Genomic DNA, 57441 nt, shown 5'->3' with positions numbered 1-57441 from the left:
CCCCCTGGCCATCGAGCGTGGCCAGGAAGATGTCACGCGCGCCCGCGCTGTTGAGTGTGTCGCCGCCAAAGTCCACGCTGGCGGAGATCGCCCCGAGCAGCACGATGTCGCCGTCTTGCTGAAGCCGAAGATCGTGGAGCTCGTCTGGACCGGAGCCGCCAAACGACCGCGCCCACAGCACCTGCCCGGCTTCGTCGAGGCGGGCAACATAGATGTCGAGGTCACCCGCATGGGTCAGCGTCTGGCCGCCAAGATCGAGCGCCGCGCCGAAGCGGCCGCCGATCACGATGTCGCCGTTCTCGTCAACGTCAACGCCGAAGCCGTAGTCGTCGCCGGCTCCGCCAATTTTCATGGCGAAGGTCGGCTCGCCAGTGTCGCGCGCGAGCCTGACAACGAACGCGTCGCGCTGCCCGGCAGAGGCGAACTTGGCCACGCCAAAGTCAATCTTGCCGGTGAAGGTGCCCGTGAGAATGACGTTGTTGTCTGCGTCAAACGCCAGTCGCGCGGCCCGGTCCGGCTCGTTGTCGCCGAAGATCTGACTCCAGATGTGGTTGCCTTCGCTGTCGAGCTTGAAGACGACGATGTCGTTGCCTCCGGCGGCGTGGAGCGTGCCGCCGCCGAGGTCAATTGTGCCGTACATGCGGCCAACGAAGACCAGGTTGCCGTCGCCATCAATCGCCATCTTCTGGGCGATCTGCGTGCTGCTATCGCCAAACCTGCGGCTCCAGATCGGGTTGCCGTGAAGGTCGTGCTTGCTGACCACGAGGTCTTGTCGGAGCGGGTCCGACGGCTCCGCGATCAACGGCGCGGCGCCGAAGCTGACGGCGCCCTCGAAGTCTCCGAAGCTGTAGACGTCGCCGTTGTCCGGGTCGACCGCGACCGAGCGAATGGCTTGATCGTCGGGGTTCCCGAAGCGACGCCCCCAGACGTCTCCGCACGCGGGCATCTGACCGTCGCAGTCCTCATCGACGTCGGGCGTGAAGCAGTTCTCTCCGAGCGGCGTGACCTCGCCCTCGCACTCGCTCCAGTCCAGGCCGCTGGTCTGACATGTGTGGGTTCCGCCCTTGCACATGCCGACATTGAGCGTGCTCTCGGGACCGCTGTAACAATCCTCGACGACGCCCGGCTCGCACTCGCAGTCAACGCAGCCGGGATCCGGGGGCAGCAGGCCGGAGATCCAGTATTCCAGGCAGGTGACCTCGTCCGCTTCGAGCGGCTCACTCCCCATCGGCATGCGCACACCGCAGTCTGGCTCGGTGACCTTGGTGTAGAGCAAGCTTGCCTGGGGTTGGGTCGAGTCCGCGAGGATCCCGCTACAATTTGTGCCCGAGACCCCCGAGACCCGGGCCTCGACATTTGGAGAGATCAGGTCGAGCGCGGACGTCGACGACACGCCGACGCCATGGCAGGTCTCACCATTGCAGCGTTGGATGAAGATCTCCGCCACGTCGCACTCGAACACCCCGGTGTCGCCGACGAGCACCGGGAGGTCGCTATCGGGCCCCGTCTCGGGCTCCGGTATTGTCGCTTCTGCGCCCTTGCAGCCGAGCATGAGCACAAGGGTGGCCACAGGCAGAGCGGTCCCTTTGGCAACACGAGCGTTCGCTGCCCAGGGTGAACCAGTCCACGAAGGTGTCCGCAAGCGGGCGAGAAGCCCTCGCCCGAGCTGAAAGCAGATAGCCATTGGACGCTTTGATAGTCCTCAAATTGTTGGCGCTCAAACTGAATCTTTGCGCGTTCCTTCGCCCGCCGCGCAGGCTCGCGGCGGGCAATGCTCGCACTCCACACCGGCGACGCGCATACAAGCTATAATACAGGTGGGAGGATACAACATGATACAATGTGGCGTTCGCTGCTTTATCTCATTGTCGCTTGGAGCGGCTCTGGCCTGCACAGACAACCCGAACGCGTCGGGCACCACCGGGTTCGCAACGGTCTCGGGAACCGGCGCCGCCCCGGACGCAACGGACGGCGACGACGCGACAAGCGACGACTCCGAGGGCATGGCCGAGACCAGCGGCGAGGACGACTCTGGGGTCGTCAACGTGCATCCGCCGCCCGAGCATGAACCCCCGGTTGATCCGAACGAGCAGATCCCGCCGCCCGACGATGACGGCTGCCACGGGCTCTATGCGCAGGATCTGTTCCCCACATTCAACCTGACGCTCGAGCCGGTCGTGTGGGAGATGCTGCAATACGAGTGGGATCACGGCAAGGACCTCGAGGAGGAGGGCGAGAACCCCAAGGCTTACCACCCGGTCACCGCCTTCGAGTACGAGGACATCGCGATCTACGACGCGAAGATCCGGCTGCGCGGGAACACGACCTGGTGGGACCCGATCCCCGGCGACAAGATGCAGTTTCAGATCGGCTTTCACACGAATGACAAAGACGGCCGATTTCTGGGGCTCAAGCGGCTCGCGTTCGACGCCGCCACCGCGAATCGGCACATGCTGCGCGACCGCCTCGCGCTCTCGATCATGCGGGACGTCGGTATCCAGGCGCCGTGCGCCAACAACGCTCGCCTCGTCGTCAACGGTGAGTATTACGGCATCTTCACCAGCATCGAGAAGCTCGACGAGACCTTCCTCGAGCGCAGGTTTGACGACCCAAGCGGTGACCTGTGGTACCGGACCCACTGGGAGCTCAAGACCAACCTCGACACCGCCAACACCGATCGGATCGAGGCCCTCGAGGACGCGAAGACGCCCAAGGAGCTGTACGAATACCTCGACCTCGACCAGGCCCTGCGGGTGTTCGCGGCCGAGGCCGTGCTGCCCTTCTCGGATGGGATGTGGGCCGGGGGGCTCAACTACTATTTTTATGATGAGCCGATCGGCGGCAAGTTCATGATGCTGACCTGGGACCTCGACAACACCTTCGAGCGGTTCCACGACAAGCAAGGCGGCGAGTACCCCTACAACCCCGACCCGGTCGTGTGGGAGAAGTGGACGAGCCACGGCCGCCCCTTGTACGACCTCGCGCTCGAGGACCCGATGTGGTTCGACTATTACATCCAAATGATCGACGAGGTGTTCCACGAGGGCTACCAGCCCGAGGTGCTGCACGAGCGCATCGACACGTACACGGCACAGATCCAAGAGGCCGTGTTGGCGGACACCAACAAGCCCTACTCGAACGAGGTCTACATGGAGCAGGTCGAGCTGCTGCATTGGTATGTTCAGCAGCGGGCCGAATGGCTCCAGGACTGGCTCGAGTGCTGGCAAGATGGTGGGGTCAACGACGGCGATGGCTACTGTGAGGAACCCTGATAGGCGGGATCCCAAGCCAGACGGCGCGCTGCGACCATGATCGGGGGGCGTCGGGCTTGGCGGGTTAGCTCACCTGCAAGGCCTGCCGCGTCGTGGCACACTGGCGGCGTCATGCGAACGTCGTTGGTTGCCACGCTGCTCCTCACCTCTCTCGCCTGCGTCGAACCTGCTGGGGCCGACAACGCCGTGCAGGGCGGACTTGGACCGAAGGCGGGCAAGACCGCGCCCGCGAACAAGCTCGTCAAGCCCGCGATCAACGTCGCGCCAAAGCAGGTCGTGGCGCCGAACAAGATCGTCGCTCCCGACATGATCGTCGCTCCCGACATGATCGTTGCTCCCGACATGATCGTTGCTCCCGACATGATCGTTGCTCCCGACATGATCGTCAGCCCCGACGCGATCAAGAACAAGATGGGCCCCGGCCCCAAGCCGGCACCGAAGTAGGGCGATGCCCAGCCTGCTCGTCGAGCAACTCGAAGTGGGCCTCAAACGGGGCTGGCAGATCGCTGGGGGCATCGCTGAGCAATTTTTCTCGCCGGGCATCAGCGTGTATTGGGTGTACTTGCTGGGCGCGGCTGCGCTGGCGCTGTTGCTGTATGTCGTCAAGGTCAGCCGCGGTCGCCCAACCCTCGCGGGCGCGCTGGCCTTCTTGTTCCCGCGGCGGATCTGGCTGAGTCGCTCGGCCGCCAACGACGTCGGGCTGTTCGTCACCAACGCGCTGATCTACTCGTTCTTGCTGCTGGTGCCGCTGCAGGCCGTCTCAACCGGCCTCGCGAGCGACACCTGGGGTTGGCTATACGCGCGGCTTGGCCCGCCAGCGCAGCCGTGGACGGGGCTGAGCATGCGCGTGAGCTTGACCGTCGCGGCTTTCATCGTCGCCGACTTGGCGTTCTTCTTGGCCCACGCGGCGATGCATCGCGTCCCGATCCTGTGGGAGTTTCACAAGGTCCATCACAGCGCAACGGTGCTCGAGCCGCTCGCCGTGTTTCGCCGCCACCCGGTCGACGTGATCGTTGACGGTATCGTCAGCGGCTTGTTGCTGGGTCCGATGTTCGGCGTGTTCGCGTGGGCCAGCGGCGGCGCCTTCGGGGTGGTCAGCGTGCTGGGCACCAACGCGATCTTGTTTGTGGCGCTGCTGCTTGGCTTCAACCTGCAGCACTCCGAGGTCTGGCTGTCGTTCGGGCCGCTCGACCGCGTGTTCATCAGCCCGGCGACCCATCAACTGCATCATTCCAGCGACGTGGCCCACCACGATCGAAACTTCGGCAACCTGTTGGCGATCTGGGACCGCCTCGCGGGGACGTTGGTGCTACCTGGCAGCTTCGCGCAGCGGCCACGGCTGCAGTTTGGGCTGGGCGGCGAGGAGCAGCGGATGCGATCGCTGCCAGGGTTGTTGGTGCGTCCGCTGATCCGCGCTGGCCTACGACTGCTCGTCCCGCTGGTGCCCAGGCGGCTCCGGGGTGATCGGCTCGAGTGAGTCGTCACTTGGGTCCTGGGCCTCCCACAGCATGAAGATCAGGCTCAGCGGAGCTCCGAGCGCGCCCGCGAGCTCGCGCAAGGTGTCGAGGTCCGCGGCGTGCTGACCCAGCTCGAGCTCGCGGATCACCGCAACGTCCAGCCGACATCGCGCGGCGACTTGCTGGACACTCAGCGCCAACGCCTGCCGCAACTCGCGGAGGTGGCGGCCCAATTCCAACTCCGAGGGCCCGGCTTTCGATCGCTCGCTGGTATCCACGCTCTCATGCTGGCGCAGTTGTCGCGACTTTTGGAGAGAGCAACCGCGCGGATAGAACAGACATATATGCCAGGCCGTGTCGCTAAATCGGTGGGGTACCCATCACGAGTCGAGGTATCAGCCTCGCTATGTGTCGGGTAGGCGCTCGGTGATCCGGCACATGCGTTGGGTCTTCCCGTGCATGCCCGACCCCGGTTGGGGGGGCGCCCACATCGATCGGTGGGGTGACACCGACACATCAGTCGGGTTGAGCCATGCCTATGCGATGGCTAACTCACGAGGCCGCCCGCTTGGCGGGGGCTTCCACGCGTCTGAATCCGTCAACTCGCGCACATGTGCCGGGGGCGTGGCTGCAGATCAACCGTTTGGGATGCCAACGTTGCTGAGCGCGTAGCCCGTCATGTCCAAGTAGGTGCAGGCGCCGACCCGGCCGCCGTAGGTGGTGAACTGCCCGGTGTCGGGGTCGACCTCGTGCGCGTTGATGCCACAGGTAAGAGAACTGGCAGAGTCGCAGGATCAGCGCGGACCCGGTGCGACCTCCCACAGCCAAAGATCGTCGATCAGCAGCGCAGCCCTTGGATCATTGTCGACCACGTGCAGGCGAACCTCGACGTCGGCCCAATCACTGGGCACGACCCACCGCACGCGGCGAAGATCAAAGCGCGTCTTGGGCAGCTTCAAGTTGACGCTGCGCCCGTCGTTGCTGACCAGCTTCGCGGCCAACGACTTGCGTCGGCCGGTGGTCCCCACCAGCAATTCGACGGCGCCCCCCGCAGGCAGCACGAAGGGGGCAGAACGCAGCTCGCCGCGGCCCTGCAGCTGCTTGCGGGACGCGGCGCTCGACAGCAAGCGCGCGCCGCCGTGGGGACCAAGCGGGGGCAGGCCACGCGAGAAGCTGCGAACCGAGCGGCGACCGAACGCGGTCCCAGAGACGACCTCGAAGCCATCGAGGGTGCCGGCCTCGAAGTCGGCGATCACCTGCACACCCGCCGGGACCTCGCGCGGCTGCGAGGGCCCAAGCAACAGCTGCTCGCCGCGCCAGGGCGTGACCATGCCCGCTTCGGACATCCAGCCGCTGAGCGGGCGCACCCGTCGTCCGCCCCAGCGCCGCTCGTGGACGGTCCAGTCCGAGAGCTCCCGGGTCAGCCAGCCCGGCACGCTGCCGTCGATCCACACCGCTTGGATCTCACCCGCGGCGATGCGCTGCCTGATCGCCCGCTGTAGCTCCGTGCGCTGCTCGGGCGTGACGTCGGTGATGCCCATGGCCCCGACGTGGCCAGTGCCGCCGGCCATGATCGGCCACCAGGGTCGGTGCAGGGCCAGCAGGCTGGCGCCGTCGAGCGCTTCGACCTTGGCTCGCAGCGCCCGGGCGTTGTCACGCTGCCGCGCCGTTGGAATTGTCCGCCAGGGATCCTGCCACGCGTAGCTGTGACGCAGGCCAGCGCGGACGCCGTTGGATTGGATCGGCTGGTACATCGGCTCGACCGCGAGCGCGAAGCACAGCTGCAGCGCGACCAGGGTGAGACCAAGCAGCTCGAGCCTGCGCCGGGCGTCCGCGTGGGGTAGCGCGACAGCCAAGAACGCCGCACAAAAGCACACGCCGGGGATGAACGCGTTGGGCTCTGCGAACTGCGTCGAGTAGCCGAGCGCGCTCACCAGCAGGCCGCCGGCCGCCACCATGCCCCAGTAGATCGGGCCTCGGATCCCACGCAACCCAACCCACAGCGTGCGCGGCCACGTGGGCGGCCGACCCAGCTGCCTTGCACGACGCAGGCCCACGCCCACGCCAAAGCCAAGCAAGACCACCAGCAAGCTGGCCGCGAACGGCTGGGCGTGGGCGAACATGCCCCAGGTCTTGGACCAGAACCGCTCGTCGTTGAACGCGTGGCCCTGGTGCATCTCGTAGATCCACGTCCACAGCCACCCATCGGTGAGCCACTGGCCAAGCAACACGCCGCCGCCGTCGATCAGCGCGATCGTGCCCGCGTAGGCCCAGATCTGGCGCGGCGCGATCAACAGGCCCGCGACGCCCGAGATCACCACGAACACCGCCGCGGTCTGCTTGGTCCAGAACGCGAGCGCGACCAAGACCCCGGCGAGCACGGCCCGCGCGAGGCTGCCTTCGGACTCGCGCAGCAGCACCAGGCCCCAGATCAGCAGCGCCAAGAACAGCGCGTCGCCGCGGGCGATGTCCAGCCAGCGAAAACAAAACACGTAGCCCGACAGGAACAAGCCGATCGCAAACCAGGCGTGGGCGCGGGGCTTGTCCTCGATCCGACACAGCCGCCACAGGGCCGCACAGGTGGCGATGACCGCAGCGATCGACACGGCCCGCGCCAGCCCGTAGCCAAGCGGAACCACGAACCCGAGCGCAGCGACCACCGCCGGGTACAGCGGCGTGTACAAGAAGGGCACGAAGTCCGGGCTGGGCGGGCCGTAGACGGGCAAGCCCTGTTGCACGCGCCAGGCCTGCTGCAGCGTGCCGCCCTCCATCCACTCGAGCTCGAGCGGGAAGCCGATCCGGCAGGCGAACACGACCGCGATCACGAGCGCCCAGATCAACGACAAGCCCGTGACCACGCGGCGCATCCACACCACGGCGCGGCCCGGTTGTGCGGTCGCTTCGGCGCTCACTCGTCGAGCTCCTCGAAGCGCCCGTGCGGGCGGGCGCAGCAGTAGTGCTGGCTTGGGAGCTCGCCCCCCTCGGCGCGCGGATCCGGGATCGCGCCAGTCGTGACGCACGCCCACCCGGTCCAGCCACGCACCCGTCGCAGGCGACGGCCGGCGGCGCGCGAGGGCGGACGAGTGCCCGCGTAGCCGATGTGACACAGCAGGTCAGGCTGGTGCGCGGTCATCATGTAGGCCAGCGGCGCCTGCAGTTGGTGGCCGGGTCGCGCGCCCTTGGTCTGGATCTTTGCGACGGCTTCGACCCCGGGATCCACGAGCCCGTAGCTGTCGAAGGCCGGCAACTGTGACGCATAGGGCAGCGCCCCGGCGGCGCCCACGGTGATCCGCGTGTCGGCCGGAACGCTCGCGCGCAGGGCCAAGCCGGCCGCGTACCTGACCGCGGCGAACCGGTGCATCGCGTCGACGCCCTCGAACCCGGGGGTGTGCTGGATGTCCTCGTAGTCGATGTGCAAGAACGCGTGCTCGCGATCTTCTTGGATCCGCGCGGGGATCTGCCGGGCGTAGCCAGCCAGCAACGCGAGCGCCAGCGCAGCCCAGACCAGCGTGGCCCAGCGTGGGGCGAGCCACCCGCGGGCGTGCAGCTGATCGCGTGCCTCGCCAAGCGCCACCCCCAGCAACAACAGGACCAGCGTCGTGGCCGGGAGCAAGAACCGACCGTAGGCCATGAAGTCGCCGCCGATCGACCACGCCCACCCAAGCTGCGCCGCGATCGGCAACACCAGCGGCAGGTGGCGCGGTCGCAGCAGCAGCACCGCCGGGATCAGCCACACGATGTCCACGCGGTTGGCCCAGAATTTCAGGTAGCCAACCCCGTAGAAGTCTCGCAGCTGCGCCCCGTGATGCTTGACCGCCCAGGTGTTCGGCAGCCACTCGCCGTAGTAGGCCTTGCGCGCGAGCAGCTGGATCAGCAGCGGGATCACGAACAGCGCCGCGCCGATCAGCACGCGCCGCCAGGGGATCTGCCGGGGGCCCCGCTCGAGCCCGATCACCGCCAACCACCCAAGCCCGAACGCGCCGATCCAGACCAGGGCGTCGAGCCGGGTGAGTCCGGCCAAGCACGCCGCCACCGCGGCCAGCTCGATCCGCCCGCCGAGCCACAGCCACACCGCCAGCAACCCCAGGCTCAGCGCGAAGCTGGTCTCGAGCCCGCTGCTGCCCCAGACCACAAACTCTGGCAGCGTTGCGAGCAGGGCGGGCGCGAGCAGATCAACGGACTCGAACGGATCCGCGCCAGGCTCAGGCTTGCTCGGGCCAAACCGGCGCCGCAGCTGCGCGCTGATCAGCGCGACCAACAGCAAGGCCGCCAGCGAGGCCGCGGCCGTCAGCACCGGGGCCAGGGTATGCGCCGGCAACCCCAGCGCGTCGCCAAGCCCCAGCACCAGCACCCACAGCAAATTCGTGTAGCCCTCGACCCGCTCGAAGGGCGCGAGGTTGTAGACCAGCGCGCCATGCTGCCCAAGGTTGCGAGCGTAGCGAAAGCTGATGAAGGCGTCGTCGCACAGGAACAGCCACGCACGCAGATGCAGCAAGAAGCCTGCGCCAATGCCCACGGCCAGCAACCGCGCCGCCAGCTTGGACGCCGCGCTCTGGTGTTTGGCCCCGCTTCGAGCCTCGTCGCCCTCGCGCATGCGTGCTCGGCATGGTAGCGGTTCAAAACCCGCAGCGCCTGCTCGACCCCGCGCCGGCTTCGCCGGGAACTCGCACGAACTTGGCGGGCATCGCGGCAAGCCCGCGCCTCGATTGACGAGGGCTCCGCCCATGCCCAACGGCCATGTATGATCCGCGGTAGGGCGTACTCATGCAGTGGTCTGACGTCGAGCAGCTCCTGGCGGGCGAGTCTTCCACCATCGAGTGGAAGCGCAACGTCGCAGATCCAGAGGACGTGGCGAAGACCCTCACCGCGTTCGCCAACGACATCGAACAACGTGGCGGCGGCGTCGTCGTGTGCGGGGTTGACGAGCGGACCGACGCGGAGGGTGCCCCCATGCCCATCGCTGTCGGCCTCGCGCCCTCCCGGGTCAGCGAGATCCGCGGCAGGGTCCTCGCGCTCCTTCGGGATCGGTCGCAACCGCCGATCGTCGCGCGCCTCGAGGTCGTCGACCTTCCCGGCGATCCTGCGCGAAAGGTCCTCGTGTTTCGAGTCGACGCCTCTCCACACGCCGTCATCTTCCGGCACTCGAAGCACGGCACCCATCACTTCATCCGCGTCGACGATGACACCGAACGGGCGAACGGCCGACTCGCAGAGCTACATCGGCTCAAAGGTGATCGTCCGTTGCTCATGGAGGACATCCACCCCGATGCGACCGCGGCAGACCTCGATCGCTTGGTGGTTCGCGGGTACCTCGAAGGTCTGAAGCTCCCCCAGCAGTGGGAGACCTACCTTGAGCCCGGCGCCAAGATCGAGGGTCACATCCCGTCTCTGGTCACGACCCGCTCGACGGGCGGCGTGGTCGAGCACGTCCCTCGGAACTTTGCCCTGCTGCTGTTCGGCGTCGACCCGAGCCGGTTCTTCCCGGGTGCCCGGGCGGTGCTCTCGGCCTATCCCGGCACAGATCGAGCGGCCGCGCGCAGTGATCTCGTCCCGGATGTGACCGGGCCACTCCCCCAATTGATCCGCAAGGTCGTCGACTGGCTCGGCGTCCACATGGGCATGGCGGTCGACAAGTCCGAGACCGTGACCTCCGGCCTTCAGAACCGCCCGCGCTACTCGAGGCGCGCGGTCGAGGAAGCCGTGGTCAACGCCTTCGTGCATCGCGACTACAGCGTCGCCGATCCGGTTCGCGTGACTGTGTTCGAAGACCGCCTAGAGATCACCAGCCCCGGTGGTCTGCTCCGAGAGGTCTCCGCGGACAAGCTACGAGAGGGCCGCGGCGTGCCCAGCTGGCGCAACGAGGCTCTCGCCAACTTCATGCTGCGACTTGGGATGGCGCAGAACCGCGGTGAAGGAATTCCGGTCATGGTCCGTGAGACCCGCGAGCTCACCGGCCACCCCCCCACCTTTGAATTCGATCCGCACTACGTCACGGTCAGCCTGCCCGCCTTGCGCCCGCGAGTTGGCGGCCTCGAAGCTCTGGCGCCACCAGCCGACGGGGGGCACGCGTTGCTCCTCATCGCGATCGGTGCGCCATCGATCCGCGAGCAAGTGAGCGCCTCACTGCCCGAGCTGCACCTGGCACAGGCGCCGCCGGTTCTGGACCACGCATCGCCCGGGTACCTCGACAGCGTTGATGGCGGCTGGGAGGCAGAGGCGCGGGCGATCCGGGATGCCCTGCGTGCCGTCGTGGATCGACCCGAGCACCGCCAGTTCCATCTGTTCTATCGCGGGCCGGTCGTGCTGGCGCCCTTGATCGGTGCGATCATTGCGCCCACGAAGCCGTTGCACGTCTACACCTTCGAAAATGGTCGCTACGTGTTCACCCACACGGTCGACAAGAAGTTCCTCCGGGGGTAGCGTGCTGCGACGGAAGGAGACTCCGAGGTCGAGGCTAACAATGGCCCTCCGGCGCGCGAGCGCCGGCTGAAAATCGGGTGAATTGCCAGAAACTCCGGGGACGGACAACCGGCAGCCAAGGTCGAGACGGCGGTGCAGCGATGCCCAAGGGCTCGGCAAGGTTCAGAGACTAGGGCCCGAGCGAAAGCGGTGATGGCCCCACGAGCGCCCGACATCTCCCGCGGGAGATGATGAGATAGTCCGTACTGCCGCGATAATCCATCGACGTGAAACGGCAGAAGTCGGGGATAAAGAGCCCCGGCGGTAACAAGGCTCCGGCTAAAGATCGACCTCGGAGCTCTGCTTCCTTCGTTCATCACCTCGCGCAAGTGTGCTTGGCGTGGTAGCGGTTCAAACACCCGCCGCGAGGCCCGAGCGCCACAAGCGCAAGTCCGATGAGCGCCCCCATGACCGAGCTGACGACCGAGCCACCGCTGGCGCCCTCGCTGGGTGAGTCACCGGCGTCGGCGTCGACGTTGGTAACCGGGCCGGGTCCCAAGCTGATCATCCAGATCCCCTGCCTCAACGAGCGAGATCACCTCCCCGCGACCTTCGCCGATCTGCCCCGCTCGATCCCCGGCGTCGCCCAGATCGAAGTGCTGGTGATCGACGACGGCAGCAGCGACGGGACCAGCGAGGTCGCCGCGGAGCTCGGCGCTCACCACATCGTCCGCTTCCCTCGCAACCGGGGCCTGGCTGCTGCACACATGGCGGGGCTCGACGCGTGCCTGCGGCTTGGCGCCGACCTGGTCGTGAACACCGACGCCGACAATCAATATCGCGGCGACGACATCGCCCGCTTGGTCGCGCCGGTGCTCGAGGGCCGCGCCGACATCACCGTTGGGGATCGCCAGACCGACACGATCGCCCACTTTTCTTGGGTCAAGCGGGTTCTGCAGCGCTGGGGTTCGGCGCTGGTCCGGCGGGCCTCGGGCGTCTCGGTGGTCGACTCGACCTCGGGGTTCCGGGCGATGAACCGCAAGGCGATCTCGACCCTGTTCGTCCACAACAGCTTCACGTACACGCTCGAGACCATGATCCAAGCGGGCAAGGCCGGGCTCGTTGTCGACAACGTCAAGATCGAGACCAACGCCCAGACCCGCGAGTCGCGACTGTTCTCCTCGATCCCCGAGTACCTGCGCCGCAACGGGCTGGTGATCCTGCGCGCCTACGGCATGTACTGGCCGCTGCAGACCTTTGGGTTCATGGCCGCGTTCTTGGTGCTGCTGGGCGTCGCGCTTGGCGGGCGCTTCTTCTACTTCTACATGCTCGAGCCCGACGTCTCGGGGCACATCCAGAGCTTGCAGGTCGGCGTGGGCGCGGTCGTGCTCGGCTTCGTCGTTGGGCTCATGGCCTACCTGGGTGACCTGCTGGCCGCCAACCGCCGGCTCAACGAGGAGCTGCTCGCCCGCGTGCGCCGGCTCGACGCCGAGCTTGCCAGCGACAGGCGGCGACGTGGCATCGCCGTCGAAGGTATCCTCAGCACCAACGCCCAGCCGTGGCGCCCGTAACCCATGGTCAACGCGGATCCCAACAACGTCGTTGGTAACTTCGAAGACAAGTACGCCTCGAGCAATCCGATCGCGCGGATGCTCGTGGCCGGGTTCTTGGGGGCGGTCACCGAGCTGTTCGTGCGCGCGCAGCCGGGCGGCAAGACCGTGCTCGAGGTCGGCTGCGGCGAGGGCAAGCTCGCGACCCACCTGATCCGCAACGCGCCAGGTCCAAGCCGCTACCTGGCCACCGACGTCTCGCTGGGCTCGATCAGCGCGGCGCTCGACACCCGGATCGAGACCCAGGTCGCCTCGATCTACGACCTGCCCTTCGCGGCCGACAGCTTCGACGTCGTGGTCTGCTGCGAGGTGCTCGAGCACCTCGAGGATCCGGCCCGCGGCCTCGCGCAGATCAGCCGGGTCGCCCGCGAGCACGTGTTGCTCTCGACCCCCAAAGAGCCGGTCTGGCGGGCGATGAACATGGCCCGCGGCAAGTATCTGCGCGCGCTCGGCAACACCCCTGGACACATCCAGCACTTCTCGCGGCGCGAGCTGCAGGCGCTCGCGGCGACCCAGCTGCAGCTGCTCGAGGTCCGCACGCCGCTGCCGTGGACTGTCATCCTTGGCAAGCCGCTCCCGCTGGCGAAGGCATGAGCGAGCCACGCCACGCGCCGCCCCGATCAGACCGCGCCGCGAAGATCATCCGCGGCCTGGTGGGCCGAGTTCCCGGCCTGATCCCGGGCCTGATTCCGGGCCTGGTCGTGCTGGCGTTCGCCGCGTGGCTGCTGTGGCCGGTGCCCGCCGGGGTCATGCCGCTGTCGGCCGATCACACCGTGCACCTCACCCGGATCGTGCTGACCGCCCAGCGCTTCGCTAGCACGGGCGCGCTCTCGGGCTGGGAGCCAACATGGTTCTTTGGGTTCCCGCTTGGCGATCTCTACCCGCAGCTTGGCGACCTGCTGATCATGCTGATCCACGCGCTTGGGTTTGGTGCGCTGGACTGGCCAAGCGCCTACGCGCTGGGCTTCTACCTGGTGTTTGCGATCCAGGGCTTGGTCTTGATCAGGATCGGTCGGTTGTTTGGGTTTGGCGCGTGGCCGGGCCTGATCGCGGCCCTGCTGATGTTGGCCGACGCCGGCTTCACCCGCGAAGGCGGCTGGATGTACACGGTCTACTTTGGGGTCTGGCCCCAGGCGCTGGCGACGAGCCTGGCGTGGCTGGGCCTCGGCGAGCTGGCGCGGGCGTTGGGCTGGCGGTCCACGCGGCGCCTGGTGGATCCCGATCCCCCACCCGCTTCGGCTGACCCGGCTGACCCGGCAAACCAGCCAGACCAAGCCCTGCGCGCGAGCTTGTGGGCCGGGCTGTGGTTTGGCGCCGCGTTGCTGGCCCACCCGATCGCGCTGCCAACCTTGGGGATCGGCGGGCTGCTGCTCATCGTCACGCTGATCCCCCGGGCCCCCGTCAACTGGCGCGTGGGCCTGGCCCGGTGCGCGCTCGCGGGGATCATTGGCGCGCTGCTGGCCGCCTGGTGGTGGGTGCCGATGCTGCAACACAAGGCCTGGATGGCGAGCTACGGCTGGCTGTTCGCGTCGTTCGAGACCATGGCCGGCTGGCTGCGCGACGACGGCCGTTGGGCCCAGCGCATGCCCGCTGCCGTTGGCTTCGTCGCGCTCGCGGGGATCGTGTTGGCGGGCTTGGGCGCCGGCCGGGTCGCTCGCTTCGTCGCGCTGTTCACCCTGGTCCAGTGGCTGCTGACCAGCTCCGACGCGTTCTGGCTGCTGCGGCTAGATCGCTTCAGCGAGGGCTTCACCCACATCCAGTATCAGCGCTTCTTGATCGGCGCCAAGCCGGGCCTGTACCTGTGCGCCGGCCTTGCGGCCATCGCCCCGGCTGGCTGGGCGCGGCGGCTGTTCCTCGAGCGCGAGCGCCTGCGCTGGCCAGTGTTCGCGACCTTGGCCACCCTGTTGCTCGCCCCGATCTCCGCCGCCGCGTGCCTGTGGCTGGTCGCCGACACCCGCGCGACCATGAGCGAGTACGAGGTCGGCAGCGTCCAGACCCAGCGGGTCCCCAACAACCCCGAGTTCGACGCGGACTACCAGGCGTTCACAGCGTGGGCCCGCGAGCAGTGGGACACCCGCGAGCACGACTACCGGCTCGCGGTTCGGGACGCACGCAACAGCCACGCGTTCATGGACGCGCCGGTCTGGACCGCGACGCCGCAGTACAAGATCGGGTTCACGCCTGGCGACAACTTCGTGCACAAGCCCGAGTCCGCCAACCGTGAGCTGCTCGACAAGCTTGGCGTGCGTTGGATCGTCAGCCGTGATCGCCAACGCGGACAAGCCCGGACCCACGAGGTCGCCCGGTTCGGCAACATCGTCGTCAAGCCCCACCGCGGCCAGCCCAAGCCGCTCGCCTGGCTCGAGGGTGGCGGCCAGCTCGAGCTCCTGCACGCGGACCTTCGCGGCGGTCTCGTGCGCGTGCGGGTGCATGATGTCGAAGCGGGCGCCCGCGTCGTGTTTGGCGTCGCTGGCTACCCGCGCTGGCAGCTGTCGTTGAACGGCGAGCCGCTCGAGTGGTTCGAGGATCCCGTGCACGGCGACGCGGCGCCGATCAGCCTCGAAGCCCGGCGGGCCGGGGAGCTGCGCGGGGGCAAGGCCGGCGGCGACGACGGCACCGAGCCCACGCTGATCGCCGCCGAGCTTCCGGCTGGCACGAGCGACGCGATCCTGGAGCTGCGCTACGTCGCGCGGACCGGCGTCGAGTGGATCGCCGAGCTGCTCTCGCTGTTGGCCTTTGTCGGGGTGGGCCTGGCCCTGATCAGGACCCGGCGCGGGCCCACCTGCGTGGACTGGTTCACCAAGGGCAGCGAACGGCTGCAGGCCTACCTCGTTCGGATCATTCACCCGCTGACGATCATGGTGCTGATCCCCGCGGTGGCTGGCCTGGCCTACGCGCGCTGGCAGCTGGCCGCGCAGGACGAATCCGCCGAGCTGATCGGCTGGGTTGAAGCTGGGCATGCAACCACCGCTTCGCAGATCGAGCTTGGCCCCGTGAAGACCGAGATGCTGATCCGCCCCGCCGTGATCATGCGCCCGCGACCGCGCCGCCCCGCCGTGATCGAGCTCGAGCTCGAGCGCCTGCCCATGACGCTCACCGGCTGGGTCGGCATCGACGATGATCAGGCCCAGGCGGGCGGCCGCTGGGCGCGACACAACCTGCGCATCGAGGTGCGCTGGACCGGCCACCCCGACGCCCAGTGGCTGGTGCTCGAAGAGTTCACGGTCCCCCACGCGGCCAAGCGGCTCGAGTTCAGCGCCAGCACGGGGGCGCTCGCGTACCTGCCGGTGTACTTGCGGGTGACGGATCAGACCGAGGGCAAGCGGCTGCCGCGGTTGGGGATCAACCTCGAGCTGGGGCAGGCCCCCCCGGACAACGAGGACGGCGAGGACGGCGAGGACGGCGAGGCGCAATGAGGCCGCACACGCACCGGGCCCCGGTGGACCAACCCCGTCTCAGGCGCTAGTAATTCACAGGCAACCTCGATGGACACGACCCACATCAATGAAATGATCGAGACCGCCCTCGCCATCGAGGCGAAGGAGGGCCACCTCGCCAACTACCTGCAAGACCGCGCCGCCGAGCGTGGGCTGGCGCTAGGCCACAAGCAGCGGCGCGAGGCGATCGAGCTGTTCGAGGGCTACGTCCGCAGCGTGCCCGATCACCTGTCGGCGGCCGCGGCGTCCTCGCTTGGGACCCCCGTCGAAGCCACCATGGCCCAGGTGATCCGCTCCGCGGTCGCGTACTGGGACGAGCCCGACGACTTGATCCCCAACGAGCTGGGCTTGCTCGGCCTGCTCGATGACGCCTACTTCACCATGCGGGTGCTGCAGCTGGTGTCCGACCGGCTCCACGCCGAGTCGGGCCAGGCGCTCATCAAAGACAACCTCGCGCCGCTCGAGGTCGTGATCCGCGAGATCCTTGGCGACCTCGCCGACGTGCTCGACGAGCTGGTCGCGCTGGCCATGGCCAACGCGGCCGTCGACCAGCTGATCGCCAAGGTCATGGAGTACAGCGGCTCGTTCATCTTGAAGTCCGCGCAGACCTCGTTCGCGGGCATGTCGATCGACGCCCTGGTCGAGAACCGCCTCAGCTTCACGACCGCGCCCGACGACTCCCTGCGCGACGAGCTGATCACCGCGCTCGAGGCGGTGTCGGCTGGCTTGGCCAACCAGACCACCGCCCCAAGCCAGCAGCAGATCACCGCGGGTATGGTCGCGCTCGAGCAGGTGCTTCGCCGCGAGCGCGACGACTACCCGTTCGCCAGCGAGTCCGACATTGAAGCGATCGGGGCGATGTTGGTCGGCGCGGTGGTCGTGCAGGTGATCAACAGCGGCGGCGAGGGCCACGAGCCCAACCGCGGCTTCGTGGAGCGCTGTGTCGACCTCGTGCTCGACGGCGCCGAGTAGCCCTCGGGTACCCTCGGGTTTACGGCCAGCTCGAGCGCGGCGCCCTCGAGCAACGGTAGGCACAATCGTTTCCTCCATGAAACGCACAATATTCGTCGCCACCTCGCTCGAGTGCCTGGCGAGCTCTTGATCTTCGCGGTGCTCGGCATGCTGGCCAGATAGGCGTCCGCCTCGCCGCCGCCCGCTGCTCGGATCAAACACGCGAGATTGCGTGCAATCGCGCGACTTCAGCCGGCGAGTACGGTCGCGCGATGGAAGGCTGCTAGATAGCTAGCCGGCGCGTGCTGGAGAGTTTTTTTGAACATGGCATTGTACTCGACTCGGTCTCTCGTCTTCCTCTCGCTCGGGGCGATACTCGCTTGCTCCGGTAGTGATGCCGACCAGCCTAGTGCGAATACATTTGAAGGCGTATCGGCCTCAGACACCGCAACCAGCGATCTCGACGGCACCGAAACCGAGTCTCGCCCTGCCACGACCGACTCCGGCGACCCGGACGACAGCGCGGAGCCAGACCCAACGGACGAGACCGAAGAGACCGATGGGGGTGGGCCCGCGCTGCCCCCCAATGAGCAGATCCCCCCCACAGACGAGGAGGGCTGTCACGGCATCTATGCCCAGGATCTGCTGCCAACCTTCAACCTCACGATTGACCCGCTCGTGTGGGACCTCCTGAAGTATGAGTGGAACAACGGCGAGGCCATCGAGGAGATGGGTGAGGACCCCAAGGGCTACCACCCGCTCGAGGCCTTCACGTACGGCGATGTGGTGATCAACAACGCCAAGATCCGACTGCGCGGCAACGCAACCTATTGGGACCCGATCCCCGGTGACAAGATGCAGTTCCAGATCGGGTTTCACACCAACGACGAGAACGGCAATTTCCTGGGTATCAAGCGCCTCGCGCTCGATTCCGCCACCTATAATGAGCACATGCTGCGCGACCGGCTCGCGCTCGCGGTCATGCGTGACGCCGGGGTCCCGGCGCCCTGTGCCAACAACGCCCGCGTGGTCGTGAACGGCGAGTACTACGGGATCTTCACCAACATCGAGAAGATCGACGAGGTGTTCCTCGAGCGGGTATTTGACGATCCAACCGGGGATCTGTGGAAGCGGGCCAACTGGGAGCTCAAGACCAACACCGACACCAGCAATGATGACCGCCTCGACGACCTGAAGGATGCGGAGGACCCCGAGGAGCTGTTCACTTACCTGGACATCGAGCAGGCCCTGCGGGCGTTCGCCTCGGAAGCTGTGATCCCCGACTCCGACGGCATGTGGGCGGGCGGCCTCAATTTTTATGTCTATGATGAGCCGATTAGCGGCAAATTCATGATGCTGCCGTGGGACCTCGACAACACCTTCGAGCGCTTCAACGACAAGCCCAACGGCGAATACCCAGAGAACCCCGACCCTATCGTGTGGGAGAAGTGGACCACCCACGGCCGGCCTTTCTACGAGATCGCCCTCGAGGACCCGATGTGGTTTGCGCGCTACATCGAGCTAATCGACGAGATCACCCACGAGGCCTACACGCCGCAAGAGATGCACGAGCGCATTGACACGTGGACCGCACAGATCCAGACCGCGGTCCTAGAGGACACCAACAAGCCCTGGTCCAACGAAGACTACATCGACGAGGTAGAGGATCTTCACGAGTATGTGCAGGCCCGCTTCGAATTCCTCGAGGAGTGGCTCGAGTGCTGGAAGAACGGCGGCGTCAACGACGGTGATGGCTACTGCGAAGAGCCCTGATGCTTCGCGCCTGGTGCGAAATGCACCTGAATGACTGGAACACCATGAACGCGTGGATCAATATTTTGCCGGGCGGGTCGCTTGCGGCCCTCATGCTGCTGTCTGCGTCGTCGGGCTGCGTGAACGACCCGGTTGGCCACGGCTCGAACGCCGAAGAGGCGGTCAATACCCTGGCGACGGCGTCGAGCGGTGGCGACACCACCGACGGCCCGACCTGTTCCGCCAACAGCGAGTGTGACACGGGCGAGTACTGCCAAGATGGCGCTTGCACCCCCAACTTGCCGGGCGGGCCGTGTGACGACAGCTCGAATTGTGTCGATGACGAGGTCTGCGAAGACGGAGCTTGCGTCCCAGAGGCCGGCACCGAGGGCGGCATGGGTTGTGGTGGTGAGGTCTATCAGGCCACCGCGATCCCGCCCAACGTGCTGATCGTTCAAGATCGCTCGGGCAGCATGGACCAAAAGGTTGGCGACGAGGGCACCAAGTGGGCGCTTGCCAAGGCCGCGATCGAGCAGGTCGTGACCGACTTCTCCGAAGAGGTCTACTTTGGCCTGATGCTCTACCCTGGCCTCGATCCGGCGTGCAAACAAGGCAAGAGCTGCGGTCCGGGCGGGGTCTCGGTCGACGTTGGACCGGAGACCGGAATGGCGATCACGAGCGCGCTTGGTGACGCCGACACCTGCAGCCTTGGAACACCAACCGCCGAGACCCTGGACATCCTGCAAGACTACGCAGGCCTGAAGGATCTGGGCCGGTCCAACTATGTCTTGCTGATCACCGACGGGCAGTCCAGCTGCGACGATCCGGTGCCAATGGTCGAGGCCTTGCTCGAGCAGGATCCTCCGATCAAGACCTTCGTGGTCGGGTTCGGCGACGGTGTCGACGCGACCGAGCTCAACGACATGGCCAAGGCCGGTGGCACCGCGCTCGAGGGCGATCAGATGTACTACCAGGCCGGCGACGCGCAATCGCTGGTGAACGCCTTCGCCGACATCGCGGGCAGCGTGCTCTCGTGTTCGTTCGTCCTCGACGTCGTGCCGCCCGACCCCGACAAGCTCTATGTGTACATCAACGACATGGAGATCCTGAGGGACCTCGGCCACGACGACGGCTGGGACTACGAGCTCGACACCAACCAGGTCACCTTCTACGGGCCGCCCTGCGAGCTGCTTCAGTCGGGGCAGATCATGGATCTCCAGTTCGTGTTTGGCTGCCCTGAGCCGCGCTAACGAGGGTTTGGACTGACTCGACAATCGCCCGGGTTCACGGCATCGTTCGGCAGCCATGAACCTCCGCGCCTCGTTGCTGTCGCTGTTGATCCTGCCTGCTTGCACCGCTGACTCCGCGGAGGGCGGCGCGGACACGCAGGCGAGCGCAGGCTCCGAGACCGGCGACGGCGACGGCGACGGCGACGGCGACGGCGATGGCGATGGCGATCCTGCGTCGAGTGGAGACGGCGACGGCGATGGCGATGGCGATGGCGACAGCACGACCCAAACGGGCGACGGCGACGGCGACGACACGCAGACGGGGGACGGTGATGGCGATGGCGACGGCGACGGCGACGGCGACGGTGATGGCGACGGTGATGGCGATGGCGACGGCGACGGCGAGCCCGAGTCAACCGATCCCTTCGACGAGCTCGGCTGCGACGGCCAGCCCTGGGACGCGGTCGCGGCCAGCAACTACCTTGGCGGTATGGACCGCGTCGTGCTCGACGACGCGATCATGCAGATCCGCACCCGCGAGTGCCCGGGAGGCAACTGCGAGCCATGGGATCCCGCGATCGACTGGACGCTCAGCTACCTGTCCTACTCCGGCGGCGTCACGACCCACTACACGCCCTACTTGATGGACATGAACCTGGTCCTGTTCAACGACAACGGGACCCCCAAGCTCTCGCTGCAGCACCAGAGCTTTGGCGCGGGCGGCTACCCCGACTCCGACGGTGCCGTCTACGGCTTCCCGCCGGCCGTCATCGCGTACCCGCATCTACGCGCGTACAACGAATTTCCGCTGTACCAGAACGACTACGAAGATCTCGACTATCAGGCCAAGGACGGAACGCTGATCCTTGGTGAAGGCTGCGCGCGCTGGATCGCGGATCCCTACGGCGTCGGCATGCCCTATACCAAGCAGTACGGCGTCATTTTTCACTGGTGAGGTTGTAGTCTAAATCATCGAACCAGTCGTCACGATCGGGGCGCTCACGATCGCGCATCACCACCTGCTTCCACGCCAGCGTGATGTCGGGATCATCGGACCAGCGCTGCAGGAAGCCGTAGATCGCCGCGCGCTGCGGGGCGGTCAGTCGCGCAAAACGTTGGCGCTGGTACTCGCGCAGGTCGCCCATGCTGGGCTGCAGCGTGAACACAACGCTCTCGTGCAGTATGGAGGGGCCGCTGTCGCGCGTTCGTAGCGTGAAGCTCATGGCCGCGGGCAAATAGTAGTGCATGCCCTCGACATCCAGATGCGCGAGCGCCCACTGGCAGCGCTCGAAGTGTGCATCTGGGATGTCCTGCCACCGACCCTTGTGATCTCGTGAGTCGTCACAGGTCTCGTAGTCGTCCCAGGCATTCGCTTGATGCAACGAGCGACCGCTGACCGGGTAGGGCACGCCGTCGAATGCCCGTTCGATCTGATCGAGGATGTCAGCCAGGCTTGTCATGGCTCAACGTCGTTTGGACAGTCGCGCGTGAGGGCCGCGGTCTTTGATCGCCGTGCGCATGGGCCACAGCATGCCACATCTCTGGGGCGCTCGAGCGGCGGGGGCAGACACGCTGGTCGAAGCGGGCGCGACGAGCCCCAGGCTCGCTGTGCTACTCGAAAATTGTCCCGTCACCGCCGCTGCCACCGCTGCCACCGCTACCTCCGCTGCCGCCGCCATCGGGCTCGCAGGAGCTCAAGGGTGGGTGGGGGCCGACCCCAAACGGCTTGCAGTAGTTCCCATACGAGCCGCTGGTATTACAGTTGCAGTGATCAGCACAGTCACTCGCCCCCTCGCAGGGCACATAATCCCCCGTATGGAACTCGGGAGGGTAGCTACAATACTCCGCCGGAGGTAGCGGGCTGACTCCCTTTGGTTGGCAGGTGGAGCTCACGCAACGGCATTGACTCCCCCAACATTGAGAGTCGCTCCAACAATAGCGAGGCGCGTGAACATGGTTGCTCGCGCCAGGTTGTGAGTGCGGGTCCAGGCTGACTTCGGAACTGCCGCTTGCCTCACTAGCGCTCGCTTCACCCGAGGACTCTATCGGGATATCCGTGAGTTCGACATCATCGTCCAATTCAGCGCCGTCATCCTCCGCGAAGGCGTTGACTGGAGTGGGAAGCGACGACTCGGGGTCACACCCCGCCAAGGCGCTTGCAGTGATCGCTAGTGTGGCGAGCAGGAATTGAAGCTTGGGAGCTGAACGGTTCGACATACTCTGCAAGTCGCTGCGCGCGCGGGTTCGACTGAGCGAAGAACAATGAGGCACCTCACTTCAAATCTATCCATGCGACGTCCCGGCCAGCTCAATCACCACCCGAAGCGAGGTGACGTCACTCGCCCTGAACGTGGCCCGACCGCAAGAATTCACCGATCTGGCGCAGCTGCCCCTCGAGCGCGAGGTCGAGCTCGTTGGTTGGCTCGGCGCCGGCCTGCATGCACGCGAGCAAGCGCTGGCGGGCAGCGACCAAGCGACTACGCAAGGTTCGCTCGGGGATGCCAAAGCCCTCGGCGAGCTCGGCTGCCGTGTGATCATGCCAGTAGTACAGCTCGAGCAGCTGCTTGGTCTCGACTGGCAATTTGCGAACACACGCGAGCAGCTGCTGGTGACGCTCGATCGCCGTGACGAGGTGCGAGGGCGAGACACCGTCGAGGTCCTCGACAGAGTGCAGCATGGGGTCGAACTCTCCCTTGCCCCGATAGCGTTGACGAAGAAAATCGAAGAGCGTGAACCGGGCGATCTTGAACAGATAGGTGCGAAAGCTCGAGCGCCCCTCGAAATTAGGGACCGCCGAGACCAGCCGACGAAAGGTCTCTTGGACGAGATCATCGCGCTCCGCGTCCCCGACCGCATTGAGAAAGTAAGCCCTGACGGGGTCGAAATACCGGGCCACGAGCACGTGCCCCGCTCGGCGGTCACCCTCTCTCCAACGCTCGATCAACTGAAGATCCGTGTCGTCCCGCACCGCGGGCACTCTAACACAGCTCCTAGGAAGCGAGGCCGCAGCAACTCCTGACTACTGTGGGAGCGGCATGAAGTGCGTGTCTTGGGGCGGGGTTCGGGTCGGAATGAGCTTGAGGACGGTCGGTCGGACCAGCAGCGGTGGCTCGGTCTCGATCGGTGGGAACTGGGGTGGCGGCCCTTTGGTCCCTGGGTCGCTCATCGTGCACATCATGGGCGTGCTCATGACACAGATCGTCACGGCAGCGGTTCGCAGCCTCGTTCGCATGGGTACATCCTCTGGAAGGGTTAATCGAGCCCTTTCGACGCGGTGGCTCGCTTCTCAATGGTCGTTGGGTTCACGCGAACGATTGCCGCGGAACCCAAAAAAGTGCGATCCGAGTCAGGCCGCTCACCCACGCTCGTGATCGAGGGCGCGACCGAACTCGGCGAGCAACGGGCCCAGATCTCGAGTGAGCGAGGGATCGAGCGACAGCAAGCGTCGATGGTGGCGTCGAGCCAGCTCGACCTCGCCGAATTCGAGCAGGTTCCACGCCAGCGAGAGCTCGCAGTTGACCCGCTCGGGTAGCTGCGCGAGGTGTTCCTCGAATATCGCAAGCGCCTCGGTCAGCGCCTCGAGACCTCGCCTGTCGCGGGCGTCAGCCAGAATCTGCCCCGCCCAAAACAGGGCAAACGCGCGATCGTCCGCAGGTTGGTCCGGATGTGCGCGGGCGAGCTCGAGCAGTCCGGGCGCGAGCCGAAGCGCTTCGGCTGAATGTCCACGATTGGACTCGAGCTCGATCAAGCCCGTGGTCGCGCGCAGTCGGACACTAGGGTGCCGGCTAGCGATCACGAGTCTCAAGACTTCGCCAGCAGCGTCGCGGGACGGCGGGTCGGCGTGCGCGAGCGCGAGTCCATAGTTGAGGGTTGCGATGTCGAGCTCTGGTGGATTCCCGGGCAGCCCCGCGCCGAGCTCGCGAGCGCGCTCCCACGCCGCTCGGGCCGCGTCACGGTCCCCGAGACCGTTGGCCGCGACCCCCAAGTTGATCAGCGCTTCGAGCTCTAGCAACGGATGCTCGCTCAGCTGCGTGCGAACGCGCTCGAGCCGGGCAGTTGCCTTGGCGTAGTCACCCCGGTTGAGCTCGACCAGACCCTGGGTCAGCTCGTACTCGACGCGCAGGTCTTCAGGCAGATCACGGGAGCGATCCATGATCGCCTTGGCCTCGCGCAACGAACGGGCTGCGCTCTCGAGCGCGTTGTCGTCTGCGGCCGAGATCTTGGCCGCCCGCAAGTGCGCAGCAGCCAGCAGCGAGTCGTTCGCGCAGGCCAGCGCGTGAACGATTGACAGGTCGAGCCAACCCAGCGCCTGCTTGGCGTCGTGCCGCTCGCCATGAATGTGGCCAAGTCGGTAGCTCACCGCGGCGGCCTCGTCCGAGTAGACACCGGACTGCGTGCAGCTGCTTCGGGCTTGGACGCCGGCCCATAGCTGCTCGCCGCGCGCGAGCGCCTCATCGTAGTCGGCCAGCGCCTCGCTGAGCTCGACTTGGTCGAGCGCCTCATCGGTCGCGCTGTCGAGCGGCACCGCGACCAGGTCACAGTAGGCGCGGGTGTGAAGCGGCTCGAGCAGCTCGCTGATCCTTGGCGCCGCGGCCGGATCGAGCGCGCTGAGCAGCTCGACGCGACGATCGAAGCGTCGCACCCAACGCTCGTGGCATCCCGAATCCACGCCCTGGCCGCACGCCGCGACTCGATCTTCGCGCCACTGGGTCGCCGCACGATCGAGACTGTCGATCACACTTCGGGCCGCGAGCCCGGTCTCGTCGAGCTCGAGCTCGCGCAAGTGGGCAGCGAGGGCTTGCTTGCGGGCCGGGTTCCAGACCCGTTCCAGCTCGAGGCCGACCTGCGCGCATGGATCGGCGGCTGCCTGCCCCGACGCTGGATCAGGTGTGGATCCGAGCTGCATCCCAGCGAACACCAGCACGCCGCCCAAGCCGACGGCCCCGCCGACCCACGCGTATCGGCGCCGACGCGTCGGCGTATGCTCGAGCGCGGCGACGAGCGTGGACATGTCCGCATGACGATCCTCGACGCGCTCGGCGAGCCCGCGGCGAAGCAGACGGTAGAGCCAGCGTGGGAGCTCTCGCGGTCGCTGGCCGATCGTCTGCGGCGTGGGTCGCTCGCCAACCAGCAGCTCCCACAGCGAGACACAATATGCGTACTGATCACTGCGAGCCTCGACACCCTGACCACGTCGCTGCTCGGGCGGCATGTAGGCCGGGGTCCCCATGAAGCTCGCCTCGGTCGCGGTCCCCCCATGCTCGGGAGTGGCGGGTTGGTGTAACGAGAGCGGCGCCCCCCCAGCGAGCCCGAAGTCGGCGACCAACGCCCGTCCGTCCTGTTGCAGCAGCACGTTGTCGGGCTTGAAGTCGCGATGCACCAGGCCCTTTTCATGAGCCGCCGCCAGCCCGCGACCGGCCGCCACGAACACCGAGATCAGCTGGGCACGCGTCGGTTTCGTCGCCTCGGCCCACTCTCGCAGGTTGTGCCCCGCCACGTATTGCATGGCGATGAAGAGCTCGCCACTGGCGGCGATGTCGACGTCATAGACAGACAACACATTGGGGTCATCGAGCAGCGCCAAGGCCCACGCCTCGCGCCGAAGCCGATCCTGAGATCGGTGACGGTTGGTCAGGAGCTTCGACATGACCTTGATCGCTACCGGTCGTCGGAGCACGCGGTCGTCGGCGAAGAACACGGCGCCCATGGCCCCACGGCCAAGCAGGCGACGGATCGTGTATCGCTGGTCGCGCCCGATGGTCACGGGCTCGACGTCGTCGAGCAGCGCCAGCCCAACGAGCGTCGAGCGGAATTCGACCTCGGCCTCGAGGCTCCGCCCGCCGTCCCACGAGAGCTGGGTTGGAACGGCCCGCTGGCCACCGTCGGTCGTCTGCGCGGGGGTCCCCGCCCGCGGCGAACTCAGGCCCGTCGTCATCTGCTCGTTCGCCTGCGCCGGTGTCCGCGTCGTCATACTCGACCCCCCCGCGCCCGATGCTCGATGCCTATGGCTAGCGGTCGCTCCTGCGTCGGTGACCTCGTCATGCATCGGTGATAGTCGAGCGATGACGACGAACGATTGACCTCAGCCACACTCGTTCGCGCGGCGCGCTACGGACAGGGGATCTCGAGCCGCGGCTGCAGATTTGGAAACCCGTACACGTCGTTCTGCATGTACAGCGACTCGGTCAGCACCCACTGCGCGCCGATGTTGGCGATCGTCTCGTCACGCTCGCTCAGCACCGGAATGTCGCCGGCGGCGTAGTGCAGGAACATGCCGATCTCGACCTTCGAACCTGGGTACTGGGCCAGGTACATCTCGAATTGCTGCTGGGCGTAGGCAAGCTGCTCGCACACGTCGTCACCAAACGCGAACTGGCCCTCGAGCCGGATCTGGTTGTCAGCGCCGAGCGTGGCGGACACGATCTCGAAGCGCGTGTACTCGTACTGGTAGTTGTATCCGAACGCGCCAAGGTCCGAGTAGAAGGTGCCCGCGTAGGTGTAGGTCCCGTAGTCGGGATCCGTGTAGGTGATCGAGTAGGTCTGGGCGACGCTGATTCGAAAGTCGTTGGGATCGATCGCGTCGACGTTCGCGACGGGATGGCTGAAGGTCAAGGTGAGCGTCGCGTCGCCGTCGAAGTCGACGGCGGTGATTCGAAACGTCCCGCCGTCACCGATCGAGCCGGGACCGCAGCCAAGCAACGGCAACATCGCGATCGTCGTGGCGAGTGGCCAGAGCACCCGCGGCCCGGCACGATTGTCTAGTTGGAAGGTCATGGGTGGATCATCACACGCTGGCTCGGTTCGGCGATACAGCGACGCGCGAGAACTCGCCCGCCCGCGTTAACTCGGCGAGACCGTGTCTGGCGATGGATCCGGCCAACGCCCACGCAGGCCCATCTGGCGCTGTCTGTGATCGGTCGCCCCAGCTCGCGGCACATCCAGGTGACCCCCGAGGCAAGTTCATGAACATATAGGCATACTTGCCCTTGCGCAGCCGACCCCAGGTGCGGTCGCCCTTGGCGATGCCAAAGTCGCTGAGCTTGACCGCCCCCGTGCGCGAGACCAGCACGTTGGTTGGGCTGACGTCGCGGTGAACCAAGCCCAGCGCCCGGCCGCTGTCGTCGGTGAGCGCGTGCACGTAGGCGAGGGCGCTGGCCAGCTGCTCGGCCACGAACAGCGGGGATGAGCTCGGGCGCGTCGCAGCGCTGGCGGTCTGTTCAGCGACTGAGTAGCCCGCGCCCACGCACCAGCACGATCAGCGCGGGCAACAAGAGCAGGTCCATCACCACCGCAAACGCGATCACCCCCCCGCCCAGCAACCCCAGCAGCTGCATCGGCGGAAACGAGGACAGCATCTCCAGCGACAGGCCGCCAACGATGACAACGCTGGTCACCAACACCGCCCGCCCCGTGTGTCCGATCGCCCGGCGCAGCGCAGGCTCGAGCTCGGCGCCGTCGCGCAGCTCTTCGCGGGTGCGGACCATGATGTGCAAGGTGTCATCAACCGCGATCCCCAGCGCCAGCGTCAAGATCACGGCCGCCAGCGGATCCAACACCTGCCCGAGCACGCCGAGCATCGCGTAGCCCAGCAGCAGCGGCGCGCCGTTGGGCAGCACGCCGATCAACGCCGGCCACAAGCTCCGAAACAACAGCGCGATCACACCGATGATCACCGCAAACACCAACACGAACGAATCGCGGACGTCCTTGGTGATGCCGTTGACGCCGCGGTAGGCGAGCAACGCGGTCCCGGTCGCGTAGGCCTGAACCTGCGCGCCGCCAGGCACCGCCGCCAGCCGGCGCTCGAGCTCGTGTTCCGCTTGCTCGGCGACCACGACGAAGCGCTGCCCACCGATGTCGGGCATGCCCGCGTGGATCCGCAGGTGTTGGCCATCGTCGCGCTCGAGCCGGTCGAGCGGGGCATAGGCGGCGATCGTGGCGATCCGGGCGTCGATCTGCTCGCGCGACCCCGGGACCTGGTTGGGCTCACCAAGCAGCTCGCCCGTACCCGCCACGATCGACGCCAGACCCTGGACCACGCGAACGCCGTCTTGCTTGGCCAGCCACAGCTCGAATCCGTGGATCGCCGCGAGCAGCTCCGGGTCGCGCAGGTCGACGCCCGCGGGCGCGCGCAGCTCGAACTCCAAACCCAGCACACCACCGAGCTGCTCGTCGACTGTCTTGCTCGCCACGCTGGTTGGGTGCGTGGGCTCGAGCAGACCCGAGATTTGATTGTCGATCTGCACCCGCGAGGCCGGCAGCAACGCGAGCAGCACCACCGCCAAGCTGCTGATCAGCACGACACCGGGCCGCCGGATCGCAAAGCCGACCACGACATCGACCCAGCGCAGCCCGGGCAGCGGCGGCGGGTGGCGGTCGTCCTCCACGAAGGTCAGCAGCAGCGGCACCAGCACGATCACGGTCACGAACGCGAGCACCACCCCCAGCGCGGCGTACAGCCCAAACCCACGCAGGATCGGCATGTCCGCCAGCGCGAGCGAGGCGAAGCCGGTCGCGGTCGTCAGCGAGGTCAGCAAGCACGCCACACCGACCCGCGAGCCCGCGCGCACGATCGCCTGGTCCTGCGTGTGGCCACCTGCGCGGCGCTCCTCGTGATAGCGCGCCAGCAGGTGGATCGCGTCGGCGACGGCGATCACCGGCAGCAGGGTGAAGTAGGCCTGGTTCAGCAAGCCCAGGCCCTCGCCCGTCCAGCCCATGATCCCCACCAACATCAAGGTTGGCAGCCCGGCCGCGAGCGCCGGGATCACCACGCCGTGCAGCCGGCGAAACACCACGAACAGCGCCCCGGCGATCACCAGCAAGGTCAGCGGCACCAACACCAGCTGATCGCGCACGACCAAGCCCATGAACCCAGCGCGCACGGCTGGGACGCCCGCGATCTGCCGCGTCAGGCCCACCTTGGCCAGCGCCTGATCATGGCTGGCCAACACCACCTCGAGCTCGTCGACGACCGACCGGGCCCGCAGCACGTCGTCGGTCGAGAAGCTGAGCTCCACCGCGATCACGGTCAGGCCGCCGTCGGCCGACAACAGCGTGGGTACGAAGGGCATCCGCTCGAGCAGGGCGCGGCGCGGCGCGGGCTCGAGGGCGGCGAGCCCCAGCGCCGCGGCGACGCTCGGGAACGCAGCGTCGCCTGGTGGTCCCGGCACCGCGGGTGGCAGCGGCAGCGCGAGGGTTGCGATCGACACGACCTCGTCAACCTGCGACGCGCCCGCGAGCGCACGATCCAGCGCAGCGATCACCTCGAGCCGCTCGCCGCTGAGCACACCCGCGGGATCGTGGGCGGCGCTCGGCTCGATCAGCACCAGCAGCGTGTCGTCGTCGGCGCCCCAGTTGGCGTGGTGGTCGGCCAAGCGCTGGGCGGCCGCGGACGCGTCGCCGTAGAACGCCGTTGACGAGAAGTCGACCTGCAGCCGCGTGAGCCCAAGAGCGGCGGCCGCCACCGTGATCACCACCCCGATCAGCGCGAGCTTGCGATGCCGCAGCACGCCCGCGATCACCCACGCGAGCAGCCGACTACTTCGCGTGGCGCGCTCGCGGTCAGACACGCCCGGAGTCTACAGCCGGACGCCGCCACCGACAGCGCTATGCTCGCTGCACATGTCCGAGTCCGACCTCGACCCCGTGGTGGTGCCGAAGCTGGAGATCCGCCGCCCGCCGATCTTGTTCAACCGCACCGCGCCGCTGATCGCTCGGCTCGAGCAAGCCTTGGGCGGGGCCTTCGTCAGCTATTGGTGCTCGCCCCACGCCAGCATGAGCCAGGCCGACGTCGCGGCGCTCGATCACGTGCTGCGTCGCGCCCGGGACACCCACGACGGCCCGCGCCGGGTGTTCTTGTTCATCAAGTCCGACGGCGGCCAGGGCACGGCCGCGCTGCGCATGACCAACATCTTGCGCCACTGGGCCGACGAGGTGACAGCGCTGGTCCCCCTCGAGGCGGCCTCGGCTGCGACGATGTTGGCGCTCGGGGCCGACGAGATCCAGATTGGTCCGCTCGGCTATCTGTCTGCGGTCGACACCTCGATCCGCCACGCGCTCTCGCCCCTCGACCACACCAACGATCGCGTGAGCGTCAGCCACGACGAGCTGGTCCGCGTGGTCCGGCTGTGGCGCGAGGGCACCCCGGGGGACGCCGCCCAGGACCACGATGTCAGCGAGCCGAACCCGTGGGGCAAGCTGTTCGATTTCGTGCACCCGCTCGTGATCGGGGCGGTCGATCGGGCCAGCTCGCTGTCGATCAAGCTGTGCACGGAGATCTTGTCCTATCACTTCACCGACCGAGAACGAGCGGCGCAGATCGCCCGCGCGCTCAATTCCGAGTATCCAGCCCACGGCTACCCAATCACCCTGCGCGAGGCCCAGCGCATCGGCCTGCCCGCCAAGCCACTCGCCGCAGAGGTCGAGGAGCTGCTCATCGCGCTTGGCCAGACCTACGCAGAGATGGGCCAGCGCGCCAACACGGACCACGATCCCCGCAACTATCACAGCAACGAGATCCGCAAGATCATCGAGACCCGGGATCTGCAGCTCTACTACCAGGTCGACATCGACTGGCACTACCGCGAGGTCGAGCGACGCTGGAGCTCGCTCAACGATCGCAGCTCGTGGCGAGAGCTGCGGCTCATCGCCGGCGAAGAACACACCAAGGTCGTCCACCTTTGAATTCGTGAGCAACGTGCAAATTGCAAAGGCCAGCGTTGCCGCTGGCCTCTGCAGTCAGTCAGTCAGTCAGCGACTAGGCGCCGGGGATAATGCAGACGCCAACGTCGACGTAGTCGGGCGGCGCGGTGCCGTCTTCGAACAAGGGCGTGCACTCGGTCCCTTCAACGGTGCAGGTCGGGTCGGTCAGGTCGCAGAACTCTGCGCAGCAAGACGCGCCAGCGCAGCTGGGCAGCACGTCGGCGCCCAGGCAGATGTCGCCGCCGATGCAGTCGTTGATGAAGCCACAGGGCTCACCGGTTGGCAGGTTTTGGGTGAAGAAGGCACACACGAAGTTGCCGCTGAAGTCGTAGAAGCACGAGTCCGTGGCCGACGGGCAGTCCTGCAGCAGCGGGTCGCAGTTGAGCAGGCACAAGGTGATCGACCCCTCGTTGGCGATTGAGCAGCCGTAGCCGGGCTCGCAGATCGGGTCGTCAGGCGAGCCCGTGCAGAACGAGGTGCAGACGCCGACGCCCTCTTCCGAGACGTTCCAACACCAGGTGTCCGCGTTACAGTCGTCGGTGGACGCCGCGGTGCCGTCGTAGGTGCAGGGCTCGCCCTGGGTACCGTCGCCGTTGATCGGCACGCACTTGTTGGCATCCCAGCCACCGCCCGTGCTGCCGTACGCAACGCACTTCTCACCCTCGGGGCAGTCCTGCGCCCACGGATCACACTCCGCGATGCTGGGCATGTCGCCGTCGGTGGGCACGAAGCCCGCGCTCGTGGTTGTCGTGGTCCCAGGATCGCCGTCACCGTCGCCACCAAAGTCGTCGGGGCCGCCCGTGTCCTCGTCGTTGTCGGTGTCGGCGCTACCGTTGGAGGTGGTTGCGACGGTGCTCGCACCAGTGGACTCGGTGTCGGTCTTGTCGCCGCAGGCCGACAAGGTCAGCGCACCACCAACAAGACACAGCGATAGCAGTCGTAGGGTTTTCATGATCGAGGTTCTCTCTTGGTTCGGTAGGGTTTGACGAGGGGCCACGCTCACCCGACGAGATGACAAGTATCTAAGACAGTTTCAGTAGTTTCCATAGTCACCCAAATCTATTATTCGAGATAAAACTCACGACATCTGTGCTCCCCGAGCGATTCTGCTCGAACTCTAGGGGGGAGCGGGACAAGATCCGTGGGCTGCCCGGGGTAGCGTCAGTGTCATGCGCATCGTTCTCGCGCCTTCATTCGCGGTCGTGCTTGGCCTGGTCTCTCTGTCCGCGTGCAAGTCAGAGCCGGGCGACGCGGGTGCTTCGTGCACCAAGAAGGAAGAGTGCGCCGACGGGCTGAGCTGCCTCGATGGCAAGTGCACCAAGCTCGAGGCGCCGCCCGAGCAGGTGACGGGCCACTGCGCAAACTTGGCCGGCTTCGCTGGCGCGTGGACCTTCGACACCACCGTGGTGGGTTCGGAAGATCTCTCGTCGCGTGGGATCAACGGTCACTTCCAGATGACGGTCAGCGTCGACAACTGCGAGGGCAAGATCCAGCTGACCAAGACCGGCTACGACGACGTGGTGTTCGAGAAGGGCAAGGTTCAAACCTCCGAGGCTGCGCTCAGCGAGTCCAAGCTGATCCCCGGCGCGATCGATGCCACGGTCTCGCTCAAGGGCAAGCCCACCCACACGATGACCTTCATCGTGCGCGAGGGGCAGCTGTTTGGCTACTACCAGTACATCGAGACAGAGTGGAAGCGCGCGGGCATCTGGGGCTACCTGCGCGGGGTTCAGGCCGGTCAGGATCTCGCCGAGGTCGAGGACTTCAGCGTGCAGCCGTGCGAGGTCCAGTGCCTGACCCAGTGTGACGCCGCGCGCCGGCGATCCGACGCGACGCTGGACGAACCGGCGCTCGCCGCCTGCATGACCGCGTGCGCAGCCGGTGAGCCAATCACTGGCTGTGGGCCCGGCGCGCCGCTGCCAGATGAGCTACGCGTGAAGATCAACGGACCGGCCAAGTCGCTCGACGAGCTGTGCAGCAAGGCGACCGCGGCAGTGTTGGCGGCCGACGGCCGCGGCCCGACCGAGGGTGACGTGCGCTGCGAGAAAGAGCCGCAGATCAAGAACAAGCCGACCAAGCGCGCGCTGGCCAAGCGGCGGCTGGGTGGATCGTTCAAGGCCGCGCAGCTGCTGCAGGTTGGCTTCTTCGACGCGGGGTACACCGGGCACCTGATCCTCGCGCTCGAGACCGAGGCCGGGTGGTTTTGGACCGACTCGCTGGCCGACCTCAGCATGTCTGGGGTCGGCGGGGTCTCGGTGACGACCCGGGCGATGACCTTGCGCGCCCGTGAGCTGTTGTCGCTCGTTGGGCGCGAGGTCGTGGCCGAGATCACCGTAGAGGTCACCGACTCGGATCTAGGCGTCAACGAGGTCTCGATCGACACGACCAAGCGCGCGGTCGTGTGCTCGACCGGCGCCCCCCCAGTGTGCATGGCGATGACCGTGGACTGGTCGTCGGAGCGCACGCTGATCGTTGACGGCGACGACGACAGGGATCATCCAGACCTCCACGCCGATCGGGGCGAGCTGTACCTCTCGCTGCTGCCCGGGGATCTGGTCTCGATCTCGACCCCCGCTACCGCGCGCGCGACCGATCGCGAGCTGAGTGGCATCTACGCGTGGCCCAAGTGACGCGACCCATTATGACGACATCCCCCACCTCTCGACGCGGCTTCATCTCGCTGCTCGCCGCAGCGCCAGCGGCGTTGCTGCTACCTCGCAGCGCGCACGCCGACGGGGCCACGGTCTTGATGATCGGCAGCAGCATGATGGGCGGCGGCTTTGGCTTGTACTTGGGCCAGGATCTCGAGCGCGAGTTTGGCTGCACGATCGATCGCCGCGCGAAGGCTTCGTCTGGCTTGGCGCGGCCGGACTTCTACGACTGGTTCAAGCTCGGCGCGAAGGCCCGCGAGGAAGCCAAGCCGGACGTCGTCGTGTGCATGTTCGGCGGCAACGACGGTCAAGGGATCTACATGGGCCGCAAGGCCGATCCCGAGTGGTACCGCTACGGCGATCCCGGCTGGATCCCCGAGTACCGCCGCCGCGTCAACGCGTTCGCCGACGCGGTCGCGCCCGCGCACGAGCGCTTGTTCTGGCTGGGCATGCCGCAGGTCAAGTCCGAGAAGCTGTGCAGCCGCGTGGCCGCGATGAACGAGGTCTTCGAGGTCGAGATGTCGCTGCGACCGAACGCACGATTCGTCTCGACTTGGGACGCGTTGACCGTGCGCGGGGCGTACAGCGATCACCTGGTGATCGATGGCACCCGCACCCGCGTGCGCTCCGGCGATGGCGTCCACGTCACCCCAGCGGGCGCGCACCTGCTGGCCGATCACGTGCGGCCGTACATCAGCGACGCGCTTCGTTAGTCGCTGGGCTCGTCGCCCTGAGCCCGGCCGGCTCAGCGCCACCAATCCCGAGGTGGGGGCGGCGGCGCGAACTCGCGGCCCGACGGGCGCGGCGGCTCGCGGTCCCAGGTCCGCACCGGCCGACGCACGGGCCGATCGTCAAACACCACACCGCGCGCGCGCAGCCCGTCCATCGAGTCATAGCGCATGACCAGCAGCTGGTCGGGCTTCTTGTTGTGCTTGCGCTTGAACGAGACCTCTTCAACTGGCGCGAAGGTGCTCTCTCCGTATTCGGTGCCAAGCGAGTTGGGCTGCTCGGGGGCCGCCCAGCTCGCACCCGGACCCGCCTCGCCGCGCTTCTCGGCGCTGCGGCGGGCCTTGTCCGCGCCGCTGACAACCGACGAAGGCGGCAGCGGAACGCTAGAGTCCTCACCGGGGAAGGGATCGCCGTCGATCGGCGCGAGCGGCTGCTTGTGTCGCCGGGTTCGGACCTTCTCGGCGAACGCGGCGACGCCGATGATACCCACGTGGACCGGCGTCCCAAGTCGCGCCGAGTAGCTGTCGGCGAGGTCGGCGAAGCGGAACGCGGCGACGCTATCGAGCGACTGCCGGTAGCCCTCGATCACCAACACACCAAAGGGATCAATCACGTAGCCGCGCTGCTTGGCGTAGTCGCCAAGTCGGCCGCTGATCACGTCGCGCCCATCGACGCTGACCACCACCTCGACGCGCTCCGGGCTGTGGTTTTGCAGCCGCAGGTTGTAGCGCTCCCCTTCGGAGCCGCCGATCCACACGTCACCACCATGACGAAAGCTGGGAAACTCGCCGCCGTGGGGTGACTGGAGCTGAAGGGAGACCAGCGGGCTCTGGGGTTCGATCGGCGGCGGCGGACGCCGGGCCTCGGCTTGGTTCTCGGTCGCTCCACTCGTCAACACGGCAGTGCCGGCGATGGCGACACCGACCTCCATCATCCGGATCAGGGCGCCACGTCGGCTCAGGTTGGGATCTTCGCTTCGCTTGGGGTCGTGCATGGTCGTGTCCTCGCGGCCTATCGTGGGTCGGCCCATGGGTGCCGATCTGGGGTCTCGAGTCGTTGGGGCCGGGGAACGCGACCCTCTGGGCATGACTTACGGCGGCCCTGCTCCCGGGCGCCGTTCACCTGTTGGCTGTTCGAGACGGGCGATCCATGGAACACTCGCGCAGGTATGGCGAGCTGGAGCGAAAGCCGCGGCACCACGCTGGTCCTCACTCACGCCCGCGGCCCCGACCGCTACGCGAGGGTCTCGCTGGTCACCAAGCGGACCCTGCTTGGCGTCGCGCACAACGTCCGCGAGGCCCGAGCCGAGGACGCAACCCGCAGCGGCCGCGAGCCCGAAGCGCTGGGGCGCGGGCGCATGTTGTCGTGGCGCTGGCTGGCCGAGGGCGAGGCCGAGGCGCTGCTCTCGGCCCGGCTGCGAACCCTCGAGGCGCTTGGCTACGCGGTGCTGGGGGGCGAGAGCGGTGAAGGTCGCGGACCGTGGGACTGGCTGCGCGACTTGGTCACGCGTCAGCTCGAGCGGCGCGAGGCAAGCGACGGCGACGGCGAGCAACATGACGAACCTGCCCACCAAGCCCACGCTGGCGTCGCTAGCTTGCGCGAGTCTCTCGACCGCCTGGGCCTCGAGCCGAGCGCGCTGATCGAAGGCATCGCATCGATCCTCGAGCTCGATGAACGAGCGCTGCGCGAGCCGACCGCCGCGACCTTGCGCGAGCTCGAGCCCGAGCTGCTCGAGATGTTGTTGCCGGTCTGGATCGAGCACGAGTCCGAGCAGCTGCGCGCAATCGGTAAGCGATGGCTCGCGCTCCCGGCCACGCCCTACGAGATCGATGTTGCGGTGCTCGAGCGCTGGGCTGGCGGCGCGGGTGTGCTGGCGGCCTCGCTCGCCCCCCGGCTCGAGCGCGAGGGCCTGTCGATGCTGGGACCCGAGGCCCTGTCCAGGTTGGCGCGCACGGCCAAGGATCCGCGGGCCAAGTCCGTCGCCACGCGCTGGCGCGAGCGCCTGCGACCACCCGTGCGCGCGCCCGGCTGAGCGGAGGGCGGGCGCTCGCAACCGCGTGGTTCTGTGTGTGCTCGACCAAAGCTGGTAGAGTCGAGGTGTGTCGGGCAAGGCTGCACTCGCGCTCCAGGGCGCCCAACAGGTCGTCAAGTGGGCGCAGGACCACCCTGACGAGGTCAAGCGGGCAGGCTCGTGGCTGCGCGGAATGTTGTCGAGCACACCTGCGCCCGTGCTGGTGACCGGCATCAAGTCGGTGGGTAAGTCCGTGCTCTGGGACTTCTTGTCGGGCGCCGCCTACACGGAAGGCTACTCACCGCCGGACACTTCAGCGAGCATCGGTCAAGCCAATCTCAAAGGCCGGGGTGCTGGTGGCAAGAAGGTTGCGGGGATCGTCATCCCCGGAGACCCAGATTCACACGCGCGTCAGGACGCTTTCGAACGCCACTTCACGTCCCGCAAGAGCGAAATCTCTGGGTTGATCTATGTGGTGTGCGCCGGACTGGCGCACCCGCGGTCGCCCGACGCCCAGGCCCATCTGCTGCGGACGCATCCGAGCATCGAGAGCTTCGTCGAGAAAAAGCTCGAGGAGGAGCTGGAGGACTTCGACAAGACCTGCCACGAATTGGAGAGCTACTGGCGCAAGCACCGGCGGCCATTCTGGCTGCTGGTGGTGACGGCCAAAGCTGACCTCTATCAGGACAGGTTGGCCGGCGTCTCGGATTGCTACTGTCCTGGAGGAGGTGGCGCGTTTGCGCGGCGTGTGGAGCGCCTGCAGTCGAACATCGGGCGCCTCAACGTTGCGGTCGACTCGGCCGCCGTTTCGTGCCTGCCCGAAGACTTTGCGTGGGGTGACTCGATCGTCAAATCCGAGATCGACGAAGCTGCTCGGCGAGCGTATGTCGTTCGCTTGAGGGCGAAGATCTTTGATCTGTGCCGTGCATGAGGACAGACTGATGAGCCTGCCACTCCGAGAGCACCCGCCGTTTCTTGACGAGAGCAACCAGCCGGAGCCGGTCGACGTGATGCCGTCGAGTTTGCGCCCGCCGAAGATCGATCGGGAGATCGCGCAAGTGTTGGCGTTGATCGAGGTGGCTGAGCGAGAGCAGGAACGCGCACGGACGCAGGGTCTCCAGACGCTCTGGATCGTGCCCACGCTCGTCGTCACGATCTTGGCTCTCTCGACGGCGTTCTACTGGTTCCAGGCCAATAGCGTTGCCATCGCGTTGATTGTCGGCGCAGGCGCGACAATGCTGTTGTTCACGACGACATTCGTCCTCCTGTCCACGCGGCGACGTGAACAGCGACACCGTAAGGCTGCGGCCGAGATCGCCGAGACCATCCGCGAGGTCATCTCTAGCCCTGGCTGGAGGCGCAAGCTCGACCCGCTCGAGTGGGCGCTCGTCCGCACACGCGTTGCCCAGCTCGATCTCGTGGATCTCTCGCACTTTCGATAGCCGGCTGAGGCTCAGCCAACCTCGCCAAGGCTGCCGCCGAGGTCGCCAAGATCCATATCAATGAAGTTGTGGATGTATCCGCAGGTCCCGCACGCGTAAGAACGGACCGGAGCCGAGGCCGTGAACCCGCCTTCGGGGGAGCCAAACCGCAGCGTGCTCATCTTGAGCGGGAGCGGGTTGCGGACGTCGTGCCCGGCGACGATCGCGACCGGGAGCAAGTTGCCGCTACACATCACACACGACTTGCGCACGGTCTTGCGCCGCTGCTCGTACTCGCCGCTGAGCAGGCCCTTGAAGCGCTGCTCGGCCTCGGTCAGCTCGGCCTGCAAGCGATGGTTCTCACGCTCGAGGGTTGCGACCTCGAGCATCAGCGCCTGCTGCTCATCCCGATACGCCACGCCTGGGGATCTTAGCGGAACCTGAGCGCCGTGCATGATCTAAGGTGCGCCGGTGCGGTACCAACAACGCGAGTGCCAGGCGGCCGGCTGCGGGCTGCGGTTTCCGGTGGCCGAGGCGAGCGAGCTTGGGGCGAATTGTCCCTTGTGCCAGTCACCTACGCAGTTCGTGGGTGAGGTCTATGACACCCACGAGATCACGCAGCGCCGGGTCGCGGCGGGTCCCCCGGTCGAGGCCTTGCTCGACAACATTCGCAGCTTGAGCAACGTGGGTTCCATGTTTCGCACCGCCGATGGGGCCGGCGTCACCCACATGCACCTGGGCGGGTTCACGCCGACGCCCGCGCACCCCAAGTTCGCCAAGACAGCGCTGGGTGCCGAGCGCAGCGTGGCCTGGAGCCATCACCCCGATCCAGCGGCGGCCGCCGACGCGCTGGTTGGCGCGGGCAAGCGGCTGTGGGCGCTCGAGGGCGGGCCGCGCTCGCGCGACCTGTTCGAGCTGATCGACGAAGCGGGCGGACCCGGTGATCCCCCGATCGTCTTGGTCCTTGGCCACGAGGTGTCCGGCGTCGACCCCCGCGTGGTCGAGCGCTGCGAGCAAGTCGTGCGGATCCCGATGGCCGGGATCAAGGGATCACTCAACGTGTCGAGCGCGTTCGGGATCGCAGCGTACTTGCTGCGTCACGCTCGCGGCGTCGTGATCACACCGCGCGGTTGATCTCGAGATCCAGCGCGAACAGCTTGCCCTCGACGACGAACACCCAGCGGTAGGGCCGTGCCTCGAGGTCTGTCAGGGTCCCCCGGGTGTGCAGGTGAACGCGCTGAACCGGATCGCCCAGCCACTTGTTTTGGCGACTGGTCACGGTCAGCTCTTGCTCGAGATCCAGATCGGGCACCTTGTTGGCCCCGGCGGTGTCACTCAGCCGCGGCGTCCCAGCCAGCGCCACGTCGATCTCGAGCTCGCCGCCGTCGAGGCGCACGGTCTGGTCGATCGTCGCGTTCATCGCGTAGATCGTGGTGACGACGGGCTGCGAGAGCACCCGCGCGGTGCCGTCGAGCTTGGGATCCGGCTCACGAACGTCTAGATCGTTGCGCGGGTACAGCCGCAAGGTCGCGCGCAGCTGAACCGCCTGCGGGTTGCCGAGCTGGCTCGAGAATTCTTGGCTCGGCGCCTCGCCGACCAGATCCACGCTGGCCTCGTCCATGCGGACCTGCTCAGGCGGCGAGAACTCGACCACCCGCGTCAGCACCAGCGCCGCCCCGGCGGCGAGGATCAGCCAGCTGTTGCTCGACAGCCAGCGCGCGATCCTTTGGGTGCGAACCGGCGCGACGGCCTCCGCGCCAGCGCTGGCGACGGGCCCGGGCTCACTGTCGAGGAGGTCCTGCTCGACCTGCTCATCATCATCCTCGCGCATCGCGTGGACGCTGGCACGGCTGTCCTGAACCTCAAAATTTGTGGCGAACGCTCACCCGTGGCGAGGATCCGGGATCTGGGCTCACTCGACGAAGTCGATCTCGGGCTCGCGGCCCTTGAACCCGTTGAGCGCGGGTGACTGGTAGCGCGCGTAGTCGATCTCCCAGGGCGTTGCCTTCAGCTCGCCATCGGTCCGCGTGATCGTGAGCGCCATCGGCCGCACGTCGCGGTAGTTGGAGTCGGCCGGGATGTCATCGTTGTCGAGCCCGCCCGCCGAGAACACGGTCAGCAAGCGAACGTCGTCGTCGCGGTAGACCGACTTGAACCCGGCGTTGACCTTTTCATGGCCGCGCGCCATCAGGTTGCAGCCAAGCCGGCTCATGAACGAGCGGAATTGTTTGCGCCCGAACGGAAACCGGGCGCTGGCGGCCTGCAGATCCTCGGGGATGACCTCGGCGCGGCTGGGGTCGCTCCACAACATCTGAAACCGGATGTCGGGGTCGTTGAGCGTGGACATGTCTTGCCAGCGCTCGCGGATCAGCGCGTCGCGGGGGATCCCGGCGTGGACGAACAGCATGCGATCGTGGATCAGCATGTTGGGCATCGAGTCGAAGAACTTGAGGTAGCGCTCGAACACCTCGTCGGGGACATGGTTGACGAGCGAGTTGATGGCCTCGGCTGGACGCACGCCGCCGTAGACCCTGCCCTGATACTCAATGTAGTACTCGTGGTTGCCGCGCAGCACGTAGACGTGCTCGGGCACGGTCAGCAGCAGCTTGAGCACGGTGCGAAGGATCCCGTTGTACGAGAACCGCCCGCGGTCGATGTAGTCGCCAAGCAGGACCAGCTTGATCTCGGGGTTGTTGGCCGGATCCGCGCGGTAGCGCTTGACCTTCTCCATGAAGTCGGCCTGCATCAAGGCGCCCTTGAGGCACGAGTAGCAGCCGTGCAGATCGCCAAGCACGATCATCTCGAAGTCGCGGTCGCTGGGCGGGACCACGTGAACGTGGCCGTCGAGGAAGCCCGGCCCGCCAAACTCGAGATCATCGACCGAGCCCACACCGCTGAGCTTGCCCGCGCCCTCGGCCCGTAGCCCGTCCCAGTAGGCCTGGGCCTGATCGAGGACCGCGACGTCGGCGTCGATCTGCTTGCGGATCTTGCTTGGGTCGGCCGAGTAGTGGTGCTCGAAGCTGGTGAAGAAGGGGTGGTTCTCGGTCCGCGGCTGCAGATCAACGGGCTTGGCGAGCTCGACCTCGTCGCCGATCATGTCCTCTTCGCCGATCATGGGATCTTGATCGAGCAACGCCGCGAGCTCGTTGCGGAACTTGACCTCTTCGGGGTGGACGACGCCGTCGGCCCCAATGAACTCGTCGACCACGCCCAGCAGCGCCGCCCGATTGTCAGCGTCGAGGTCCTTGAACATCTCGAACGCCCGCAGCTTGAGCTTGGACTTGACGAACTCGCCGATGTCCTCGCCGTCGGCCACGGCTTCGGTGAACAGCTCTTTGACCTCCCGATCAATCTGCTGAAACACCTCTACATAGTGGTCGTGCTCACGCTCGATCGCCTCGAACCGGGCCTCGGCAGACAGCTGGTCGCCGTGGCGCTCGTCGATCCGGGTGGTCACGACCTTGCGCAGGTACGCGCGCACGAACGCCTTCTCGCTGAGGTCAAACTCGCTGTCGATGTAGCCACACGTGGTGAGGTAGAAGATGACCGCCTCAATCTGCTGCTCGGCAATACGGGGGTCCAAGGAGAGCTTGATCATCTTTGCCGTGTTCCTGTCGGGGTGACGTGCGGGCCTGTGAGGGCGCCCGGCGTTGGGCGGGCCCGGCCGGAGCATAACCGTCTGATCGACGGTTTGGAGCCACCGATCCAGGCCACGGGCGCAATCTGCGGGAACCGGCGGCCAAGCGGCCCGGCCGCGAGCGGCGCAAGATTGTCTTCAGGACCAGACGCCAGCGGTCAGAGTGCGGTAGCCTGCCGCTCGTGCGCTGCCACGCCTTTCAGCTCCCTTCGGAGGTGTACCGTGAGCTCGAGGCCCAGATCCTCGAGGGCCTGGCCAGCGCGACCCTCGAGCAGCTGGGCTATCTGCTCGGGGACCACGACCTGCAGATCGAGCTGCTCAGCGGAGAGTGGCGGGTGCTGTTCGAGGCGACCGAGGAGCTCTCGTATCAGGTCATCGATCTCGGCGAGCGCCGCACTCGAATGGCGGTATCGCCCGACGAGCTGCCCGAGTTCGTCGAGCTGCTGCGCGATCCCGAGCGACAACGAGCGTGGGCACCGATCAGCTTCGGGCTGGCCGAGCTCGTCGACGCGCTGCCGCAGGGCATGGGCCTGGTCGGGCTGGTCGTCGTCGAAGAAGACGACGACTGGCTGTGGAGCGAGTCAACCCACGAGATCATCGCCATCCGTCCCGAGGTCTACTCGCTGATCGAGCCGCACATGCGCAAGCTGCTGGAGCTCGGGGACTACGGCGCGCTCGCGCGTCTCGCCGGGGACCACTCCGAAGGCGCGATCGAATTCTCAAACGACCGCTGGTTCCAGCTCGGCCAGGGCATCGTCAAGTCTGCGCCAGAGCTGATCCCCGTGATCGAGGCCACGCTCTCACCTCCGGGGGTCTACACCAGCATCCGCGAGGCGCTGTCGCGGGTCGCGGATCCCCGCACGCAACCCAGCCTCGACGCGTGGCTGCGCGTCCACTCCGGCGGGCACCAGTACGGGTTGTTCTTCCGCGACGTTCGGCGCGAAGTTGAATAGTGATGCCTGTGAGGGTCATCTACTCGTGAGCGGGGTCCGAGGGGCGGCCGCCTTGCGCCGGGAGATCCGTGATCGGGCCCGGCGCGAGCGCTTGACGACGACGATCCAGGCGCTCGGCGACACCGAGGCCGGCCGCGAGTTTGGCCTGCTGCGCCTCAATAGCTTCGAGGACTTTCGGGCCTCGGTGCCGCTGCTGGACCCGGTCACCCACGCCGAGCGCGTCACCGCCCGGCTCGGGTTTGGGCTCGACGAGTTTGACGGCGAGACGCTCAGCGCCGCCAGCGTCGAGCGAGCGGCCGTGCGCGCGGCGTGGGTCGAACAACTTGGCAGCACGCGGCCGCGCCGGATCGCCGTGCTCCACGCGGCGGCCGACGATCTATTGGTCGAGCGCATGCGCCTCGATGACCTGCGCACGCTGGGCGACGCGGTCGAGATCATGCGCATCAACACGATGCCCACAGATCCCGAGCGCCTGATCGAGGATCTGCGTCGGTTTCGTGCGGACATGATGTTGGTGCCCAGCCTTGCGACCTGCGGGTGGCTCGAGCAGCTCCTTCGCGCCCCGCTCGAGCGCAAGCTCCCGCAGCTGCGGTGGTTGATGGCCGAGCACGACCTCGACGAGCGCGTGCGCAGCCGGCTGCCGGTGATCAACGCGGGGTGGCTGCACGGGGCCGGGCGCGTGGGGCTTCCGGCTCGACGCTCGCCACACGACGCGTTCACGCTGGCGGTCCGCAGCAGCTTGATCGAGCTGCTGCCCCACGGCGATCCCGAGAATGATCGCCGCCAACAGCTAACCGAGCGCACGGTCCTGCCGGAGGCCGCGATCCTTGGCGAGCGCTACGAGCTGGTGCTGAGCTCACCCCTGGGGTTCTTGCGGCTCCGCAGCGGGCTGCACGTGCGCGTGGTCGGGTTTAGCAACCCTGGGCTGATCGAGGCTGCGGCGTCGGATGAGCCGGGCGCGACCGGATCGCACTCCTTGCCGTGTCCCCGGGTCGTGCGACTGCCGACGCCGCCGGCCGACGCCGCGCTCGAGGGGGTCACGCTGACCGGCGCGTGGTTGACGGCGAGCGTGCGCCAGGCGTTCTTGCCCGAAGATCCGGCGTTGATCGCCGCCGAGATCGCCGCCGATCCCGACGCGCTGGATGTGTCGGGCCGCGCCTCGCGGACCGGGCTGGATCCCTTCACCGACACCGAGCTGGGCGCGAGCCGAGCGGGGTCGCGTCGGCGGGGCCCCAAGCCGCGCGCGCTGGTCGTCCGGCTCGAGGTCCAAGGCCAAGCGGTGCCCGCCTTCCCCATGCGAGTCTCCGAGCGGATCGACCTGGATCTGCGTCGGCGCTCGGGTGCCTACGACTGGCTTCGGACCGCGGACGAGCTGTGGGAGCCGCGGGTCGTCATCGCCAGGTCGGGGACCGCTCGCAAGACCCGTGAGCGGCGGATCCGAGCGCTGTGGGGCTCGGTCGCGCGTCCGGTCGTCCAGATGGCGTGAGCTGAAAGTGGTCGACTGAGAGGAGCCCAACGCTTGCGGGATCAGATTCTGGACCACGCCGAGTCGCAGCTGTTGAAGTACGGCTACAAGGCGTTTCGCGTCGACGAGCTGGCGCGCGCGGCTGGGATCAGCAAGCGCACGCTCTACGAACAATTTTTGACCAAAGAAGCGATCGCCCAAGAGGCGCTCGCGCGTCGGCTCGAGCGCTTGGCGGGTGCGATCGAGCGCGTGAGCCGGCGGCGCCCGGCCGACCCACCAGCGCAGCTGCGAGAGTGCATCGCGCTGATCTGGCAGGCCGACGGCGAGGCGCGTCCTGGATTTTTCCGCGACCTCGAGGCCACGCCCGCGCTCGCGGAGCTCGTCGCCGCGTTTCAACGCCGCGGCGCCGCGGCGCTCGAACGCGTGATCCGCTCGGGGATCCGGCAGGGCCAATTCCGCCGCGGCCTCGATCCAAGCCTGGTCCGGCGCCTGCTCGTGGCCGCCGTCGCGCAGCTCACTGGCGAGCCACGCCCCAACGAAGACCGACCGGATCCCCCCGAACAGACGATCGACGCCATCCTCGACCTGATCTTGCACGGCGTGACCGCCGTGTGATCCGCCGCAACTCGCGGCGCACGCGAATGTGCGACCCATGCCGCGATGAGCTTCATCTTCGAGCCCGACGTCCTCGCCCGCATCGCCAAAGACGCGCTCGACCAACCACTCGAGGTCATGGTCGACCAGATCGCCGAGCAGCTCGAGCGCGAGTACCCCGGCCACATCCGTGACGATCGCGAGTGGGTGCTCAACAACGCCGGCGGCGCGATGGGCATGATGACGGTGCTGCACGCCTCGATCACCGAGTACGTGATCATCTTTGGTTCGCCGATCGGGACCGAGGGACACACCGGCAGGTTCTGGGCCGAGGACTACTTCTTCATCCTCGAGGGCGAGCAGTGGGCCTACTCCGAGACCTCGCCGGTCAAGGAGATCTACCGACCCGGAGACCTGCACGTGCTCCCGAAGGGCGTGGCGCAGGGCTACCGCATGCCGGATCGCTGCTTCGCGCTGGAGTACGCCCGCGGCTTCATCCCCGCGATGTTGCCGTTTGGGCTGGCCGACACGATGTTCGGGACCCTGGACTGGCGCACGTTTGGGCGCACGCTGAGCAAGTACGGCGCCAGCTCGATCAAAGAGCTGATGCAGGGCAAGATCTGAGGGCCGGGGCAGCGCCGCTGTCTCGGGTGAGGATCATGTGCTCGCCCCCCGCCGCTTCATCTGCTCGAGTTTTCTGTCGATGTTGCTCGTTGCGCTCGGCTGCGGTCAGCCAGCCGTCGAGCAGACCGAGCCCGCCACGACCCACGCTGCTGCGTCCGAGGCCGAAGCAACGCCCTTGCCCGGAGCTCGGGCCAAGGTCATCTTGGTGCCGCTGCGCAGCTTCCCGGACGACCTGCTCGTCGCGGTCGAACAGGCGCTCGAGACCGAGCTCGCGGTCGAGGTCGAGGTCCACGCGCCCGTTGAACTACCCGAGGCGGCCTACTACCCGCCCCGCAAGCGCTACCGCGCCGACGCCCTGCTCGACTTCCTCGACAGCTACGCCGCGGACGCGGGGATCGATCCTTCGGTCAAGCTGCTCGGCCTGACCGAAGTCGACATCTCGACCACCAGCGAGCCCCATGAAGACTGGGGCATCTTTGGGCTCGGCCGCTCGCCGGGTCAGAGCGCGGTCGTGTCGAGCAAGCGGCTGTCGCGTCGACCCAAGAACCGCGAGCACGTCCGGTTCCGCCTCGCGACCACGTCGGTCCACGAGATCGGCCACACCTTTGGCCTGCCGCACTGCCAAGAAGAGCAGGCCGGCTGCGTGATGCTGGACGCCGAGGGCGGGATCGAGAACACCGACGCCAACACCGGGAAGCTTGGCCCAAGCTGCGCCAAGAAGCTCGAGTACCTGACCCTGTTCTAGTCCACCTGCTCACGGGGGCGGAGCAATTCATGGGTGGATGGTGGCCAACCGGGTGGGTCACCGCCCGTGGCGCTGACGTGCGCCGGCTTGGGGGCGCTCGTGTATGTGGGGGCCTCGCTTCGGCTCGATCCCGAGTAGGCCGCCCAGCTCGGCTCAGCTCTCGAGCTTGTCCACGATCAGATCGACGAACTCCTCAGCCTCGAGCGCCCGGTACGAGTAGCCGTCCTCGAACCACTCCACGACCGAGTCTTCCTTGCCCTGCTTCACCATCTCCGTGACCGCCGGGTACGCCTCGCACAGCTCGACGAGCCGCCCGATCACGCCCTCCGCCGCTGGGTCCGAGCGATAGCGGGTGCGCAGCCACGTGATGATCAAGTAGACCAGCGTTGGGTCGGCCGCTTCGACCAGGGTGTACGAGTCGGCAGTCGACAGGATGCCCTGTTCGATGCCCTGGAGGATCCGGAGCGCCGCTGCGCGTTCGTACTCGAAAGCCACGCGGCACTTTAGCTCACCCGAGGCCTCCGACCATCCCCAATCAACCAGATCTGGCCTGAGAAACACCTCACGCAGACGCGAACAAGTCACTGCAGCGCTCGACCATGTCTCGCACGCGCTTGGGGTCCACGGGCTCGCGGACCACGCCCCCCCGCTTGAAATGGGTTCCAACGATCGCAGCGTCGGCGTGAGGCAGCAACGCTTGCGCATTCTTGGGACCCAGACCCGAACCAATCACCACGGGCCGGCCCGAGGCCGCCCCACGCACGCGCTCGAGCAAGGCGGGGTCAACGGGCGCCCCCGTTGCTGCACCCGTCACGATCACCGCGTCAGCTAGGCCCCGGTCGATGCAGTCGTGGGTCGCCGTCTCGGGCTCGAGCGGGGCGAGCGGGGTCGCGTGCTTGACCAGCACGTCCGCCCAGATCTGCACCGCGCGCGCCCCCAGCAGCTCGCGCTGCCGCAGCGTGCTCGCGGCCTCGCCTTCGATCAGGCCTTGGTCGGTCACATACGCGCCCGTGTGCACGTTGACCCGGATGAAATCCAGCCCACACGCGGCGGCGATCCCCAGGGCCGTGTGGGCGTCGTTGCGCAGACAGTTGACCCCGACCGGGACCCCGAGCTGCTTGCTGCGCGCACACACCAAGGCCAGCGCGGCCGCCTGCTGCGGCGGCGTGCGATCCCCGGCGCTGCCCTTGACAAACGGCGCGGAGCCAAAGTTTTCGACGATCAACCCAACCACGCCGCCAGAGACGAGCGCCTCTGCGTCGGCCCAGGCCCGCGCGTAGGCGCCCTCGAACCCGCCCGCTCGATAGGCCGGATCCCCTGGCAAGGCAGGCAGGTGAACAACGCCGATCAGTCCGCGCAGGTGCACGATCCGAAGCTAGCCAGTTCTTCCGGCCCCCGTCCAGCGTGGTGATCTTCGCCACAGGCTTGGCCCCGTCGCTGTTGCGGGTGGCATCGCGCCGCTAAGGTCCCAGCCAGGAGCAGCCCTCCCGCAGCACCTCGCCATGCGCCGTACGATCTTTTCTGCCCCGAGCAAGCCCAGCACCCCCTCAGCGAAGCTGCCGCCGCGCCTTGAAGGTGGGCTGCCGCTGCTGGGTCACGCCCTCGAGTTTCGCAACGATCCGATCACGCTCATGACCCGGGCCCGCCGGCTGCATGGCGACCTGTGCACCGTGGCGATGCCGGGCACAGACGCGATCGTGATGACCGGCGCCAAGGCCCAAGAGAAGTTCTTTCGGGTCAGCGACGACGACGTCAGCCAGGCCGAGGCCTACCGGCTCATGACGCCGATCTTCGGCAAGGGCATCGCCTACGACGCGCCGCCGCCGATCATGAAAGAGCAGCTGGGCTTCTTCCACGAAGCGCTGCGCGAGGCCCAGATGCGAACCTACGCGCAGGGCTTCATCGATGAGGCCGTCGACTACTTCTCGAGCTGGGACGACTTTGGCCTGGTTGACATGTACGAGGTTGGCAACGAGCTCACGATCTACACCTCGAGCCGCTCGCTGCTTGGCTATGAGTTTCGCCAGCAGCTCTCGGGTGAGTTCGCCAAGCTCTACGCCGACATGGAGGCGGGCCTGAGCGCGCTCGCGTTCATGGCCCCCAACCTGCCCACCCCAGCGTTTCGCAAGCGCGACAAGGCCCGCGCACGCATGGTCCAGCTGATCAGCAAGATCGTTGAAGATCGTCGCAGCCGCGGCACCGTCGGCGAAGACATGCTGCAGAGCCTGATGGACGCCAGCTACAAAGACGGCCGCAAGCTCAGCGAGAACGAGATCAGCGGGCTGCTGCTCACGATCATGTTCGCCGGCCATCACACCAGCGGGGTGACCTTCTCGTGGACGGGGATCCTGCTGGCCCAGCACCCCGAGTGGGTCGCCGAGCTGCGCGCCGAGCAGCGGGCGCTGCTCGGTGATCGCGACGAGCTCACGCTCGAGGATCTGCGCGCGATGCCCAAGCTCGACGCCACGATCAAAGAGGTGCTGCGCATGTACCCGCCGATCATCGTCATGATGCGCAAGGTCGTGAACGACTTCAGCTTTGGCGGCTACGACATCCCCCACGGCAGCATGATCTTCGCCTCGCCCACGGTCTCGCACTACATGCCCGAGGTGTTCCCGGAGCCCGAGCGCTTTGATCCGACGCGGTTCATGGATCCCCGCAACGAGGACAAGAAGAACCCGATGGCGTGGATCCCGTTTGGCGCCGGCCGGCATCGCTGCATGGGCATCATGTTTGCCCAGTTGCAGCTGCGCGCGCTGTGGAGCCATTTGCTGCGCAACTTCGACTTCGAGCCGGTCGAAGAGAGCTACGCGCCCGACTACTCGCGCTTGCTGGTTGGGCCGCGGCACCCCTGCCGGCTTCGCTATCGTCGGCGGTCGCGCAAACGCGTGACGGCGGCGGCCTAGACCCTCTATCATCACGCCATGTCCGGTCGCTTCTCGATCGTGCTCTCTGGGGGCGGCTGCAAGGCGTTCTGGGCCAACGGTGTGCTGCGAACGATCGCGGAGTCGCTGCCGCCGATCGATCACTGGGCGGGCGCGAGCGCGGGCGCGGCGTTTGCCCTGACCCAGGTCTCGGGGCGGTTCGAGGACACCTTTCGTCGGTTCTTGGACAGCGTCGCCGCCAACCCGCGGAACTTCCATCTGGATCGGGCGCTGCGGCGCCAACGACCGTTTCCGCATGACGAGATCTACCGCGACGCGGTCCGCTTCGTGCTCCGCGACCGCGGCTTTGATCGGGTCCGCGCGGGCGCCCCGGTTCACATACTGTTGAGCTACGTGCAGGCCGGGTATCCGTTTGTGTCGACCAGCTGGAGCGCGGTGCGGGCGTTCGCGGATCGCCGCCGCCGCGGCGTGTTGCATGGGCCCACCCAGCTGCCGCCTGGGGTCGGCGTGGAGGTGGTGTGCTCGCACGAAGCGATGGACGTGCAGCAGCTGCTGGATTGGACGTTGATGTCGTCGACGATTCCACCGATCACGCCGATCCAGCGCAAGGCGGGGCGGCGGTATTTGGATGGTGGGTTGATTGATAATGTGCCGATCCGTGCGCTGCCCCAGGCCGCGCGGGCGGAGGGGTCGAAGGTGCTGTGTTTGGTCAGTCACCACGTGCGGGTGCCGGAGCGGCCTGTGCAGTGGGTGGATGGGGCGATGGTGCTGTACCTGGCCGCGCGGGCGCCTTTGCCGGTGCGGGTTTGGGATTATACGTCGCCTGAGCGGGTGATCGCGGCGATCGAGCTTGGTGGTCGGGATGGGGTGGCGCTGCGGGATCGCGTGCGGGCGTTTGTCGACGCGGCCGGGCATGCGCGGACGGGCTAGCAGCCCCTCGGATTCTGAGGATAAGTGATTGAAATTATGGGGTGTGCGGGGGACGGTGAGAAGCCGTCTCCAGCATGTCTCCAACGCCGGCGACCCCGACGCGGGGACGAGCGTTCGCCCGCCGCGGTGGCGGGCTTTCGAGCAAGGCGATCGCCGCCTCGGTCGCGCCGGGTGACAGATGCATGTAGCGCTGCGTGGTGATCAGCGACGAGTGGCCAGCGAGCTGCTGGATCACCCGCGCCGCCGCCCCGCGCATGGCGAGGTGACTGCAGAACGTGTGTCGAAGCGAATGCGGGCCGTGCTGTCGCAGCTCCGCACCATCGAGCGCTTGGCCGAGCAAGGTTCGCCCGTTGCACGGGCTAATCGGCTCGTTGGCGTTCCGTGTGAACACCAGCGACCGCTTCGCTTGCTTCAGCTCGCCGAGTACCGATGCGAGCCGCTTGGTCATGGGCGTGTAGCGGTCGGCGAACTCGGCCATCGTTGGTACCTCCTTCTCTTCGGTGCCGGCCGTGGTTTGGCCGGCCGGCGTCGTGCCATGAACCAGCAGGTGGCGCTCTCGCTCCCTGCCCCAGCGCAGCGACGCGGACTTGCTCGAGTACGGCGACTTGCGCCGTTCTCGGTAGGTCTTGCCGTTGGCCAGGCGGATCATGATGTCGACTTCGTAGCCCCCCTTGCGGTAGGGCCTGATTTTCACGCTCATCGTTGTTGGCTTCCCTTCAACGACACGGCGCGCGAGCTTCCGTTAGGCACGCCCATCTTACCGGATGGGCGACCTCGGACGCGAGCGCCGATCGTCATGTTCCAGCTACTAGTTCGAGCAGCTGGCTCGGCTACGGATCGATGCTGAACTCCCAGCGACCGACAAAGACGTTGCCCAGCTTGGGATCATTGTCGAGAGCGCGCACAGTCACGACGCCTCGCATGCTGTCCTCGCTGAACATGATCTGCTCGAGCAGGCCGCTGTCGCCGATCTTGATCATCCTGACCATCTCGCGGTCCACGTACCACTCCTTGGTCAAGTTGCTCGGCTCGAAGGTCTGCTCGGGCTTGCCCTCCGATCCGTAGCCCTCCCGCTTCGGCTCGACGGACCTGGCCGCGAGCAGGACCTTCGACCGCGGCACCTCGATCAGATCGCCAACCCTGAACCCGTGGCCCGCGTGGGCGCCGTGGTGCTCGGAAAACACGACCGGCGCAAGGATTCGAGCCCGGACCACCGTCTTCTCGACGCTGAGCACCTTCGCCGAGATCAGCTCTTGCCGGGTCTCGGTGTAGTTGGCGACCGGCTCGCTCTCGACCGCGACCACGATCTGATCCTCTTGGGTTATCGCGTCGACGACCGCGTCATCGGGTGGCCACGAGTCGGGGAACTGTTCGTTGAGCACCGCTTCGAGCTCGAGTAGTAGCGGGGCGGTCTGCTACCCGCTCCGCACCTGCATACACGCGAGGTCATCATGCACCACCGTTCTCCCCGTTCTCCCCCTCCACCGCGGCGGTCGAGCTCGTGACCAAGGTCGAGTTCGCTGCGAGGGTCCGTGAACTCCGGGCTCGCCGGAAGTTGACGCAGGAGGCCCTTGCGGAAGCGTCGGGTCTCGCCGCGGACACAATTCGTCGAGTCGAGTACGCGAGCTTCAACGCATCCCTCGACACCATCAACAAGCTGGCGAAGGGTCTGGATTTGACGACCACCCAGCTGATGGTCGACAGCTACGACGAAGCCGACGACCTCGCGGTGATACTCCGCCGGCTACCCGAGACAGAGAAGCGTCTCGCGTGCGCCATGATGGGCACCCTCTTCGTCCACGCCGCGGCCAACCGCTGATCGTCAGTGACCCGGCCACGTGTGGTCGACGAACAGCTCGGTGACGTCGACCTCGAGAGCATCGGCGAGCTTGTTGAGCCAGTCGAGGTCGGCGTCGTACTCACCGGCCATCATGGCGAAGAGCTGCCGGCGATCGATCTCAGCGCGGTCAGCGACGACCGTCAGCGGGATTCCCTTGGCCTTGGTCAACCGACGGAGGTTCTCGGTCACGACTTCGTGCGCTAGTGGGTTCCCGACGTGGCCGAAGGTACAACACCTCCGCAACGACCCACATCCAGGGCTCTGGCACGTCGTCAACGATAGTCTGACCGTTGGCATCGCGCTGGTCAGGCCAGGGTCCGGTGCCCGAGAGCAGCCTCGACGCCTTGACCGAGTCCGGGCCGTCGGGGGCGGCACCCAGGGCCTGCCCGAACTCGGCTTTGCTTCCGGCCGCCCTCCCCTTGTGGTTGGGGCCCTGTTCGCCACCCGACCCCGCCCGGGCCCACTTCGCCTGCCGATCAACACGCCGAAATGAGCGGCGCGACGTTCACGCAACCCCGACCGCCCATCGCATGTCCTTCCATGGTGCCGATCGAGCGGGGGGCCATCGATGGAGACAACAGGATCGAGCGGCCTAGGGTGCGGGACGTGTACATGGTCCAACTCGACAGCTGGGACCGGATGGAGGCTGACTTGGTCGGGCAGATCATCGCGAACGCGGGGTCTGTGCGCCAGGCTGCGAAGCCACGGGCGACGCTGGGTGCGTGTGTGAAGCGCTACCGTGGACAAACTGCGCCATGAACGCATATTGGCGGCAGGTATTGGTTGGGCCAAGGACTGAACAAATGGAACCGCACGGTTCGTTCTTGTCCTTTGGCGGCAAGCCCATGGGCCGGTCGGCGTTTCGCTACGATCGTTAGTGTGGTATCATGACAACTGTGCGAGCGGAACTCGATAGCCGATCCCTGGTCGGGAGTCAAAATCGTCGCCTGTGCATCTTGGGGACGGGGTGATTGTATGTCTAAGGCTAAAGGTGGTTCTCGATCACCATGGATGTCGGAAACAGCCACGGTTCTTTATGCTGCCAAATATGTGGTCATGACTGACCATGATATCGACGCGCTGTCTGACTTCTATCTGAAAAGGAGGCGGAATATTGAGGCCGTGGTGAAAGGCATCTTGCGTCAGGTTAATCTTCCCTTATATAAGGCGAGTGTCGAGCAAGCAGTTCACATGCTCCTGAAAACAAGGACTGAAAATGATGTCACAGGCCAGATCGGTGAAATTGTGAGTTCATTCGTCCTGAGTCATGAGTATGGCGTCTTTCTGTTTGGCTTATCCTGGCCTATCCGCCCATTTGATGTGCATCGGGGGAATGATGTGGCGGGCGTATGCCTGCAATCCATGAAAGTGTTGAGCGTTGAGTCGAAAGCAACGCGGGATGCTAGCAATGTCCCCACGATTGCCGCAAAGGCGCGAGAGGGCATGAGCCTAGATCTTCTATTGCCAAGGTTTAGGCTGAACATTGATGATGGGCAGAGCCGGCGGGCCGCGATTTTTGCACTGAAGAAGGCGATGAAGAAGGGGGATGTGTCGGATCTAAAATTTACCTCAGACATGGTGGAAAAGCTGGTCTCCGATGAGGTTTTTATCCGTGTGGGGACGGTCGTTCATCCCCGCAGGGGCTCTCGCTATGACTACGATGGCCAATTGGAAAAACTCAAGATCGATGACCTGAGCCATCCGTCTGGCGACTCCAACAAAGGAACCGTCAGATTTCCCACGGCGTTTGTAGACATCGATGTCCATGACATTGATAATGTTCGAGGTGTGATTGTTCATCTTGAATCGTACGATGAGGACGAACTGTGAGTTCAATATTCCCCCCCTCTGCTGAGTACCAGAACTACGTGCCATTCAATGTGGTTCGGCCCCACTGGGATGTGGCGGTAAACACGGAGGTGGACGTCACAGAGAGACTCCGCGCAATCGCCGAAATACGAAAGGTGGCTCACGCACACAGTGTCGCAGCAGAGGCAGCAAAACACGGCCTCTGGGAAAGCAGTGGTGATGCGCTAAACACTCATCAGGAACTGTCGATCGCAGCCGGTCAGTTGTATCTGAGGGCTGCACGTCTTGAGGCTAAGGTTGGGATGGACCCCGGCCAAGTGCGAGAACTCCAGGACAGGGTTGATGCCTCATTGTCGTTCTTAATGTCTCAATATCAGGCGATATCATCTACTGTTGCTGGTCTTATGTGGCCGCTGTCTAGCGAATGCGAGGGGGAACTGGCGAGCATTTTCAGGGCGGCATTCGGAATCCTCGTAAATGCAGGTCGCCCCGACTCCCAAAGTTTGGAGGGGATGGCGGATTTTGGCGACCAGGAGCAGTATGATCTGAGTCAAATGTCTGATTTCGTTGAGGTGTTGACGGCGCGAACGCACACCGTCCTCAAAATGTTGAGTCGATACTTCGTATATGGTGACACGCTTGCGATCTCGGATGTCTGCGAGTCTCTCAATAATGTGTCGAGTGCTCTCGACATCCTAGGAGGAGGCGAACTGTCTTACATCATTGAGCGCATTGTGTCTAATCTCGAATGGTTAACAGCCAACTCCGTATGGAGGCTCCCCCGGGCATTGGGAATTGACGAAGACAGTGATTTCGGGAAGGAGGTGGTGAGGATGCTTGTAGAGCAAGGTAAGTTCTTTCTCTTTCCGAAACAATGGGAGGGCATTCGCAACTTCAAGGTCTGCTCAACAGATACGTATAATGTCATCTCGATGCCGACGGGGGCAGGAAAAAGCTTGTTGGCCGAGATTATAATTACGCGACACCTACATGATTGGACAATGGCGGGAACGAGGAAGTCCAAGCGGGCATTCTTTGTGGTTCCGAGTCGGGCACTGGCCCGAGAGAAGATGCTTGAGATTAGGCGGATTCTGAAGAACCTGGAGAGCCTGAGGGCCTCGGTATGTCAGCTTACTGGAGACATTCTGCTAAATGCGGAAGAGGCGCTTCGCGAATACGATATAATTGTTGTTACGCCGGAAAAAATGGATATGGTGATGAGGCACCGAGACCTCCGTGCTCAGATTGGTGCGGTTGTGGTTGACGAATTCCACAATATCGGCAAAGGCGCCCGGGGGCTTCGTCTCTTGAATACAGTTGCGAGGATCAGGAATAATCAAGTTTCGAAATCGGCATCGGTGCACCTTGCAAGTGCTATTGTCCGGCCGGAGGATATTAGTCGGATTTCGACATGGCTGTCCGCCGAATCTGCGGCGGTAAGGACCTTTCGGTCGGACACCCCGTCTATCTTTACACGGTGCGGTGTGTTTGACTACAGCGGCCAGCGAAATAGTCCGATTTGGCGAATCGACTACGACGACGGGACGAGTGAGACTGTTGCTGCACCGCCTCCTCCTAAGAAGAAGTGGGCATGGAACCAGCACGGGCGTGCCTCCGAGATGCTGGCGGTTAGTTTGGTTGATGAAGGTGCGACGATGGTTTTTGCCACTTCTGCGCGCTGGCGTTTTGTGGATGGGGAGTCCAGTTGCCCCCCAATAGATAAGGCAGTATCGATCGCCGAACTGCTGGAGGAACGGCCCGGTTGGATAAATGATGAAGAAAACCTGGCCCTTGTGGAGGGGCTCCGGAGGCTGTGGGGGCAGCACCCGCTTGTGGATGCCGCTCGGAAAGGGGTGGTTGCACACTGGGGGGGGCTTCCGTTACGTGGTAGGAGGTTGGTTGAGAAAGCCATCTTGAAAAAAGGTGCTGCAATTTTAGTAGCCACGAGTACGCTTGCTGAGGGAGTAAATATGCCTCTGCGGAGGCTGATAATACCAAAATGTGATTTTAACGGTGAGATGTTTGATACGGGTTTTTTCTTGAATCTGAAAGGGCGTGCTGGGCGACCATTTATGACAGAAGAGGGAGAGGTCATCCTGGTTGCAAGCAAGGCAACGACATTGGAGCAGGTGCAGAAACTGCGTCGCGTTTCGTCAGAGGATATCGAGTCGCTTCGTAGTCCAGTGGAAGGCGAGGGAGGGGCTGGTGTGGAAGATGCCCTAGATGGTGCGGTGTTGGCCGTTGTGGCTGAGGAAAGCCCCCTCCGCTCGGATGCGGAAAGTTTGCTTGTGGCACGAGTGACTCTTAGTGATGATGGTGGGCCTGTTGTGCATCAAAAAGTGACTGAATCTGTTGGGAGGTTGAGGCAGTGGGGACTCGTTGATGATTTTGATGATACTGTCGGAGTAACACCGATGGGGGTGGCTGTGTATGAGTCCGGTTTCTCCCCCTCGGATGCAATCAAGACTCGTCGGGATGGTGAAGATAGTGGGCAGTTGGGTGTGCTTGATCGCACGCTGCCTTTGTCTCCAAAAACAGACGGAGCGTACGATGCGCTGGGGGTGTTGCTGGATATGCTCTCGCGGACGGGGTCTTGGGAACAGCTTGAACGCGTCGGCATTAGGAGCGCCAAACAGGCGACATTTTTTATGAGTCAGTGGATTCATGGATCAACTATAGTGGAGATTTCAAAAAAAACGAACAACCATCGTGTCTACATGCATTCTATTCTTGAAGGGGTTCTGGCACCGACTTGCGCATGGTTTTTCCTTTCACTCTCGGCGTGGGTCAGTGATGTATATCCAGGGAATACGCCTGGGTCTTTGACGGAGCGTTTGCAGAAGTGGGCAGAATATGCCTGGTTTGGTTCTCCCCCGGGTTTGGCATTGCGGCTTCTTGGGAGCGATTTTCAAGGGGGGTGGTATCGGGATGATGCACTTGTTGTCTGTGGGGCGATACCTAGGGATGTCAGTCGGATTCTCAACGGCACATCTCGATTTTCAGAGCGGGATATCTACACGCGTCTAGGTCGTGCAGTTGAATTTGTAGACTCTCCAAGGGTGATTGCAGAGCGCTTGTATGAACTCCAGGAGAGAGCATCGCAGAGGGAGAGCTGATAACTCTCGCCTCCTGAAAACGGGCTGTCGCTCCAGATGCCTCCCCAGCATACTTCCAGCAGCGATATGCCCGTCAAAAGGCACATCCTAGCTTAGCGGGTCTGCCCTGACTCCTAACGAAAACCCACAATCATGTCATGAGGCATTAGGTAGAACTTCGGATTATGCCGCTCGCCGAGCGAAGGCGCAACTTGGCCTGCGCTCGGTCGAGGACGCGCGGTTCGGTGCGGTCACCTTCATCCAGCGCGCCGACTCCTCGCTGCGGCTCAACCTGCACTTTCATTGCCTCGTACTCGACGGCGTGTACCGTGAGGGACGACGAGTGCGAGCTGCGAAGAGCTGCGTTTCCACTTGCTCGGCGCCCCCACCAGCCAAGAGGTCACCGAGGTTGCGAGGTGGACCCACGAGCGACTCGGCCGTGTGCTCGAACGTCACGGCCGCTCGCTCGACGAACTCGGTTGCGATGACGCGCCCGATCTGCGCAGCGTCAAAGCCCTCGCGCAGTGATCACGCCGCGCAGACCCGGCACTTTCCACTGTGAGCCGGGATGTTTAACGCGTAGTTGATGCAGTGCACACGTTGACTCTGTCGCGCCGCTGCCGATCGGCATTCCTTCCTCGCGCGCCGCTTTGTAGCTCATCAGCGGCCTCCTCTTCTCAAAGTAGGTCAGCGCTGCGTTGGTCGCCGTGGCGACTGCCGGCTCGAGGTCGGACTTGGCAGCCTCACGGCGTAGATGTCGAACGACTCGCTCTGCACCGTCATCTTCATCCAGCAGCCAGAGGCGGTACATGCCACGCATGTCGTGGGGGTCGCCGTCGTCGCGGGCGGCGATGACAGCGTCGAGGTATCCGACGGCGTGGTGAAAGTCCACCAGTTGCCAGCGAGGGACACCTTCGGGGAGCCGCTCGCGCAAAGCATGAGGCAATATATCGAGTTCGGCGGCGCCGTCTTGGATGCTTGCAACAGGGATGTCACGCCGACCCTCGACCAGGCTGACGACCTCGTCGACCATGCGCGCCACGATTTGCTCGACGTCGCCTCCAGCGTCGAGACCGTAACGTAGGCTGCGACGGGCGACGCCGTCGGTGTCGTAAAGCGTGACATTGCCAGCCCAGGCCATTCGCCAGTTGCACTCGTAGGGGGCGATCGGGCTCCGTTGATATTGGCATGTTCGACGTCAATTAAATTTGCCGGTCAGCGACATTTACTTTTGCCGGTGCGGG

Annotated in this window: 51 protein-coding genes and 1 pseudogene (1 of these 52 only partly in view); 30 read left to right on the top strand and 22 right to left on the bottom strand. The window is 65.8% G+C overall.

Features of this window, described 5'->3' with window-relative positions:
* Positions 1-1552 carry the 5' portion of a nucleotide-binding protein gene (locus DB30_RS14245; protein WP_146658862.1) on the bottom strand. 398 nt of this gene lie to the left of the window's left edge, so only the first 1552 of its 1950 coding nucleotides appear in the window; the start codon lies at positions 1550-1552; its stop codon lies beyond the left edge, outside the window.
* A gap of 280 nt (positions 1553-1832) precedes the next feature.
* Between DB30_RS14245 and DB30_RS14240 the strand changes: the two genes are divergently transcribed.
* The 3 genes from DB30_RS14240 to DB30_RS14230 all read left to right on the top strand — a co-directional run bounded on the left by DB30_RS14240 (position 1833) and on the right by DB30_RS14230 (position 4749).
* Positions 1833-3272, top strand: coding sequence for a CotH kinase family protein (locus DB30_RS14240; RefSeq protein ID WP_146658859.1), 1440 nt, complete (start codon positions 1833-1835; stop codon positions 3270-3272).
* Between the two features lie 111 nt (positions 3273-3383).
* Positions 3384-3716, top strand: a complete 333-nt coding sequence (locus DB30_RS42265; protein WP_052549043.1) for a hypothetical protein — start codon at positions 3384-3386, stop codon at positions 3714-3716.
* 4 nt (positions 3717-3720) lie between these two features.
* Complete coding sequence (locus tag DB30_RS14230) at positions 3721-4749, top strand: sterol desaturase family protein (RefSeq protein WP_052549040.1); 1029 nt, start codon at positions 3721-3723, stop codon at positions 4747-4749.
* Here DB30_RS14230 and DB30_RS14225 read toward each other — a convergent pair.
* The 3 genes from DB30_RS14225 to DB30_RS14215 all read right to left on the bottom strand — a co-directional run bounded on the left by DB30_RS14225 (position 4693) and on the right by DB30_RS14215 (position 9323).
* Positions 4693-5007 carry a helix-turn-helix domain-containing protein gene (locus DB30_RS14225; protein WP_052549037.1) on the bottom strand — a complete coding sequence of 105 codons (315 nt, stop codon included), beginning with the start codon at positions 5005-5007 and terminating at the stop codon, positions 4693-4695. The two genes, DB30_RS14230 and DB30_RS14225, sit on opposite strands and share 57 nt — an antisense overlap.
* Positions 5008-5523: 516 nt before the next feature.
* A complete protein-coding gene (locus DB30_RS14220; RefSeq protein WP_052549035.1) occupies positions 5524-7641 on the bottom strand; it encodes an ArnT family glycosyltransferase in 2118 nt (705 codons plus the stop codon).
* Positions 7638-9323: a hypothetical protein gene (locus DB30_RS14215; protein WP_052549032.1), complete on the bottom strand. Its 1686-nt coding sequence runs from the start codon at positions 9321-9323 to the stop codon at positions 7638-7640. The genes DB30_RS14220 and DB30_RS14215 overlap by 4 nt, the downstream gene beginning before the upstream one ends.
* A gap of 170 nt (positions 9324-9493) precedes the next feature.
* Between DB30_RS14215 and DB30_RS14210 the strand changes: the two genes are divergently transcribed.
* From DB30_RS14210 to DB30_RS14175, 8 genes are all read left to right on the top strand, one after another.
* Positions 9494-11149: an ATP-binding protein gene (locus DB30_RS14210; RefSeq protein ID WP_052549029.1), complete on the top strand. Its 1656-nt coding sequence runs from the start codon at positions 9494-9496 to the stop codon at positions 11147-11149.
* 446 nt (positions 11150-11595) lie between these two features.
* Complete coding sequence (locus tag DB30_RS14205; RefSeq protein WP_146658853.1) at positions 11596-12699, top strand: glycosyltransferase; 1104 nt, start codon at positions 11596-11598, stop codon at positions 12697-12699.
* Positions 12700-12702: 3 nt separating this feature from the next.
* The gene (locus tag DB30_RS14200) at positions 12703-13332 is read left to right on the top strand and encodes a class I SAM-dependent methyltransferase (RefSeq protein ID WP_052549026.1); all 630 of its coding nucleotides are present in this window, start codon (positions 12703-12705) and stop codon (positions 13330-13332) included.
* Positions 13329-16154: a hypothetical protein gene (locus tag DB30_RS14195; protein ID WP_052549025.1), complete on the top strand. Its 2826-nt coding sequence runs from the start codon at positions 13329-13331 to the stop codon at positions 16152-16154. The genes DB30_RS14200 and DB30_RS14195 overlap by 4 nt, the downstream gene beginning before the upstream one ends.
* Before the next feature lie 69 nt (positions 16155-16223).
* On the top strand, positions 16224-17147 hold the full coding sequence (locus DB30_RS14190) for a hypothetical protein (RefSeq protein WP_146658851.1): 924 nt from the start codon (positions 16224-16226) through the stop codon (positions 17145-17147).
* A 303-nt stretch (positions 17148-17450) separates the two neighbouring features.
* Entirely contained in the window at positions 17451-18899 is a 1449-nt protein-coding gene (locus DB30_RS14185) for a CotH kinase family protein (protein WP_052549022.1), read from the top strand.
* Positions 18900-18943: 44 nt separating this feature from the next.
* On the top strand, positions 18944-20128 hold the full coding sequence (locus DB30_RS14180) for a VWA domain-containing protein (protein ID WP_165703758.1): 1185 nt from the start codon (positions 18944-18946) through the stop codon (positions 20126-20128).
* 55 nt (positions 20129-20183) lie between these two features.
* A complete protein-coding gene (locus DB30_RS14175) occupies positions 20184-21062 on the top strand; it encodes a hypothetical protein (protein ID WP_052549016.1) in 879 nt (292 codons plus the stop codon).
* On the opposite strand, the gene DB30_RS14170 is transcribed toward DB30_RS14175, so the two are convergent.
* From DB30_RS14170 to DB30_RS14140, 7 genes are all read right to left on the bottom strand, one after another.
* A complete protein-coding gene (locus tag DB30_RS14170; RefSeq protein WP_052549013.1) occupies positions 21046-21567 on the bottom strand; it encodes a DUF6714 family protein in 522 nt (173 codons plus the stop codon). The two genes, DB30_RS14175 and DB30_RS14170, sit on opposite strands and share 17 nt — an antisense overlap.
* An 875-nt stretch (positions 21568-22442) precedes the next feature.
* Entirely contained in the window at positions 22443-23075 is a 633-nt protein-coding gene (locus tag DB30_RS14165) for an RNA polymerase sigma factor (protein ID WP_165703757.1), read from the bottom strand.
* A gap of 51 nt (positions 23076-23126) precedes the next feature.
* Complete coding sequence (locus tag DB30_RS14160) at positions 23127-23297, bottom strand: hypothetical protein (protein WP_153258319.1); 171 nt, start codon at positions 23295-23297, stop codon at positions 23127-23129.
* Between the two features lie 165 nt (positions 23298-23462).
* Positions 23463-26078, bottom strand: coding sequence for a serine/threonine-protein kinase (locus DB30_RS14155; protein ID WP_052549004.1), 2616 nt, complete (start codon positions 26076-26078; stop codon positions 23463-23465).
* 137 nt (positions 26079-26215) lie between these two features.
* The gene (locus DB30_RS14150) at positions 26216-26881 is read right to left on the bottom strand and encodes a hypothetical protein (protein ID WP_052549001.1); all 666 of its coding nucleotides are present in this window, start codon (positions 26879-26881) and stop codon (positions 26216-26218) included.
* Between the two features lie 10 nt (positions 26882-26891).
* Positions 26892-27278 (bottom strand): protein kinase domain-containing protein, encoded by a 387-nt coding sequence (locus DB30_RS14145; protein WP_240480229.1) that lies wholly within the window; start codon positions 27276-27278, stop codon positions 26892-26894.
* Positions 27279-27324: 46 nt separating this feature from the next.
* Positions 27325-29676, bottom strand: a complete 2352-nt coding sequence (locus DB30_RS14140) for an efflux RND transporter permease subunit (RefSeq protein WP_146658843.1) — start codon at positions 29674-29676, stop codon at positions 27325-27327.
* A gap of 52 nt (positions 29677-29728) precedes the next feature.
* Between DB30_RS14140 and DB30_RS14135 the strand changes: the two genes are divergently transcribed.
* A complete protein-coding gene (locus tag DB30_RS14135; protein ID WP_052548995.1) occupies positions 29729-30790 on the top strand; it encodes an SDH family Clp fold serine proteinase in 1062 nt (353 codons plus the stop codon).
* A 73-nt stretch (positions 30791-30863) separates the two neighbouring features.
* On the opposite strand, the gene DB30_RS14130 is transcribed toward DB30_RS14135, so the two are convergent.
* On the bottom strand, positions 30864-31760 hold the full coding sequence (locus DB30_RS14130; protein ID WP_052548993.1) for a hypothetical protein: 897 nt from the start codon (positions 31758-31760) through the stop codon (positions 30864-30866).
* 217 nt (positions 31761-31977) lie between these two features.
* Between DB30_RS14130 and DB30_RS14125 the strand changes: the two genes are divergently transcribed.
* Both DB30_RS14125 and DB30_RS14120 read left to right on the top strand, forming a co-directional pair.
* On the top strand, positions 31978-33438 hold the full coding sequence (locus DB30_RS14125; protein ID WP_146658840.1) for a hypothetical protein: 1461 nt from the start codon (positions 31978-31980) through the stop codon (positions 33436-33438).
* Positions 33439-33449: 11 nt separating this feature from the next.
* Positions 33450-34172 (top strand): DUF459 domain-containing protein, encoded by a 723-nt coding sequence (locus DB30_RS14120; RefSeq protein ID WP_052548989.1) that lies wholly within the window; start codon positions 33450-33452, stop codon positions 34170-34172.
* Positions 34173-34204: 32 nt separating this feature from the next.
* Here DB30_RS14120 and DB30_RS14115 read toward each other — a convergent pair whose 3' ends face one another.
* Positions 34205-35218 carry a hypothetical protein gene (locus DB30_RS14115; protein ID WP_052548988.1) on the bottom strand — a complete coding sequence of 338 codons (1014 nt, stop codon included), beginning with the start codon at positions 35216-35218 and terminating at the stop codon, positions 34205-34207.
* A gap of 138 nt (positions 35219-35356) precedes the next feature.
* Here DB30_RS14115 and DB30_RS14110 point away from each other — a divergent pair, with 138 nt between their 5' ends.
* From DB30_RS14110 to DB30_RS14100, 3 genes are all read left to right on the top strand, one after another.
* A complete protein-coding gene (locus DB30_RS14110; RefSeq protein ID WP_052548985.1) occupies positions 35357-36220 on the top strand; it encodes a hypothetical protein in 864 nt (287 codons plus the stop codon).
* Between the two features lie 67 nt (positions 36221-36287).
* The gene (locus tag DB30_RS14105) at positions 36288-37130 is read left to right on the top strand and encodes a hypothetical protein (RefSeq protein ID WP_052548983.1); all 843 of its coding nucleotides are present in this window, start codon (positions 36288-36290) and stop codon (positions 37128-37130) included.
* A 10-nt stretch (positions 37131-37140) separates the two neighbouring features.
* Positions 37141-37641 carry a hypothetical protein gene (locus tag DB30_RS14100; protein ID WP_052548981.1) on the top strand — a complete coding sequence of 167 codons (501 nt, stop codon included), beginning with the start codon at positions 37141-37143 and terminating at the stop codon, positions 37639-37641.
* 11 nt (positions 37642-37652) lie between these two features.
* On the opposite strand, the gene DB30_RS14095 is transcribed toward DB30_RS14100, so the two are convergent.
* Positions 37653-38039, bottom strand: a complete 387-nt coding sequence (locus tag DB30_RS14095) for a hypothetical protein (RefSeq protein WP_052548979.1) — start codon at positions 38037-38039, stop codon at positions 37653-37655.
* 52 nt (positions 38040-38091) lie between these two features.
* Between DB30_RS14095 and DB30_RS14090 the strand changes: the two genes are divergently transcribed.
* Positions 38092-38754, top strand: a complete 663-nt coding sequence (locus DB30_RS14090) for a TrmH family RNA methyltransferase (protein WP_052548977.1) — start codon at positions 38092-38094, stop codon at positions 38752-38754.
* Here DB30_RS14090 and DB30_RS14085 read toward each other — a convergent pair.
* Positions 38738-39451 carry a hypothetical protein gene (locus tag DB30_RS14085; protein WP_052548974.1) on the bottom strand — a complete coding sequence of 238 codons (714 nt, stop codon included), beginning with the start codon at positions 39449-39451 and terminating at the stop codon, positions 38738-38740. The genes DB30_RS14090 and DB30_RS14085 overlap by 17 nt on opposite strands.
* Before the next feature lie 81 nt (positions 39452-39532).
* Positions 39533-41203: a metallophosphoesterase family protein gene (locus tag DB30_RS14080; protein WP_240480228.1), complete on the bottom strand. Its 1671-nt coding sequence runs from the start codon at positions 41201-41203 to the stop codon at positions 39533-39535.
* A gap of 236 nt (positions 41204-41439) precedes the next feature.
* On the opposite strand from DB30_RS14080, the gene DB30_RS14075 reads away from it, so the two are divergent.
* The 5 genes from DB30_RS14075 (at position 41440) to DB30_RS14055 (ending at position 45638) form a co-directional block, all read left to right on the top strand.
* A complete protein-coding gene (locus tag DB30_RS14075) occupies positions 41440-42210 on the top strand; it encodes a hypothetical protein (protein WP_146658836.1) in 771 nt (256 codons plus the stop codon).
* Positions 42211-42235: 25 nt separating this feature from the next.
* Positions 42236-43696 carry a GH3 auxin-responsive promoter family protein gene (locus tag DB30_RS14070; protein WP_146658834.1) on the top strand — a complete coding sequence of 487 codons (1461 nt, stop codon included), beginning with the start codon at positions 42236-42238 and terminating at the stop codon, positions 43694-43696.
* Positions 43697-43729: 33 nt separating this feature from the next.
* Positions 43730-44290 carry a TetR/AcrR family transcriptional regulator gene (locus tag DB30_RS14065; RefSeq protein WP_052548967.1) on the top strand — a complete coding sequence of 187 codons (561 nt, stop codon included), beginning with the start codon at positions 43730-43732 and terminating at the stop codon, positions 44288-44290.
* A gap of 45 nt (positions 44291-44335) precedes the next feature.
* The gene (locus tag DB30_RS14060; protein ID WP_052548962.1) at positions 44336-44893 is read left to right on the top strand and encodes an ERG2 family protein; all 558 of its coding nucleotides are present in this window, start codon (positions 44336-44338) and stop codon (positions 44891-44893) included.
* A gap of 79 nt (positions 44894-44972) precedes the next feature.
* Entirely contained in the window at positions 44973-45638 is a 666-nt protein-coding gene (locus DB30_RS14055; protein ID WP_052548960.1) for a hypothetical protein, read from the top strand.
* Positions 45639-45791: 153 nt separating this feature from the next.
* On the opposite strand, the gene DB30_RS14050 is transcribed toward DB30_RS14055, so the two are convergent.
* Positions 45792-46133 (bottom strand): hypothetical protein, encoded by a 342-nt coding sequence (locus tag DB30_RS14050; RefSeq protein ID WP_146658832.1) that lies wholly within the window; start codon positions 46131-46133, stop codon positions 45792-45794.
* Positions 46134-46200: 67 nt separating this feature from the next.
* Complete coding sequence (locus DB30_RS14045) at positions 46201-47004, bottom strand: BtpA family protein (RefSeq protein ID WP_205632978.1); 804 nt, start codon at positions 47002-47004, stop codon at positions 46201-46203.
* A 136-nt stretch (positions 47005-47140) separates the two neighbouring features.
* Here DB30_RS14045 and DB30_RS14040 point away from each other — a divergent pair, with 136 nt between their 5' ends.
* Positions 47141-48544, top strand: a complete 1404-nt coding sequence (locus DB30_RS14040) for a cytochrome P450 (RefSeq protein WP_052548954.1) — start codon at positions 47141-47143, stop codon at positions 48542-48544.
* Positions 48545-48562: 18 nt separating this feature from the next.
* On the top strand, positions 48563-49453 hold the full coding sequence (locus DB30_RS14035; RefSeq protein WP_052548953.1) for a patatin-like phospholipase family protein: 891 nt from the start codon (positions 48563-48565) through the stop codon (positions 49451-49453).
* A gap of 34 nt (positions 49454-49487) precedes the next feature.
* Here DB30_RS14035 and DB30_RS14030 read toward each other — a convergent pair whose 3' ends face one another.
* Complete coding sequence (locus DB30_RS14030; protein WP_146658830.1) at positions 49488-50153, bottom strand: tyrosine-type recombinase/integrase; 666 nt, start codon at positions 50151-50153, stop codon at positions 49488-49490.
* Positions 50154-50283: 130 nt separating this feature from the next.
* A complete protein-coding gene (locus DB30_RS14025; RefSeq protein ID WP_052548950.1) occupies positions 50284-50835 on the bottom strand; it encodes a hypothetical protein in 552 nt (183 codons plus the stop codon).
* Positions 50836-50954: 119 nt separating this feature from the next.
* On the opposite strand from DB30_RS14025, the gene DB30_RS14020 reads away from it, so the two are divergent.
* Complete coding sequence (locus DB30_RS14020; RefSeq protein WP_052548949.1) at positions 50955-51272, top strand: helix-turn-helix domain-containing protein; 318 nt, start codon at positions 50955-50957, stop codon at positions 51270-51272.
* Between the two features lie 3 nt (positions 51273-51275).
* On the opposite strand, the gene DB30_RS14015 is transcribed toward DB30_RS14020, so the two are convergent.
* On the bottom strand, positions 51276-51482 hold the full coding sequence (locus tag DB30_RS14015; protein ID WP_052548947.1) for a helix-turn-helix domain-containing protein: 207 nt from the start codon (positions 51480-51482) through the stop codon (positions 51276-51278).
* Between the two features lie 822 nt (positions 51483-52304).
* Between DB30_RS14015 and DB30_RS14010 the strand changes: the two genes are divergently transcribed.
* The 4 genes and pseudogenes from DB30_RS14010 (at position 52305) to DB30_RS42260 (ending at position 56725) form a co-directional block, all read left to right on the top strand.
* Positions 52305-53123 (top strand): hypothetical protein, encoded by an 819-nt coding sequence (locus DB30_RS14010; protein WP_052548943.1) that lies wholly within the window; start codon positions 52305-52307, stop codon positions 53121-53123.
* Positions 53120-56218 (top strand): DEAD/DEAH box helicase, encoded by a 3099-nt coding sequence (locus tag DB30_RS14005; RefSeq protein ID WP_146658824.1) that lies wholly within the window; start codon positions 53120-53122, stop codon positions 56216-56218. Before DB30_RS14010 ends, DB30_RS14005 begins: the two co-directional genes overlap by 4 nt.
* A gap of 106 nt (positions 56219-56324) precedes the next feature.
* A pseudogene (locus DB30_RS43095) lies at positions 56325-56543 on the top strand (hypothetical protein); the annotation flags it as partial.
* A gap of 26 nt (positions 56544-56569) precedes the next feature.
* Entirely contained in the window at positions 56570-56725 is a 156-nt protein-coding gene (locus DB30_RS42260; protein WP_240480227.1) for a hypothetical protein, read from the top strand.
* Here the strand turns inward: DB30_RS42260 and DB30_RS13995 are convergent.
* On the bottom strand, positions 56706-57338 hold the full coding sequence (locus DB30_RS13995; RefSeq protein ID WP_146658822.1) for a hypothetical protein: 633 nt from the start codon (positions 57336-57338) through the stop codon (positions 56706-56708). The genes DB30_RS42260 and DB30_RS13995 overlap by 20 nt on opposite strands.
* Positions 57339-57441 lie beyond the last annotated feature (103 nt).

It is taken from the genome of Enhygromyxa salina (assembly GCF_000737335.2).
GTDB classification, from domain to species: Bacteria; Myxococcota_A; Polyangia; order Nannocystales; family Nannocystaceae; genus Plesiocystis; species Plesiocystis salina_C.
This window is presented reverse-complemented; position numbering and strand designations above follow the sequence as displayed.

What these genes read in the sequence shown, in the direction of transcription:
- DB30_RS14035 (WP_052548953.1), top strand. Translation starts at nt 48,563, where the DNA reads ATGTCCGGTCGCTTCTCGATCGTGCTCTCTGGGGGCGGCTGCAAGGCG.
- DB30_RS14160 (WP_153258319.1), bottom strand. Translation starts at nt 23,297, where the DNA reads ATGAGCACGCCCATGATGTGCACGATGAGCGACCCAGGGACCAAAGGG.
- DB30_RS14060 (WP_052548962.1), top strand. Translation starts at nt 44,336, where the DNA reads ATGAGCTTCATCTTCGAGCCCGACGTCCTCGCCCGCATCGCCAAAGAC.
- DB30_RS14200 (WP_052549026.1), top strand. Translation starts at nt 12,703, where the DNA reads ATGGTCAACGCGGATCCCAACAACGTCGTTGGTAACTTCGAAGACAAG.
- DB30_RS14115 (WP_052548988.1), bottom strand. Translation starts at nt 35,218, where the DNA reads ATGGGCCGACCCACGATAGGCCGCGAGGACACGACCATGCACGACCCC.
- DB30_RS14030 (WP_146658830.1), bottom strand. Translation starts at nt 50,153, where the DNA reads ATGAGCGTGAAAATCAGGCCCTACCGCAAGGGGGGCTACGAAGTCGAC.
- DB30_RS14110 (WP_052548985.1), top strand. Translation starts at nt 35,357, where the DNA reads ATGGCGAGCTGGAGCGAAAGCCGCGGCACCACGCTGGTCCTCACTCAC.
- DB30_RS14215 (WP_052549032.1), bottom strand. Translation starts at nt 9,323, where the DNA reads ATGCGCGAGGGCGACGAGGCTCGAAGCGGGGCCAAACACCAGAGCGCG.
- DB30_RS14125 (WP_146658840.1), top strand. Translation starts at nt 31,978, where the DNA reads ATGCGCATCGTTCTCGCGCCTTCATTCGCGGTCGTGCTTGGCCTGGTC.
- DB30_RS14240 (WP_146658859.1), top strand. Translation starts at nt 1,833, where the DNA reads ATGATACAATGTGGCGTTCGCTGCTTTATCTCATTGTCGCTTGGAGCG.
- DB30_RS14085 (WP_052548974.1), bottom strand. Translation starts at nt 39,451, where the DNA reads ATGCGCGAGGATGATGATGAGCAGGTCGAGCAGGACCTCCTCGACAGT.
- DB30_RS13995 (WP_146658822.1), bottom strand. Translation starts at nt 57,338, where the DNA reads ATGGCCTGGGCTGGCAATGTCACGCTTTACGACACCGACGGCGTCGCC.
- DB30_RS14170 (WP_052549013.1), bottom strand. Translation starts at nt 21,567, where the DNA reads ATGACAAGCCTGGCTGACATCCTCGATCAGATCGAACGGGCATTCGAC.
- DB30_RS14130 (WP_052548993.1), bottom strand. Translation starts at nt 31,760, where the DNA reads ATGAAAACCCTACGACTGCTATCGCTGTGTCTTGTTGGTGGTGCGCTG.
- DB30_RS14205 (WP_146658853.1), top strand. Translation starts at nt 11,596, where the DNA reads ATGACCGAGCTGACGACCGAGCCACCGCTGGCGCCCTCGCTGGGTGAG.
- DB30_RS14135 (WP_052548995.1), top strand. Translation starts at nt 29,729, where the DNA reads ATGTCCGAGTCCGACCTCGACCCCGTGGTGGTGCCGAAGCTGGAGATC.
- DB30_RS14155 (WP_052549004.1), bottom strand. Translation starts at nt 26,078, where the DNA reads ATGACGACGCGGACACCGGCGCAGGCGAACGAGCAGATGACGACGGGC.
- DB30_RS14175 (WP_052549016.1), top strand. Translation starts at nt 20,184, where the DNA reads ATGAACCTCCGCGCCTCGTTGCTGTCGCTGTTGATCCTGCCTGCTTGC.
- DB30_RS14185 (WP_052549022.1), top strand. Translation starts at nt 17,451, where the DNA reads ATGGCATTGTACTCGACTCGGTCTCTCGTCTTCCTCTCGCTCGGGGCG.
- DB30_RS14100 (WP_052548981.1), top strand. Translation starts at nt 37,141, where the DNA reads ATGAGCCTGCCACTCCGAGAGCACCCGCCGTTTCTTGACGAGAGCAAC.
- DB30_RS14040 (WP_052548954.1), top strand. Translation starts at nt 47,141, where the DNA reads ATGCGCCGTACGATCTTTTCTGCCCCGAGCAAGCCCAGCACCCCCTCA.
- DB30_RS14190 (WP_146658851.1), top strand. Translation starts at nt 16,224, where the DNA reads ATGGACACGACCCACATCAATGAAATGATCGAGACCGCCCTCGCCATC.
- DB30_RS14120 (WP_052548989.1), top strand. Translation starts at nt 33,450, where the DNA reads ATGACGACATCCCCCACCTCTCGACGCGGCTTCATCTCGCTGCTCGCC.
- DB30_RS14195 (WP_052549025.1), top strand. Translation starts at nt 13,329, where the DNA reads ATGAGCGAGCCACGCCACGCGCCGCCCCGATCAGACCGCGCCGCGAAG.
- DB30_RS42265 (WP_052549043.1), top strand. Translation starts at nt 3,384, where the DNA reads ATGCGAACGTCGTTGGTTGCCACGCTGCTCCTCACCTCTCTCGCCTGC.
- DB30_RS14055 (WP_052548960.1), top strand. Translation starts at nt 44,973, where the DNA reads ATGTTGCTCGTTGCGCTCGGCTGCGGTCAGCCAGCCGTCGAGCAGACC.
- DB30_RS14180 (WP_165703758.1), top strand. Translation starts at nt 18,944, where the DNA reads ATGAACGCGTGGATCAATATTTTGCCGGGCGGGTCGCTTGCGGCCCTC.
- DB30_RS14010 (WP_052548943.1), top strand. Translation starts at nt 52,305, where the DNA reads ATGTCGGAAACAGCCACGGTTCTTTATGCTGCCAAATATGTGGTCATG.
- DB30_RS14230 (WP_052549040.1), top strand. Translation starts at nt 3,721, where the DNA reads ATGCCCAGCCTGCTCGTCGAGCAACTCGAAGTGGGCCTCAAACGGGGC.
- DB30_RS14210 (WP_052549029.1), top strand. Translation starts at nt 9,494, where the DNA reads ATGCAGTGGTCTGACGTCGAGCAGCTCCTGGCGGGCGAGTCTTCCACC.
- DB30_RS14150 (WP_052549001.1), bottom strand. Translation starts at nt 26,881, where the DNA reads ATGACCTTCCAACTAGACAATCGTGCCGGGCCGCGGGTGCTCTGGCCA.